50 protein-coding genes (1 of these 50 only partly in view) are annotated in these 57285 nt (G+C 70.6%); 31 read left to right on the top strand and 19 right to left on the bottom strand.

The window, feature by feature from the left end:
* The 3 genes in view from trpB to Q7L65_RS11175 are tightly spaced (at most 13 nt apart) and all read left to right on the top strand, a layout consistent with a single transcriptional unit that may run on beyond the window.
* Positions 1-701, top strand: the 3' portion of a protein-coding gene (gene trpB / locus Q7L65_RS11185) for a tryptophan synthase subunit beta (protein WP_304721167.1). The gene continues 529 nt to the left of window position 1, outside the view; only the last 701 of its 1230 coding nucleotides appear in the window; its start codon lies beyond the left edge, outside the window; its stop codon occupies positions 699-701.
* Positions 698-1498: a tryptophan synthase subunit alpha gene (gene trpA / locus Q7L65_RS11180; RefSeq protein WP_304721165.1), complete on the top strand. Its 801-nt coding sequence runs from the start codon at positions 698-700 to the stop codon at positions 1496-1498. The genes trpB and trpA overlap by 4 nt, the downstream gene beginning before the upstream one ends.
* A 13-nt stretch (positions 1499-1511) precedes the next feature.
* Positions 1512-1709: a hypothetical protein gene (locus Q7L65_RS11175; protein WP_304721164.1), complete on the top strand. Its 198-nt coding sequence runs from the start codon at positions 1512-1514 to the stop codon at positions 1707-1709.
* 128 nt (positions 1710-1837) lie between these two features.
* On the opposite strand, the gene Q7L65_RS11170 is transcribed toward Q7L65_RS11175, so the two are convergent.
* Positions 1838-2875: a 6-phosphofructokinase gene (locus Q7L65_RS11170; RefSeq protein ID WP_304721163.1), complete on the bottom strand. Its 1038-nt coding sequence runs from the start codon at positions 2873-2875 to the stop codon at positions 1838-1840.
* A 121-nt stretch (positions 2876-2996) separates the two neighbouring features.
* On the opposite strand from Q7L65_RS11170, the gene Q7L65_RS11165 reads away from it, so the two are divergent.
* The gene (locus tag Q7L65_RS11165; protein WP_304721162.1) at positions 2997-4274 is read left to right on the top strand and encodes a branched-chain amino acid ABC transporter substrate-binding protein; all 1278 of its coding nucleotides are present in this window, start codon (positions 2997-2999) and stop codon (positions 4272-4274) included.
* Positions 4275-4277: 3 nt separating this feature from the next.
* Here Q7L65_RS11165 and Q7L65_RS11160 read toward each other — a convergent pair whose 3' ends face one another.
* Entirely contained in the window at positions 4278-5189 is a 912-nt protein-coding gene (locus tag Q7L65_RS11160; protein WP_304721161.1) for a TIGR01777 family oxidoreductase, read from the bottom strand.
* 858 nt (positions 5190-6047) lie between these two features.
* Here Q7L65_RS11160 and Q7L65_RS11155 point away from each other — a divergent pair.
* The 4 genes from Q7L65_RS11155 to Q7L65_RS11140 are packed head-to-tail and all read left to right on the top strand — an operon-like array spanning position 6048 to position 11398.
* Positions 6048-7481: a hypothetical protein gene (locus Q7L65_RS11155; protein WP_304721160.1), complete on the top strand. Its 1434-nt coding sequence runs from the start codon at positions 6048-6050 to the stop codon at positions 7479-7481.
* On the top strand, positions 7471-9108 hold the full coding sequence (locus Q7L65_RS11150; RefSeq protein ID WP_304721159.1) for an AAA family ATPase: 1638 nt from the start codon (positions 7471-7473) through the stop codon (positions 9106-9108). The genes Q7L65_RS11155 and Q7L65_RS11150 overlap by 11 nt, the downstream gene beginning before the upstream one ends.
* Positions 9105-9968 (top strand): hypothetical protein, encoded by an 864-nt coding sequence (locus tag Q7L65_RS11145; protein WP_304721158.1) that lies wholly within the window; start codon positions 9105-9107, stop codon positions 9966-9968. Before Q7L65_RS11150 ends, Q7L65_RS11145 begins: the two co-directional genes overlap by 4 nt.
* The gene (locus tag Q7L65_RS11140) at positions 9965-11398 is read left to right on the top strand and encodes a class I SAM-dependent DNA methyltransferase (RefSeq protein WP_304721157.1); all 1434 of its coding nucleotides are present in this window, start codon (positions 9965-9967) and stop codon (positions 11396-11398) included. The genes Q7L65_RS11145 and Q7L65_RS11140 overlap by 4 nt, the downstream gene beginning before the upstream one ends.
* 102 nt (positions 11399-11500) lie before the next feature.
* Here the strand turns inward: Q7L65_RS11140 and Q7L65_RS11135 are convergent, their stop codons facing one another.
* Complete coding sequence (locus Q7L65_RS11135; protein WP_304721156.1) at positions 11501-12973, bottom strand: NAD-dependent malic enzyme; 1473 nt, start codon at positions 12971-12973, stop codon at positions 11501-11503.
* A gap of 126 nt (positions 12974-13099) precedes the next feature.
* Between Q7L65_RS11135 and polA the strand changes: the two genes are divergently transcribed.
* Both polA and Q7L65_RS11125 read left to right on the top strand, forming a co-directional pair.
* Entirely contained in the window at positions 13100-15712 is a 2613-nt protein-coding gene (gene polA, locus Q7L65_RS11130; RefSeq protein WP_304721155.1) for a DNA polymerase I, read from the top strand.
* 155 nt (positions 15713-15867) lie between these two features.
* On the top strand, positions 15868-16950 hold the full coding sequence (locus Q7L65_RS11125; protein ID WP_304721154.1) for an AI-2E family transporter: 1083 nt from the start codon (positions 15868-15870) through the stop codon (positions 16948-16950).
* Here Q7L65_RS11125 and Q7L65_RS11120 read toward each other — a convergent pair.
* The gene (locus tag Q7L65_RS11120) at positions 16947-19919 is read right to left on the bottom strand and encodes an amidase (RefSeq protein ID WP_304721153.1); all 2973 of its coding nucleotides are present in this window, start codon (positions 19917-19919) and stop codon (positions 16947-16949) included. The genes Q7L65_RS11125 and Q7L65_RS11120 overlap by 4 nt on opposite strands.
* A 260-nt stretch (positions 19920-20179) precedes the next feature.
* On the opposite strand from Q7L65_RS11120, the gene Q7L65_RS11115 reads away from it, so the two are divergent.
* Positions 20180-21793, top strand: a complete 1614-nt coding sequence (locus Q7L65_RS11115; protein WP_304721152.1) for a carboxyl transferase domain-containing protein — start codon at positions 20180-20182, stop codon at positions 21791-21793.
* A gap of 93 nt (positions 21794-21886) precedes the next feature.
* Here the strand turns inward: Q7L65_RS11115 and Q7L65_RS11110 are convergent, their stop codons facing one another.
* Entirely contained in the window at positions 21887-23056 is a 1170-nt protein-coding gene (locus Q7L65_RS11110) for an FAD-dependent monooxygenase (RefSeq protein ID WP_304721151.1), read from the bottom strand.
* Positions 23057-23273: 217 nt separating this feature from the next.
* Here Q7L65_RS11110 and rpsA point away from each other — a divergent pair, with 217 nt between their 5' ends.
* The 6 genes from rpsA (at position 23274) to Q7L65_RS11080 (ending at position 30172) form a co-directional block, all read left to right on the top strand.
* Complete coding sequence (gene rpsA / locus Q7L65_RS11105) at positions 23274-24761, top strand: 30S ribosomal protein S1 (protein WP_370552551.1); 1488 nt, start codon at positions 23274-23276, stop codon at positions 24759-24761.
* 7 nt (positions 24762-24768) lie between these two features.
* Positions 24769-25368 carry a dephospho-CoA kinase gene (gene coaE / locus Q7L65_RS11100; protein WP_304721198.1) on the top strand — a complete coding sequence of 200 codons (600 nt, stop codon included), beginning with the start codon at positions 24769-24771 and terminating at the stop codon, positions 25366-25368.
* The gene (locus Q7L65_RS11095) at positions 25365-26009 is read left to right on the top strand and encodes a lytic transglycosylase domain-containing protein (RefSeq protein ID WP_304721149.1); all 645 of its coding nucleotides are present in this window, start codon (positions 25365-25367) and stop codon (positions 26007-26009) included. Before coaE ends, Q7L65_RS11095 begins: the two co-directional genes overlap by 4 nt.
* A 101-nt stretch (positions 26010-26110) precedes the next feature.
* Complete coding sequence (gene uvrB, locus Q7L65_RS11090; RefSeq protein ID WP_304721147.1) at positions 26111-28147, top strand: excinuclease ABC subunit UvrB; 2037 nt, start codon at positions 26111-26113, stop codon at positions 28145-28147.
* A 108-nt stretch (positions 28148-28255) separates the two neighbouring features.
* Positions 28256-29074 (top strand): A/G-specific adenine glycosylase, encoded by an 819-nt coding sequence (locus Q7L65_RS11085; RefSeq protein ID WP_304721146.1) that lies wholly within the window; start codon positions 28256-28258, stop codon positions 29072-29074.
* A 198-nt stretch (positions 29075-29272) separates the two neighbouring features.
* Positions 29273-30172 (top strand): DivIVA domain-containing protein, encoded by a 900-nt coding sequence (locus Q7L65_RS11080; RefSeq protein WP_304721145.1) that lies wholly within the window; start codon positions 29273-29275, stop codon positions 30170-30172.
* A 9-nt stretch (positions 30173-30181) separates the two neighbouring features.
* On the opposite strand, the gene Q7L65_RS11075 is transcribed toward Q7L65_RS11080, so the two are convergent.
* A complete protein-coding gene (locus tag Q7L65_RS11075) occupies positions 30182-31135 on the bottom strand; it encodes an alpha/beta hydrolase (protein WP_304721144.1) in 954 nt (317 codons plus the stop codon).
* A 141-nt stretch (positions 31136-31276) separates the two neighbouring features.
* Positions 31277-31924 carry an MBL fold metallo-hydrolase gene (locus Q7L65_RS11070; RefSeq protein ID WP_304721142.1) on the bottom strand — a complete coding sequence of 216 codons (648 nt, stop codon included), beginning with the start codon at positions 31922-31924 and terminating at the stop codon, positions 31277-31279.
* A gap of 204 nt (positions 31925-32128) precedes the next feature.
* Between Q7L65_RS11070 and uvrA the strand changes: the two genes are divergently transcribed.
* Complete coding sequence (gene uvrA, locus Q7L65_RS11065; protein WP_304721141.1) at positions 32129-35026, top strand: excinuclease ABC subunit UvrA; 2898 nt, start codon at positions 32129-32131, stop codon at positions 35024-35026.
* A 44-nt stretch (positions 35027-35070) separates the two neighbouring features.
* Here the strand turns inward: uvrA and Q7L65_RS11060 are convergent, their stop codons facing one another.
* Positions 35071-35811 carry a thioredoxin domain-containing protein gene (locus Q7L65_RS11060; RefSeq protein WP_304721140.1) on the bottom strand — a complete coding sequence of 247 codons (741 nt, stop codon included), beginning with the start codon at positions 35809-35811 and terminating at the stop codon, positions 35071-35073.
* Between the two features lie 78 nt (positions 35812-35889).
* Here Q7L65_RS11060 and Q7L65_RS11055 point away from each other — a divergent pair, with 78 nt between their 5' ends.
* A complete protein-coding gene (locus Q7L65_RS11055) occupies positions 35890-36492 on the top strand; it encodes a DapH/DapD/GlmU-related protein (RefSeq protein WP_304721139.1) in 603 nt (200 codons plus the stop codon).
* 3 nt (positions 36493-36495) lie between these two features.
* On the opposite strand, the gene Q7L65_RS11050 is transcribed toward Q7L65_RS11055, so the two are convergent.
* From Q7L65_RS11050 to Q7L65_RS11010, 9 genes are all read right to left on the bottom strand, one after another.
* Positions 36496-36723, bottom strand: a complete 228-nt coding sequence (locus tag Q7L65_RS11050; RefSeq protein ID WP_304721138.1) for a hypothetical protein — start codon at positions 36721-36723, stop codon at positions 36496-36498.
* Between the two features lie 132 nt (positions 36724-36855).
* Entirely contained in the window at positions 36856-37140 is a 285-nt protein-coding gene (locus tag Q7L65_RS11045) for a hypothetical protein (RefSeq protein ID WP_304721137.1), read from the bottom strand.
* The gene (locus Q7L65_RS11040; RefSeq protein ID WP_304721136.1) at positions 37137-38252 is read right to left on the bottom strand and encodes an inorganic phosphate transporter; all 1116 of its coding nucleotides are present in this window, start codon (positions 38250-38252) and stop codon (positions 37137-37139) included. Before Q7L65_RS11040 ends, Q7L65_RS11045 begins: the two co-directional genes overlap by 4 nt.
* A gap of 13 nt (positions 38253-38265) precedes the next feature.
* The gene (locus tag Q7L65_RS11035) at positions 38266-38889 is read right to left on the bottom strand and encodes a DUF47 domain-containing protein (RefSeq protein ID WP_304721135.1); all 624 of its coding nucleotides are present in this window, start codon (positions 38887-38889) and stop codon (positions 38266-38268) included.
* A 126-nt stretch (positions 38890-39015) separates the two neighbouring features.
* Positions 39016-40647 (bottom strand): hypothetical protein, encoded by a 1632-nt coding sequence (locus Q7L65_RS11030; RefSeq protein WP_304721134.1) that lies wholly within the window; start codon positions 40645-40647, stop codon positions 39016-39018.
* Between the two features lie 86 nt (positions 40648-40733).
* Positions 40734-41630, bottom strand: a complete 897-nt coding sequence (panB, locus tag Q7L65_RS11025) for a 3-methyl-2-oxobutanoate hydroxymethyltransferase (RefSeq protein ID WP_304721133.1) — start codon at positions 41628-41630, stop codon at positions 40734-40736.
* A gap of 32 nt (positions 41631-41662) precedes the next feature.
* Positions 41663-42043, bottom strand: a complete 381-nt coding sequence (gene panD / locus Q7L65_RS11020) for an aspartate 1-decarboxylase (RefSeq protein WP_370552540.1) — start codon at positions 42041-42043, stop codon at positions 41663-41665.
* Complete coding sequence (gene panC, locus Q7L65_RS11015) at positions 42040-42909, bottom strand: pantoate--beta-alanine ligase (RefSeq protein WP_304721131.1); 870 nt, start codon at positions 42907-42909, stop codon at positions 42040-42042. Before panC ends, panD begins: the two co-directional genes overlap by 4 nt.
* The gene (locus Q7L65_RS11010; protein ID WP_304721129.1) at positions 42906-43751 is read right to left on the bottom strand and encodes a Rossmann-like and DUF2520 domain-containing protein; all 846 of its coding nucleotides are present in this window, start codon (positions 43749-43751) and stop codon (positions 42906-42908) included. The genes panC and Q7L65_RS11010 overlap by 4 nt, the downstream gene beginning before the upstream one ends.
* A gap of 47 nt (positions 43752-43798) precedes the next feature.
* Between Q7L65_RS11010 and Q7L65_RS11005 the strand changes: the two genes are divergently transcribed.
* On the top strand, positions 43799-44560 hold the full coding sequence (locus tag Q7L65_RS11005) for a uracil-DNA glycosylase (protein WP_304721127.1): 762 nt from the start codon (positions 43799-43801) through the stop codon (positions 44558-44560).
* Between the two features lie 84 nt (positions 44561-44644).
* A complete protein-coding gene (locus Q7L65_RS11000) occupies positions 44645-46675 on the top strand; it encodes an ATP-binding protein (protein ID WP_304721126.1) in 2031 nt (676 codons plus the stop codon).
* On the opposite strand, the gene Q7L65_RS10995 is transcribed toward Q7L65_RS11000, so the two are convergent.
* Entirely contained in the window at positions 46581-48026 is a 1446-nt protein-coding gene (locus Q7L65_RS10995; RefSeq protein WP_304721125.1) for a hypothetical protein, read from the bottom strand. The genes Q7L65_RS11000 and Q7L65_RS10995 overlap by 95 nt on opposite strands.
* 104 nt (positions 48027-48130) lie before the next feature.
* On the opposite strand from Q7L65_RS10995, the gene Q7L65_RS10990 reads away from it, so the two are divergent.
* Both Q7L65_RS10990 and tsaE read left to right on the top strand, forming a co-directional pair.
* The gene (locus Q7L65_RS10990) at positions 48131-48586 is read left to right on the top strand and encodes a hypothetical protein (protein WP_304721124.1); all 456 of its coding nucleotides are present in this window, start codon (positions 48131-48133) and stop codon (positions 48584-48586) included.
* Positions 48583-49041 carry a tRNA (adenosine(37)-N6)-threonylcarbamoyltransferase complex ATPase subunit type 1 TsaE gene (gene tsaE, locus Q7L65_RS10985; RefSeq protein ID WP_304721122.1) on the top strand — a complete coding sequence of 153 codons (459 nt, stop codon included), beginning with the start codon at positions 48583-48585 and terminating at the stop codon, positions 49039-49041. The genes Q7L65_RS10990 and tsaE overlap by 4 nt, the downstream gene beginning before the upstream one ends.
* A 4-nt stretch (positions 49042-49045) precedes the next feature.
* Here tsaE and Q7L65_RS10980 read toward each other — a convergent pair whose 3' ends face one another.
* Positions 49046-49720, bottom strand: a complete 675-nt coding sequence (locus Q7L65_RS10980; RefSeq protein WP_304721121.1) for a CAP domain-containing protein — start codon at positions 49718-49720, stop codon at positions 49046-49048.
* 204 nt (positions 49721-49924) lie between these two features.
* On the opposite strand from Q7L65_RS10980, the gene tsaB reads away from it, so the two are divergent.
* The 8 genes from tsaB (at position 49925) to Q7L65_RS10940 (ending at position 57202) form a co-directional block, all read left to right on the top strand.
* Complete coding sequence (tsaB, locus tag Q7L65_RS10975; protein WP_304721120.1) at positions 49925-50728, top strand: tRNA (adenosine(37)-N6)-threonylcarbamoyltransferase complex dimerization subunit type 1 TsaB; 804 nt, start codon at positions 49925-49927, stop codon at positions 50726-50728.
* A gap of 9 nt (positions 50729-50737) precedes the next feature.
* Positions 50738-51241, top strand: a complete 504-nt coding sequence (rimI, locus tag Q7L65_RS10970) for a ribosomal protein S18-alanine N-acetyltransferase (RefSeq protein WP_304721118.1) — start codon at positions 50738-50740, stop codon at positions 51239-51241.
* A gap of 89 nt (positions 51242-51330) precedes the next feature.
* On the top strand, positions 51331-52320 hold the full coding sequence (gene tsaD, locus Q7L65_RS10965; protein ID WP_370552550.1) for a tRNA (adenosine(37)-N6)-threonylcarbamoyltransferase complex transferase subunit TsaD: 990 nt from the start codon (positions 51331-51333) through the stop codon (positions 52318-52320).
* On the top strand, positions 52317-52556 hold the full coding sequence (locus tag Q7L65_RS10960; protein ID WP_304721116.1) for a glutaredoxin family protein: 240 nt from the start codon (positions 52317-52319) through the stop codon (positions 52554-52556). Before tsaD ends, Q7L65_RS10960 begins: the two co-directional genes overlap by 4 nt.
* A gap of 46 nt (positions 52557-52602) precedes the next feature.
* Complete coding sequence (locus tag Q7L65_RS10955; protein ID WP_304721114.1) at positions 52603-53268, top strand: redox-sensing transcriptional repressor Rex; 666 nt, start codon at positions 52603-52605, stop codon at positions 53266-53268.
* Positions 53269-53308: 40 nt separating this feature from the next.
* Positions 53309-54454 (top strand): YbdK family carboxylate-amine ligase, encoded by a 1146-nt coding sequence (locus tag Q7L65_RS10950; protein ID WP_304721112.1) that lies wholly within the window; start codon positions 53309-53311, stop codon positions 54452-54454.
* Positions 54451-54930: a hypothetical protein gene (locus tag Q7L65_RS10945; protein WP_304721110.1), complete on the top strand. Its 480-nt coding sequence runs from the start codon at positions 54451-54453 to the stop codon at positions 54928-54930. The genes Q7L65_RS10950 and Q7L65_RS10945 overlap by 4 nt, the downstream gene beginning before the upstream one ends.
* A 211-nt stretch (positions 54931-55141) precedes the next feature.
* Positions 55142-57202 (top strand): sodium-translocating pyrophosphatase, encoded by a 2061-nt coding sequence (locus Q7L65_RS10940; protein ID WP_370552549.1) that lies wholly within the window; start codon positions 55142-55144, stop codon positions 57200-57202.
* The last annotated feature ends 83 nt before the right edge of the window (positions 57203-57285 follow it).

Here is a 57285-nt window from a genome sequence, read left to right as displayed (position 1 = left end):
GGGTCTCCAACGTCGCCACGACCCATTACGTCCTCGGCAGCGCGGCCGGCCCGGCGCCGTTCCCCGCGCTCGTGCGATCGCTGCAGCGCGTGATCGGCGACGAGGCGCGCGAGCAGATCCTGCAGGCGGAGGGCCGGCTGCCCGAGCGCGTGATCGCGTGCGTCGGCGGCGGCTCCAACGCGATCGGCATCTTCACCGCCTTCATCGAGGACAGATCGGTGCGGCTGGTCGGCGTCGAGGCGGCCGGCGAGGGGCTCGACACGCCGCGCCACGGCGCGCCGCTGACGAAGAACGCCCGCCCCGGCATCCTCCACGGCGCCTACTCGGCGCTGATGCAGGACGACGAGGGCCAGATCCTCGAAGCGCACTCGATCTCCGCCGGGCTCGACTACCCCGGCGTCGGACCGGAGCACGCGTGGCTGCGCGACACCGGTCGCGCCACCTACGTCGCGGTCACCGACGCCGACGCGCTGTCGGCGTTCCAGCGGCTCGCGCGGCTGGAGGGGATCATCCCGGCGCTGGAGTCCTCGCACGCGCTCGCGTGGGCGCTCGCCAACGGCGGCAGCGAGCTGGACGTGATCTGCCTCTCGGGGCGCGGCGACAAGGACCTCGCGCAGGCGCTGGAGATGATCGGCGGCGTGAGCGACGGCGGCGCGGCCGTCGCGGACGACATCGCGGCCGGCACGGAGGACGCGGCATGAGCACGGAGACCCAGACCGGCATCGAGCGGATCGCGGCGGCGTTCGCCGGCAGCGGCAAGCGCGCGGCGCTGATGCCGTACCTGATGGGCGGCTTCCCCGACCTGGAGACGTCGCTGGCGATCGGCGAGGCGTACGCCGACGGCGGCGCCGACCTCGTCGAGCTGGGCGTGCCGTTCTCCGACCCGCTCGCCGACGGCCCCGTGATCCACGAGGCGGGGACGCGGGCGCTCGCCGCCGGCGCGACCGTGGCGGGCGTGCTGGAGGTCGGCCGCAAGCTGTCCGAACGGCTGCCGGTCGTGCTGATGGCGTACGCGAACCTCGTCTACGGCCCCGGCTTCGAGGCGTTCGGCGACCAGCTCGTCGCGCACCGGATCAGCGGCCTGATCGTGCCCGACCTGCCGCTGGAGGAACAGGCGACGCTGCTGGAGGTGCTCGAAGCGCGCGGGATCGCGCTCGTGCCGCTGGTCGCCCCGACGACGCCGGAGGAGCGGCTGACGCGGATCGGCGCAGGCGCGCGCGGCTTCCTCTACACCGTCTCGGTGACCGGAACGACCGGCGAGCGCGCCGCGCTCGACGACCGCCTCGGCGGCGTCCTGACGCGGGCCGCCGCGTCGACCGACGTGCCCGTCGCGGTCGGCTTCGGGATCGGCACACCCGAGCAGGCGCGCGCCGCGGCCGACGCGGGGGCGGCCGGGGTGATCGTCGGCAGCCGCCTGGTGCGGGCCGCCGCGGAGGCGTCCGATCCGGCCGCCGCCGTGCGCGAGCTCGTGAGCGCGATGTCCGACGCGCTCCGCTAGGATTCGCCGCCTTATGCCTCTCGCACTCGCTTCCACCTTCGCCCTGGGCCTTTGGATCCTGCTGTGGGCCCTCGGCATCAGCGGCTTCGACGGCCTGCTCCTGTCCGGCCTCGTGGTCCTGCTCGTGGGCGGCGTCAGAGCGCTCGGCAGCTACCTCCCGAAGAACAGACGCCTGGCCAGACGCGGATCCGCCCCCCAGGGCGGCTGGTGATCGCCTGAGAGCACCGGCTCGCGGCGCTGGACACGATCCAGCGAGCCTCAAAGACGACCCGGTCTGATCGGCTCGCTGGATCGCGCCCAGCATCCACGATCCGGCACTCTCAGACGACCACCCCTGGATTAACCGAAAAACGTTCGGGCAAGTTCCAAGTACCGCAGATCGACGGTCTTGATCCCTTCGACCTGCGCGAGCGGGACGCTCGTCATCTCGGTGCCGTGCAGGGCGACCATCCGGTCGGTCTCGCCGCGCATCACGAGGTCCGCCGCGTGGGCGCCGTATCTGGTCGCCAGCACGCGGTCGGTCGCCGTCGGCGTGCCGCCGCGCTGGATGTGGCCGAGCGCCGTGACGCGCGTCTCGTAGCCGGTGCGCTGCTCCAGCTCGACCGCGAGCGCGGCGCCGATCCCGCCGAGGCGCGGATAGCCGTACTGGTCGACGTCCTCCGAAGCGCGCACGAGCTGGCGCTCGCCGGCCTCGAACGCGAGCTGCGCGCCCTCGGCGACGACGATGATCGAGAAGTCCTTGCCCCTTTCGTGCCGGCGCGCGATCGCAGCCGAGATCTCCTCGACCGTCAGCTCCAGCTCGGGGATCAGGATCGCGTCGGCACCACCAGCGATGCCCGCGTAGACGGCGATCCAGCCGGTGTTGCGGCCCATCACCTCGAGGATCATCACGCGGTCGTGCGACTGCGCCGTCGTGTGCAGCCGGTCGATCGCGTCGGTCGCGATCTGCACCGCCGTGTCGAAGCCGAACGTGTAGTCGGTGTGCGTGACGTCGTTGTCGATCGTCTTCGGCACGCCGACGACGGGGATCCCCAGCTCCTCCTGCACCCGCCGGGTGATCATCATCGTGTGCTCGCCGCCGATCGCGATGATCGCGTCGAGCGGGTCCTGCGTCTGCTGGCTGAGCACCTTCTCGATCCCGTGCTCCTCGCGAAACGGGTTGTAGTTCGAGGTCCCGACGATCGTGCCGCCGAGGTGCAGGATGCCGGAGACGCTGCGCTGGTCAAGCTCGATCCAGTCGTGCTCGGCGAGGCCGCGGTAGCCGCGGCGCAGTCCGATCGCCTGGTGTCCGTGCGTCATCAGGCGCCGCGCGGCGGCACGGATGACGGCGTTGAGGCCGGGGCAGTCGCCGCCGGCGGTCAGGATCCCCACTCGCATTGCGGCCTACCGTAGCCGCTGCTCCGGAGACTGTCGACGGACCGTTGCAGGTCCCCGACGAACGGGGGGTGCGGTTGCCACCACCGCGTGTCGACGCGCGCCTTCGTAGAATCGGAGCCGCTTGCTCCGTTCCTTCTCCTCCTCGTCGACGCGCCGCCGGCCACTGCCGCTGCTGGCTGCGCTCGTGTGCCTGCTCGCGCTGCTGCTCGCCGGCTGCGGCGACGGCGAGGACGCGAGCGGCAGACCGGTCGCCGGGACGCGGCTGGCGATCTACTCCTCGATGCCGCTGGAGGGGCCGGACCGCACGCCCGCGCTCGACGTCGTGCGCGCGCAGCAGATGGCGCTGCGCGACGCCGGCTCGACCGCCGGCCGCTACGACATCGACCTCGTCTCGCTCGACGCCGCGACGCCGAAGGAGAACAGCTGGGATCCGGCGCAGATCTCCGACAACGCGCGCAGAGCGGCGAAGGACGACGACGCGATCGCCTATCTCGGCGAGTTCCACACCAGCTCCTCCGCGATCTCGATCCCGCTCGTGAACGAGGTCGGGATGCTGGAGGTCAGCCCGATGGACACCGCGACGGCGCTGACCGCGAGAAACCTCGCGGTGCCGGATTCGCCCGCGAAGTACTTCCCGAAGGGCAAGGACTACGGCCGCACGTTCGCGCGCGTCGTGCCGTCCGATCGCGAGCAGGCCGCCGCGCAGATCGAGTACATGCGCCAGGAGGGCGTCAGACGGCTCGTGATGCTGACCGACGAGGATCCCGTCGGCGTCGACTACGTGACGGCGCTGAGAGCGCTCGCGAGAGCGCACGGGATCGCGATCGTCGGTCGCGAGGACGTCGATCCGCACGAGCAGGATCCGCGCGACCTCGTCGAGAAGATCGAGCTGGCGAGACCGGACGCGGTCTTCTACGCCGGCGACACGCACGACGGCGTCGTGCGGCTGTGGCAGGACCTGTCGGTCGCCGACCCGATGCTGAAGCTGTTCCTGCCCGGCTCGGCCGTCGACGCGGCGTTCGTCGAGTCGATCGGCGCGGCCGCCGCCTCGACCTACGTGACGCGTCCGGTCCTCGGCCTGCGCGCCTATCCGGCCGCCGCGCAGAAGTTCGCGAAGGCGTTCGAGCGGCGCTACGGCAAGCGGCCCGAGCCCGAGGCGCTGTACGGCTACGAGGCGATGAGCGCCGTGCTGGCGGCGATCAGACGCGCCGTGCAGGAGGCCGGCGACGGCAGGCTCGACCGTGCCGACGTCGTGCGCGCGTTCCGCGACACCAGACGCAGAGGCACCGTCCTCGGTGACTACGAGATCCTGTCCAACGGCGACACGACGCTGAGACGCTTCGGCGCCTACCGGATCGTCGGCGGGCAGCTGAAGTACATGCACCCGCTGGAGGGGTGACCCTCAGCTCAGCGCCGCTCTCAGCGCCTCGTCCAGCTGGGGGTGCTTGTACGCGTAGCCCAGCTCCAGCGGCCGTTTCGGCACCGCGCGCTGGCCCGTCGTGACGATCTGCTCCATCTCGCCGTAGAGCAGCTTCAGCGCCAGCCGCGGGATCGGCGCGACCGCGGGGCGGTGCAGCGCGTGGCCGAGCGCCTTCGAGAACTCCGCGTTGGTGACCGGGGTGGGGGCGCTGCCGTTGAGCGCGCCGGCCCAGCGGTCGTCGCCGTCGAGCGCGGCGAGGTAGATCCCGACGAGGTCGTCGGCGTGGATCCACGGCATGTACTGGCGCCCGCCGGCGACCGGCCCGCCCGCGCCGAGCTTGAACGGCGTCAGCATCTTCGCCAGCGCGCCGCCGTCGGGATCGAGCACGACGCCCGTGCGCACGCGCGCGACGCGCACGCCGAGGTCCTCGGCCGCGAGCGCCTCGTGCTCCCACGCGACGCAGACGCCGGCCAGGAAGTCGCTGCCGGGCGGCGTCGACTCGTCGACCTGCTCCTCGCCGTGCGGGCCGTAGTAGCCGACCGCGGAGGCGGACACGAGCACGCGCGGGCGCGGCTCGGCGGCGCCGAGGCTCGCGACGAGGTTGCGCGTCCCGACCGAGCGGCTCTCGCGGATGCGCGCCTTCACCTCGTCGCTCCAACGCTGCGCGACCGGCTCGCCGGCGAGGTGCACGACGCCGTCACGCCCGCTCATCGCCTCCACGGGCGCGGGCCCGGCGGAGGGATCCCACGCGACCGCCTCGATGTCGTGACCGAGCTTCTCGCGCGCGGCGCCGGGATTGCGCGAGAGGACCGTGACCTGGTCGCCGCGCCCGCTCAGCGCGGCCACCAGCTTCGTGCCGATCAACCCGGTCGCTCCCGTCACCGTCACCCGCATCGTGCCGCCTTCCGCCGTCGTTGAGCCGTCAGGGAGGCTACGCCCGGGCGGGGTCGGGGGTTCAACGCTCGTCGCTCCCACCCGTTGTGTTGTGCCCCAGATCTTTGGTCAGTCCCGTGAAGCGCGTATCGCTCGAAACGAGTGTGAGACGAGTAGTGCTTGTGGACCGACTCGGCGAGCGCGACCGGATAGCACGTGCATGATCGCTCTCAGGTACGAGCGTCGTGACGCCGGACACTGTGCAGAGACGCGAGCGTTCGCGCGCAACCTCCCGGAGATTGCGCGTCCCGGACTGGCCACGACGGGAACTCGCAGGAGATCTCCTGACGAAATGTGCCGCGCTGCGGCTAAGACGTTGCGTTCGCGTTGCCCCTTGTGGCGGCGGAAATGAGAACCTTGAGCGGTGCAGCGGAAGCCACGGTCGAACACTGATGTCGATGCTCTGGTCGCTACGGCGGATCACTCCATGTCGAGCGCGGCAAGGAGAGCTCGCAAGCCCTGGTACCGTCTCGTGGCACGGAACGGTTGCAAGGTCACGCGGGCAGTCGGCCGCTGCGCCAGCGTGTGCAGGGCAAGAGGTCAGGCGTTGGATGGCGGGGTTGCTCGCAGCCGCCACGGCGCAAGACCGCACGTCGAAGATCTACTGCCAACCCGAAATTTGCTTCGATGCCGCCGATGACCGATCCGACCCACCCTCAGCTTCCGTCTGGCTGGGTGCAGACCACAGTCGCAAACGTCGGGCGAGTACGTCTCGGGCGTCAGCGGTCGCCTGAGCAACACAGCGGACGATTCTCCACCCCATACGTGCGGGCCGGGAATATCACACCAGCGGGCGTTGATCTGAGCGACGTCTTGGAGATGGATTTCACGCCGGATGAGCGGGCGGTGTATGCGCTCATCGACGGGGATGTCCTGCTGACTGAGGCTTCCGGGAGCGCGAGCCAGGTCGGGCGGCCTGCGATCTGGCGCGGAGACCTGCCTCTGTGCTGCTTTCAGAATACGGTCATCCGCGTCCGGCCCCACGCGGCTGATCCAGAATACGTGCTTCTCGTCTTTCGCCACTATATGGCGTCGGGCTTGTTTGCCGATGCCGCGCGCGGCATCGGGATTCAGCACTTGGGCGGGGCCCGCCTCGAGCAGCTCCCGTTCCCGCTGCCGCCTCTCGCCGAGCAGCGGCGAATCGTCGCTGAGGCCACGCGTCGCGGTGACGAGTTGCGGGCCGCGGCCGACTCGCTCGAGACGGCGCTCGCGCGGACGCACGAGCAGGATTCGGAGGTGCTGTCGGCCGCGGTCGCGGGACGGATTGTTTCCGCGGACATTGCGCCGTCCGGCCTCCCTGCGGGCTGGCGGCTCACCTCTGTGCGAGACGCCGGAGAGGTTCGCCTTGGACGCCAGCGCTCTCCGGCGAGTCACAGTGGTCCCAACATGCGGCCGTATCTGCGTGTGGCGAATGTGCTCGAGGATCGAATCGATTTGAGCGACGTCAAGGAGATGAATTTCACACCCGAGGAGGCCGAGATCTACGCCCTCGAGCCCGGCGATATCCTGCTGAACGAGGGCCAGAGTCTCGAACTCGTCGGCCGGCCCGCCATGTATCGCGGCGAACTGCCTGGCGTGTGCTTTCAGAACACGCTGGTGCGCTTTCGCGCCATCCCGGAAGTCGACCCGGAGTTCGCACTCATCGTCTTCCTGCACTATCTGCGATCTGGCGAGTTCAGGCGCATCGCCCGAGGGTCGACAAACATCGCGCATCTCTCTCGCACACGTTTCGTGGAGATGCCGTTCCCGGTGGCACCGCTCGATGAGCAGCGGGCAATCGCCAACGAAGCCCGTCGGTTTCTCGACGAGTCACGCGTGCGTCGCGAGATGCTCGTCCGCTCGCTCGATCGGATCGCGCAGGTTGAGAAAGAGGTCCTGGCTGCCGCCGTGTCGGGTGCGCTCGTTCCCCAAAATGAGGGTGACGAGCATGCCGAGGACCTGTTGAAGCGCTGCGGGCCGCCGCCGCTGGACCGCCGCGCTATTGATAATCGAGCCGTGGAGGAGGGCAACATGGCCAAGCAACCGGACTCGGAGCCGCGACGGCTGGGCGAGCCGGAGCTCGCTGCGGCACTGCGTCGATCAGGCCCAATGCGCATCCCGGAGCTGTGTCGGTCGGCCGGCTTCGACTTGAACGACGTCGGAGAGATCGAGCGCTTCTATCTCGCCCTGCGCAACGAACTCGGAGTGTCGGTTGAGGCTGTGGGCGAGCGCGAGGAGAACCAGACCCTGGGGGCGGTCCCGGATGCGCCTTGACAGGCTCTACATCGGCGAGTTCAAGAATCTCCGCGATCTTCAGATTGACTTCGACGAGCGCTCCCCGTACACGGTCATTGTTGGTGAGAACGGCGCGGGGAAGTCGAACCTGCTCGAGGCCCTCACGCTGATCTTCCGTCAGCTCGATCTCGGTAGACCGGCACCGTTCGACTACCGCTTGTCGTACCGTTGTCGTGACCACGACATCAAGGTTGAGGCGTCCGCGGAGGCGTATCCGAGAGTGCACGCGCGCGCAAAGGGCGCCGGAGACTACCGCCGACTGTCGCGCAAGGAGTTCGCCAGGGAGGACGCGAACGGGCCGCTCTATCGACCCGCGTTCGTGTTCGGGTACTATTCAGGTCCAACCGACCGGCTCGCGGCGTTCTTCGAGCGCCATCGCGAACGGTACTACGACCACATCATCACCGCTCCCGAAATGCGGCGGCCTGCGGCCGATCCGAATAGCCTGCGACGGCTCTTCTATGCAGAAACGCTGCACGGGCAATTCGCACTGCTCGCGTTCTTCATGAACTCCGACGATGACGACGGCGGCGAGCGTGCGTTCCTGCGGGAGAAGCTTCAGATCGATGGGCTCGACAGCGTGCTGTTCGCGCTGAAAAGACCTCCCTGGGGCGGAGCACGCAGGGACGGTGATTCCCGCTTCTGGGAGGCGGTCGGCGAAGTCCAGACCTTTCTCGACCGCGTATACGACGCCGCATTGATGCCGTCCCGCATGTCGCGACGGATCGCGGTTGACCTTGCGAAGAACCCGGCCGTCGAGAGCCTCTACCTCTTCCTCCGTGATGCTGCCGCGCTCGAGCGCGTCTACCATCACTACGACGGACCTTACGCATTCTTCACGGCGCTCGAGAGTACCCACCTTTCGAAGCTGCTCGGTGAAGTTCGTACGCGCGTTCGTATGACACCGGCTGCCGGCGGCGGCGAGGTCACGTACCGCGATCTGTCGGAGGGTGAGCAGCAGCTCCTGCTCGTACTCGGCCTGCTCAAGTTCACGGCTCGTAGTGAAGCGCTCTTCCTGCTCGACGAGCCCGATACGCATCTTAACCCTGCCTGGAGCACGCAATATCTTGACTTCCTCGACCGTTTCATGGTCGATCGCGATAGCTGCCACATCCTTCTGACCACTCACGACCCGCTCGTATTTGCTCAGCTCACGCGCCCGCAGGTACGGATCTTCCGCCGCTCAGGGGAGGGCACCGCCGTTGTCGAAGAACCCCTGAACGATCCGCGAGGGATGGGGATCCAGGCGATCCTCGCGAGCGATCTCTTCCGCCTCCCGTCCGGCGGGCTCGATCGGGCGACACTGCGTGATATTGAGCGCCAACGATCGCTGGCGCTCAAGGACTCGTTGACAGAGGAGGAGCGAAACGAGCTGCGCGCGGTGACCGACCGACTGAACACGCGGGCCTTCTGGAAGCAGGATCGCGATCCGCTTTACCAGCTGTTCATGGAGCAGTTTATGCCACGATTCGCCGCTGCGGGCGGTCCTGTGGAGACAGAGACCTCGCAGGTGAGCTTTGAGGACATCCGTCGTCGCGAAGAGCTCGCCGATGTGGTGGCTGAGGAGATCGCTCGCGAGTTCGCCCTTGAGCCGCCCGCGTTATGAAGTTCATCGACCTCGACCTCGTGCTGAGAGACGCTCAAGCACAGATGTTGATCGAGACCGCGGAGGCGGTTCGCGGCGAGCTGCGTGCGGCCCCTGACGCGGCCAGCCGCCGGGAACTCATGCGGACTAAACGCGCCGCATGGGCTGATTTCCGGGCGCTGTTCGAACGGACCTATGGTGCCAAGTGCTGGTACACCGAGTCCAAGAATCCGGGCACCGACGACGACATCGACCACTACCGTCCGCAGCGTAGCGTCGCTGAGGCGCCAGACCATGACGGCTATTGGTGGGAGGCATTCAACTGGGAAAATCTGCGGCTTAGCTGCCATCGCGCCAATCGCCGGCGCAGCAACCCGGACACTGGCACGGTTCTGGGCAAGGGCGATCACTTCCCGCTGCTCGATGAGGCACACCGCTGGTGCTCGCCTGACTCCTTCTGCTGCGAGGAGCCGGCGTTGCTCGATCCCACCGATCCCGAGGATCCGCCCCACCTGACCTTTGACATTGACGGTCGCGTCGCCATCGCTCCTGCCTACGCGAGGTCGGACATGGCGATCCGACGAGTAGAGGCGAGCCGCGAGTTTCTGCACCTCGACTGGCCGGCGTTCGTCGACGATCGGCGCGACCTGTATGCCGTGATCTACGGACATGTCTTGACCGGCGATAGGGCGGAGAAGGCTAAGCTGCAGGGCGAGGCTGCGGCGGGCGAGACACTCAAGACGGTGATCAGAGAGCTGATCCGACTCGCTGGCGTCGACCAGCCCTATTCACGCGCGGCCGCCGCATACATCCGACGCTTCCGTGATCGTACGTGGATCGAACGCGTGGTCCTCTTCTACCTCCCCGAGATTTCGACATGAGCACTCCCACAGCCCACGAGCTCGTCCGCAGGCTCTGGCAGTACTGCAACGTCCTGCGTGACGACGGTCTCTCGTATCCGGACTACGTCGAGCAGCTCACGTATCTCCTGTTCCTAAAGCTTGCCGACGAGCGCGGCGACGAGATCCTGCCCGCTCGCTTTGCCTGGAGATCGTTTGCGTCGCTCGATGCGGAGTCGATGCACCGCACCTACGGGGAGTCGCTGGCCGCTCTCGGGAATGAGGGAGGAACGCTTGGTCTGATCTTCCGCAATGCGCGCAACAAGATCTCCGATCCAGCGAAGCTGCGGTTGCTCGTCGTCGACCTTATCGGCGAGACCGAATGGCTGGGACTCTCCGCCGATCTGAAGGGCGATGCGTACGAGGGTCTGCTCGAGAAGAACGCGCGGGATACCAAGAGCGGGGCTGGCCAGTATTTTACCCCCCGGCCTCTGATTGATGCCGTGGTCGAGTGCGTCGATCCGGTCCCTGGAGAGGTCATCCTCGACCCTGCGTGCGGGACAGGCGGGTTCCTGCTCGCAGCTCACGAGCACATCCTGCGTGCACATCCGAGGCTGTCGCCAAGAAAGCGCAAACACCTGCGTACGAAGGCAATCCGCGGCGTCGAGCTCGTACAGGAGGTCGCTCGGCTTGCGGCGATGAACCTCTTTCTTCACGACATCGCAGGTGACGCGGACGACGAGCTGCCGATCGTCTGCGCCGACAGCCTGGCAGTCCCGCCAGCTGAGCAGGTCGACGTCGTCCTCTCGAACCCTCCGTTCGGCGTGAAGGGCAGCGTGACATATGCTGCGACCAACGGCTCGGGCGCCGCGGACGCGCTCACCATCGTCCGTCCCGACTTCTGGGTGAGAACGGCGAACAAGCAGCTCAACTTCGTGCAGCACATCGCGGCGTGCCTGGGTGAAGGGGGTCGTGCGGCGATCGTTGTGCCCGACAACGTGCTCTACGAGAGTGGTGCGGCAGTCACGATCCGGCGGCGGCTGCTCGAGAGTTTTGATGTCCACACGCTTCTTCGCGTGCCAGCGGGCCTGTTCTACGCTTCCGGCATCAATGCCAACGTTCTTTTCCTTGAACAGCGGAGAGTGCGCGAGGGAGCGCTGTGGGTCTACGACCTGCGTTCCGGGAACCACTTCTCGTTGAAAAAGCGCCCGTTGCGCGCGGACGATCTCCACGACTTCGTGACCCAGTACGGCACACCCCGTCGCGTGGGTCGAGCCGAGACATTGCGTTGGCGTCGGTTTGCGCACGCCGATTTGCTGGCCTCCGACGATGTCCGCCTGGATCTCGCCTGGGACGTGAGCGAGGCCGAGCCGAAGATCGCGGGATTGGCACGCGTCGAGGAACTCTCGGCACAGATCGCAGCAGATCTCGAGAAGGCATTGGAGCACTTGGCGCGCGCAGCGCCTCGTTAGCAAGGCGAGGCCCAAGTTCGATTCTGGCCCACTCGTGTGGACATCACTCGGCGACGGCGCGAGCGGACCCGCCGCCCGCGCCCCGGTCCGCTCAAGCGCCCGTCAGCTGGCCGCCGCGTGCAGCTCGTCGGTCGGCGCGAAGCCGATCTTGTTGCCGCTCACGTGCGACTCGCCCTCGGATATCGCCGCCCGCTTGACCGCCTCCGCAACCGCCGACGCGACGTCGCGGTTGAAGACCGACGGGATGATGTAGTCCTCGCGCAGCTCCTCGGCGGGCACGATCTCGGCGATCGCGTGCGCCGCGGCGACCTTCATCTCCTCGGTTATCCGCTGCGCGCGCACGTCGAGCGCGCCGCGGAAGATGCCCGGGAAGCAGAGCACGTTGTTGATCTGGTTCGGGTAGTCCGAGCGGCCCGTCGCCATGATCCGCACGTAGCGCGCGGCCTCCTCGGGCGAGACCTCCGGATCCGGGTTCGCCATCGCGAAGACGATCGGGTCCGGCGCCATCCGCGCCAAGGCCTCGGCCGCCATCACGCGCCCGCCGGAGACGCCGACGAACAGGTCCATCCCGTCGATCACGTCGGCCGGCTTGCCGTCGCGGCGATCGGCGTTGGTCGTCTCGGCGTACCAGCGCTTGACCGAGTTCATCGTGCCGTCGAGGTAGTCGGCGCGGTCGACGTGGACAGCGCCGCGCGAGTCGCAGCCGACGATGTCCGTGACGCCCGCCGACAGCAGGATCTTCGTGACCGCGACGCCCGCGGCGCCGAGGCCCGTGACGAGCACGCGCATGTCCTCCAGACGCCGCCCGGTCAGCTTCGCGGCGTTGATCAGCGCGGCGAGCGTGACGACCGCCGTGCCGTGCTGGTCGTCGTGGAAGACGGGGATGTCGAGCGCCTCCGTGAGGCGGTCCTCGATCTCGAAGCAGCGCGGCGCCGAGATGTCCTCGAGGTTGATCCCGCCGAAGCCGGGCGCGATCGCCTTCACGATCGCGACGATCTCGTCCGGGTCCTGCGTGTCGAGGCAGATCGGGAAGGCGTCGACGTCGGCGAACTCCTTGAACAGGACCGCCTTGCCCTCCATCACCGGCATCGCCGCGGCGGCGCCGATGTTGCCGAGGCCGAGCACGGCGCTGCCGTCGGAGACGACCGCGACCGTGTTGCGCTTGATCGTGTACTGGAACGCCTTGTCCGGATCCTCGGCGATCGCGCTGCAGACGCGCGCGACGCCCGGCGTGTAGGCCATCGAGAGGTCGTCGCGCGTCTTCAGCGGGAACTTGTTGTGCTGCTCGATCTTGCCGCCGAGGTGCAGTTGGAAGGTGCGGTCGGTCGTGTCGAGCACCCTCGTGCCCTCGACGCCCGCGATCGCCGCGGTGATCTCGTCCCACTCGGACTGGTCGCCGCAGATCGCGGTGATGTCGCGGATCGTCAGGCCGTCCTCGACGGTGACGAGGTCGACCGCTCCGATCGTCCCGCCGGCCTCGCCGATCGCCGTGGCTACGCGTCCGAGCATCCCGGGACGGTCCGCGATCTCGACGCGGATCGTGAGGGAGAACTGGGCGCTCGGCGTGGTCGACATGGCGTTCGGGACCTCCGTGGGTCGTCGGGACCGTCAGATCATACCGTCATTCGGTGCGCGCATTCCGCATTGCGGAACGACGCGCGAAACGGCTTCCACGCCGCCGCGGTCCCTACTCTTCCTGCGGTGGCGACCCCCCCGCACATGCACGACGAGCTGTTCCTGATCGACGGGAACTCGCTCGCGTATCGCGCCTTCTTCGCGCTGCCCGAGTCGATCGCGACGTCGGACGGCTTCCCGACCAACGCGATCTTCGGCTTCGCCTCGATGCTCGTGAAGATCCTCACGGAGTACGGGCCCAGATCGACGATCGTCGCCTGGGACCGCGGCCATTCCGGCCGCAGAGAGGTCTATCCCGAGTACAAGGCCCAGCGCTCCTCGCGGCCGGACCTGTTCAAGCAGCAATGGCCGCATCTGGAGCCGCTCGTGGACGCGTTCGGCTACGCGAACGTGTCGCTGGAGGGCTTCGAGGCCGACGACGTGATCGCGACGCTCGCCGAGCAGGCGAAGGCGAGGGGGATCCCGGTCAAGATCGTCACCGGCGACCGCGACTCGTTCCAGCTCGTCGACGACGGCGTCGAGATCATGGCGACCGCGCGCGGCATCACCGAGACGAGAATCTACGACCGCCAGGGCGTGATCGACCGCTACGGGATCGTGCCTGAGCTGGTGCCGGACTTCATCGGCCTCAAGGGCGACACGTCGGACAACATCCCCGGCGTGCCGGGGATCGGCGACAAGACGGCCGCCCAGCTGCTGCAGCAGTTCGGGACGTTGGAGGGCGTGCTGGAGCACGCGCACGAGATCAGAGCGACGAGACGGCGCGAGAACCTGATCGCCCACGCCGAGGACGCGCGCATCTCCAAGCAGCTGGCGACGATGCGGCGCGACCTCCCCGTCGAGATAGACGTCGAGGCGATCGCGACCGCCAGACCCGACCGCTCGCGCCTGCGCGAGGTCTTCCGCGAGTTCGAACTGCGCGACCCGCTGCGGCGGATCGAGGAGGCGCTTGCCGACAGCGACGACGAGGCCGCGCCGCGCCCCGAGGCCGAGCAGGCGATAGCGGTCGCCGTGCGCCGCGGCGGCGCGCCGGCCGACCTCGCCGCGCTCGCGCCGGCCGGCGCCGAGATCGCGGTCGCCGCGCGCGAGCCGGAGAAGCCCGACGGCGCGCTGTTCGGCGAGACCGAGGCGTGGCGCTTCGGCGCGTACGCCGGCGCCGACGCGCTCGCGGGCGAATGCGGCGCCGACGGCGCCGGGCCGGAGCTGCTGGCCGCGGCGCTCGGCGAGCGGCCCGTGCTGGCACACGACGCGAAGGCGCTGAAGGTCGTGCCGCAGCGGCTCGTGCACGACACGCTGATCGCCGCCTACCTGCTCGACCCGGCCCGCCGCGGCTATCCGCTGGCGGAGCTGGCGGAGGAGCGCGGACTGGCCGCCAAGGTCGATGACGAGGCGGCGGCCGACGCCGTCCTGATCCACGCGCTGACGGCCGCGCAGCGCGTCCAGCTGCAGGAGCGCGACCTCGTGCGGCTGATGGACGAGATCGAGCTGCCGCTCGTGCGCGTGCTGCGCCAGATGGAGGCCGCCGGGCTCAAGCTCGACACGGACCTGCTGGCGACGATCCGCACGCGCGTGATGGACGAGGCGACGGCACTGGAGCGCGAGATCTTCGAGTTGACCGGCGAGGAGTTCATGATCGGCTCGCCGCAGCAGCTCGGCGCGATCCTGTTCGAGAAGCTCGGGCTGTCGAGAAAGAGACGCGGCAAGACCGGCTACTCGACCGACGCGCGCGTGCTGCAGGCGATCCGCCACGAGCATCCGGTGATCGAGAAGATAGAGCGCTGGCGCGAGCTGACGAAGCTCGCCTCGACCTACCTCGACGCGTTCCCGACGCTGATCTCGCCGGACGACCACCGCCTCCACACGACCTTCGGGCAGGTGACCGCCGCGACCGGGCGGCTCTCCTCGACCAACCCGAACCTGCAGAACATCCCGATCCGCACCCCGCTCGGGCGCGAGATCCGCGCATGCTTCATCGCCGAGCCGGGCAACGTCCTGATCTCTGCCGACTACTCGCAGGTCGAGCTGCGCGTCCTCGCGCACATCGCCGGCGAGGAGGTGCTGAAGGAGATCTTCCGCCGTGGAGAGGACGTCCACACCGCCACCGCCGCATCGATCCTCGGAGTCGACCCCGAGCAGCTCGACGCGGGCTCGCGCTCGAAGGCGAAGATGGTGAACTACGGGATCGTCTACGGCCTCAGCGCCTTCGGCCTCGCCGACCGGCTGCAGATCCCGCAGGCGGAGGCGCAGGAGTTCATCGACCGCTACCTCGACGGCTTCCCGGCAGTGCGCGAGTTCATCAGAAACACGATCGAGCAGGCGACCGACCAGGGCTACGTGACGACGCTGATGGGCCGTCGCCGGCAGATCCCGGAGCTGCGCGCGCGCAACTTCCAGATGCGCCAGCTGGGCGAGCGGCTCGCCGTCAACACCGTCATCCAGGGCACGGCAGCCGACGTCATCAAGCTCGCGATGGTCAACGCGGACCGCGCGCTGCGCGAGTCCGGCATGACGACGAGACTGATCCTGCAGATCCACGACGAGCTGCTGTTCGAGGGACCGGCCGAGGAGGCCGAGCGCGCTCGCGACCTGGTCGTCCCGATGATGGTCGACGCGCTCGAGCTGGATCCGCCGCTGACCGTCGACGCGGGCATCGGCCCGAACTGGCTGGACGCGAAGTGAGCGGTTCTCCGCCGATCCTTCCGCCAGCCTCGCCGCCACCGCCGCCCACGACCCCGCCTGTCCCTCCTTCTGGTGCGGGGGGTGCCGGCGCGCCCGGATCCGGGCCGTCGGCGTTCGACCTGAGCATCCGCACGATCGCGCGGACGGTCATCACCGTGCTCGTGATCGTCGGCTTCCTGTGGCTGATCTGGCGGCTGCGCAAGCCGGTCAGCTGGATCGTGATCGCGATGTTCATCGCGGTCGCGCTGTCGGGTCCGGTCAACCTGATGAGCCGCAAGCTGCCGCGCGGGATCGCGATCGCGCTCGCGTACCTGGGGCTCGTGCTGGTGCCCGCCGGGATCATCGCGATCGTCGTGCCGCCGCTGGTGCGCGAGGCGACCAACCTCGCCAACGACGTGCCCGGCTACGTCCAGGACCTGCAGAGATGGGTCAACGACAACGACCGCCTGAAGGAGCTGGACAAGGAATACAACATCGTCGACAGACTGAGAGAGCGCGCGGAGGAGCTGCCCACGCACCTCGACGACGCCGCCTCGACGCTGTCGAACGTCGGCAGCACGATCGTCGGCTCGCTGTTCGCGGCCTTCAACATCCTGATCCTCAGCATCTTCATGGTCGCCGGAGGTCGGCGCTGGGTCGACCGCGCGATCGAGTTCGCCAGGCCCGAGCATGCGCCGCGGATCAGACGTGCGGTCGACAGAATCGCCAACGCGGTCGGCAACTACGTCGGCGGGGCGCTGCTGCAGGCGACGATCGCCGGCATCACGACGTTCATAGTGCTGACGATCCTCGGCGTGCCGTTCGCGGCGCCGCTGGCGGTGCTGACGGCGCTCTTCGACCTGATTCCGCTCGTCGGCGCGACGATCGGCGCACTGCTGGTCGGGATCGTGACCGCGTTCCACGACTTCCCCGTCGCGACGATCGTCTGGGTGATCTGGGCGATCGCCTACCAGCAGATCGAGAACACGATGATCCAGCCGCAGATCCAGAGACGCGCGGTCGAGGTGCACGCGTTCGTCGTACTGGTGTCCGTGCTGTTCGGCGCGACGCTCTTCGGCGTGATGGGCGCGCTGCTGGCGATCCCCGTCGCGGCCTCGATCCAGATCGCGATCCGCGAATGGTGGGATTACCGCAGATCGTCGCTGATCGAGCTGCCGCCGGGCGTCGACATGCCCCCGCCCGCCGACCCGCCGGATGATGGTGGCGGCGGGTCGAGGGCGAAGCTCGATCTGCCCTAGCGCTTCTTCACGGTCACCTTCTTCACGACGGTCCCGCCCACGCCCGCGAGCGCGACGCGGGCTGTCAGCGTCCCGCCGTGGGGGAGGGAGCGTCTGACCGACTTCGGCGCGGTGAACCGAACCACCGTCTTCTTGCCGGCCTTGATCGCGACCGTGCGGTGGGCGAGCGTGTGGCCCTTGCGCGTCACGGTGACTCGCGCGTGGCAGGTGCCCGCACCGCTGCCGCAGGCGACGCCGACCGCGTAGTGCCAGTGGCGGTCGAGCACGATCTTGGTGCTCGTCAGGTGGACCGTCGGCTTGGGGTGAGATCTTCTGTGGCCGTGGCCGGGATCCTCACCGTGGTGGCCGCCGTCGCCGTCGCCCTCGCCGGGTCTGTCACCGCCACCGCCGTGTGGCGGGTCGGTGATCGGCGGGGGCGGCGTGTCGACGACGATCGGGTGCGGCTGCGCGCCCGCGTCGTACGTCAGCGCCGGCGTCGTGCCCGGCGCGACGTGTCCGTTCGCTCTCAGCTCGAACGCATACGCGAACCCGAGCAGCTTCGGATCGTCGAACGGACGGCCCTCGAGCTGCAGGTTGATCGGCTGGCCGTGGTCGTTGGTGCCGACCGGGAAGATCATGTTCGGCACCCCCGCCGCCGAGGCGTGCGGGTCCAGCCGGCCGAAGCTCGGCTGGATGCTGTCGTTGAGGTGTATGTCGCTGAGCTGGCCGGGGAAGACGACGGCGTCGACGCGCTGCGCGTCCATCCACGCCGACAGCGAGGCGCGGTACGCCTGGCGGTAGGCGAGGAAGGCGGCCTGCTCGGTCTCCGTCATCGGACCGGTGCCGCTGTAGGTCGTGCTCGCTGCACGGAACTCGGGCAGCCGTCTCTGGTTGTTGAGGATCTCGCCCGGGTCCTGGTACGGCGACTCGGGGTGGATCTCGATCCATCTGAGCCAGCCCTCGTAGCCCTTGTCGCCGGAGGTCGACGGCGGCGCGGCCGGCGGCGGCTGGATCGCGACGACTCTTGCGCCCGCGGCCTCGAAGTATCTGAACTCCGCGAACATCGCGTCTCTCGTGCCGGTCGTGCCGAACGGGTCGCTGAACGCGTCCGGGTAGTAGCCGATCGTCTTGCCTCTCAGCGCGTCGGCGTCGAGGTAGGCGTCCCAGTCGGCCGGGCGGTGTCCGTCGGCCTGGAACGTCAGCGGATCGGCCGGGTTCGGGACCGCCTCGGTGTTCAGCAGCGCCGCGAGGTCGGGTGCGGAGCGGGCGATGATGCCGCCGTAGTCCTGCGCCCACGTCAGCGGCATCACGCCGTCGGTCGACTCCATCCCGTCGGTGCCGCGCAGCGAGAAGAGGCTCGCGGCGCTCGACGGGCCCCACAGCGAGTCGCCGGTCTGCGTGCCGAGCGCCGCGCCCGCCATGCTCGTCGCGACCGCGACGGCCGAGCCGCCGCTGGAGCCGATCGACGACTTCGACGGGTCGAACGCGTTCCACACCTGGCCGTACGCGCTCGGGCTGAAGTAGCCGTCGTTGGCGTACTCGGCGAGGTTGGCCTTGCCGAGGATGACGGCCCCGGCGTTGCGCAGCTGCGCGACCTGGAAGGCGTCACGCTGCGGGCGGAAGCCGTCGAAGACGAGGCTGCCGCCGGTCGTCGGCATGTCCTTCGTGTCGTAGAGGTCCTTGATCGCCATCGGGATCCCGAGCAGCTCGCCGCTTCTGCCGAGCGCGCGCTCGGCGTCGGCCTGGCGGGCCTGCGCCATCGCGTCGGAGGCGACCGTGATGAAGGCGTGGAAGCCCTTCTGGCCGACGTCGTAGGCGGCGATCCGGTCGAGGTATGCGCGCGTGATCTCCTGCGAGGTCGCTCTGCCGGCCGCCATGTCGGCCTGCATCTGCGTGATCGTCTTGTCGGTCACGTCGTAGGGAGAGCTGGTGACCGGCGTCGGCGGCGGATCGGTGTGCGCCGTCGGCTCGATTCTCGCGGCGGTCGCGCAGCTGCTCTGCGTGAAGCCGGCGACCGTCAGGTTGGCGACGTCCCAGTTGACGAGCGAGCAGATCTGGGCGTCTGAGAGGTCGTCGAGGACCGGTCTCGCCGCGAGCGTCTGGGCCGTCGCCTTGACGGCCGCCACCTGCGAGCCGGCGGCCGGTCTGGCGCCGCCGTTCGGCGCCGCTCTCGTCTCCGACAGCCCGATCGCGACGAAGTGCGCGAGCGACTTCGTCTGCCCGGGCGCGAGCGTGAACTTGTTGACGTAGCCGTAGTGGTTGGCCTCGTCGCCGCTCGTCTCCAGTGGGTTGTCGAACGGGTCGCGCAGGAAGTTGCCGGTCTTCAGCAGGCCGCCCGAGAACGGCGTCGGGGAGCCGATCACGACGGCGCTGGGGCCGTTGAAGCTCGGGTTCCCTGCGTCCGTCGTCGGGCTGCCGACCTCGGCCCAGGAGTCAGCGGGCGTGATCGCTCTGTCGCCGCTGGAGCTGTCCAGCAGCTGGCTCTGGTTGCTGCCGGTGTTGTAGCCGAGCTGCCCGCCGAAGGCCGTCTCGACGGTCGCGGTCGTCTTGCTCGTGTTTGTGAACGTGTCGAGCCAGCGGCCCCAGCCGCCGGCTCTGGAGATGCGGATCGAGCGGCTGACGCTGACGCCGCCCATGTCGACGTCGGTCGTCGTCTTGAAGCGGCTCTGGCCGTCGTAGCGCAGCCCGAAGCCACGCATCAGCGCGCCGTTCAGACGAGGCGTCGTGAGGCCGGAGATGCGCACGCGCAGGCCGCCGAAGCCCTGCAGGCCTCCGTCGGTGGTGGTGCGGACGCTGCCGGTGTCGACGCCGGGAATCGCGGCGTCCTGGACCTGCCAGGTGTCGCCGTTGTCGCCGGTGACGTAGTTGAGCGCCTCGGCGGGCGCGGTTGCGAGCGCGCCGGCGCCGAGCGCGCCGAGGGCGGCCAACGCGGCCACGCGCGCGCCGGAGCGATGACGCCAGCGGTGGCGTCTGAACTGCGAGGACTCCAAGGGGTCTCCTATGCGAGGGAGGCTCCGACCGGGGGCTCGGGCGAAGCCGCCGGGCGCGCTGGGCGCCCGGCCGGGAAGTCTGGCTCGGCTGCGGTCACCGGTGGTTGGCCCGGCGGCCGAGATGATCGGAGCGGGATTGGGCCACGTGTCGATTCCGTGGCGGTATTGGCAATTGGAAGCAATCGTTGGTAATTGATGTTGAAACGTGCGGGGTCATCTTGGTGACGCAGGCGGGCGCGCGTGCGCTCTACGATCCGGCGATGGCGCCGCCGCTGACCGACCGGATTCCCGCGACCGCGCGCGACCGCATCGCGCTCGTCGCGGATCCGGACAGCTTCGCCGCGTGGGACGAAGACGTCGTCTCGACCGATCCGCTGGGTTTCGCGGACGTGCGACCGTACGCCGGGCGGCTCGCGGACGCGCGCGTGAGAACAGGGCTGGGGGAGTCGGTCCTGACGGGCGCGGCGATGGTGTCGGGTCGCCCGATTGCGCTGGTGGCGGGCGAGTTCGGCTTCCTCGGCGGCTCGATCGGCGTCGCGACCGGCGAGCGCGTCGCGCGGGCGTTCGAGCGGGCGCGGGAGCGGCGGCTGCCGCTGATCGCGCTGCCGGCGTCTGGTGGCTCCCGCATGCAGGAGGGAACGCTCGCGCTCGTGCAGATGGCGAAGCTCGCGACCGCGGCGACGCGCCTGCGAGCCGCCGGCCTGCCGTACATCGTCTGCCTGAACGATCCGACCACCGGCGGCGTGCTCGCGTCCTGGGGATCGCTCGCCAGCGTCACCTTCGCGCTCTCCGGCGCCCTGCTCGGCTTCGCCGGCCCGCGCGTGGTCGAACTGCTGACCGGCGAGCCCCTTCCAGACGGGGTCCAGCGCGCTGAGACGCTGCTCGCGGGCGGCCTGCTCGACGATGTGGTGGAGCCGGGGGAGCTGCGCGAACGGGTGGCGCGGGTGCTGGCGGTGGCGGGGCCGGGAGCGGCGGCCGCCGCGGGGCCCGAGTGCGGCCCGCCAAGCCATTGCGCCCCGACCCACCGCGACGCTTGGGCCGCCCTGCTGCGCGCACGCGATCGCCGGCGGCCCGGTGCGCAGGCGGTGCTCGACGCGATGGCGCGGGACGTGACCGAGCTGCGCGGGGACCGCACGGGGCAGTCGGACGATCCGGGCTGCCTCGCGGCGCTCGCCCGGCTGTGCGGGAGGCCGGTCGTCGTCGTCGCGCAGCGGCGCGCGGCCGACGGGGCGCCGCCCGCGCTCGGCCCGGCGGGCTACCGCAAGGCCCGGCGGGCGTTCGCGCTCGCGGCCGAACTGAGTCTGCCGGTCGTGACGATCGTCGACACGCCGGGGGCGCTGCTGAGCGAGGCCGCCGAGCGGGGCGGCCTGGCTGGGGAGATCGCCGGCTGCCTCGCAGAGCTGGGGTCGCTACCCGTCCCGACACTCGCGCTCCTGCTGGGTGAAGGCGGCAGCGGCGGCGCGCTCGCGTTCCTGCACGCCGACCGCGTCATCTGCGCCGAGAACGCCTCGCTCGGGGTGATCGCTCCCGAGGGCGCCAGCGCGATCCTCTACCGCGACCTCGATCACGCGCCCGAACTGGCCGCGACCCAGGGCGGATCCTCGTGGCAGCTGCTGCAGGACGGCATCGTCGACACGATCGTCCCCGAGCCGACCCCGGCGCACGAGGACCCCGACGCGTTCCTCGCCCGCGTGCGTGCGGCGTTGGAGCAAGCGTTGACGGCGCTGCTCGCTGACCCCGGCGCCACCGGACTCGCTGAGCCAGGCGCCAACCGCCTCGCCGAGCCGGACGACCCCCGTCTCGCCCGGCTCAACGCCACCCGCCTGGCAGCCCGCACCACCCGCTGGCGCGAACTCGGCGCGCCGCGCAACTAGCGAACGACGCATCAATTAACAGACGCCCGCGCACGTCTCTGCAACATCTCTCAGCAGTCGTCGGCGGGAGCGACGCGGGTTCTGAAGCGCGCGCTACGCCGCGCCGACCGGAGCTGCCGCAGCGTCTGACGCCGATGCTCCGCCGCTCGAAGCGAAGCGCGACCCGTGCGGGCCGCCGAGCGCGTACGAGGGGTGGGCGATCCTCAGGTAGTGGCCGAACGACCAGTCGACGAAGCGCTTGGAGCCCATCGCCCGCAGCGCCGGCGCCAGCGCGCGCGGGTGCACGCGCGGCACGAGTCTCTGCACCTTCAGCATCGAGTCGAACGCGAATCTGTGACCGGCGCTGAAGGCGTGGTAGCGGCCGAGCGCCGCCTCGCGCGACTGCGTGCCCTCGACGACCGCGCGCAGTTCGCGCCCGCATGCGAGCCCGAAGTACAACGCGGTGCGGATCCCCTCGGCGGTCAGCGGCAGGCAGTGGCCGGCCGAGTCGCCGACCATGAAGACGCCGTCGTCGGTCGCCGGGCGCAGCGCGTGCGGGATCCAGTTGCCCTGGAAGCCGTCGGGCGTCTGCGCGAGGTCGGCGGTCAGCCGGACGGTCGGCTCCTTGACGTGGAAGCGCGGGTCGAACGAGCCGACGCCGATCCGCACCTCGTCGTCGGCCGGGAAGCTCCAGCCGTAGCCGGCTGGCACGTAGGAGCGGTCGATCCAGATCTCGAGGTCGTCTCTGGCGCCTCTGGGATGGACCTCCAGGCCGCGCGACAGGAGCGCCTCGGGCGGCTGGATGTTCGCCCCGCTGCCGAGGATCCGGCGCCACCCGAGCGCGTCGACGATCAGCGGCGCGGTCAGGTCGCCGCGGTCGGTGTGGACGGTGTCGCCGGTGCGCCCGTCGACCTTCGCGATCTCGAAGTCGGCGTCGCCCTGCTCCTGCAGCAGCGCGCACAGCTCGGGGTAGTCGAACGTCGAGAACGACCACGGCAGCGCATAGCGCACGCTCGTGTGCGGCGTGTGGATCACCAGTTCGTCGAACGTCTGCCGGTGCGCGCCGATCAGGCCGAGGTTGATCAGCCAGTCCGTCGGCGCGGCGCACGCGGACGTCTGCCGCTCGCCGACCTCGTAGCGGTCGATCATCAGAACCCGCGCGCCCGCGCCCGCGAGCTCACGGGCGATCGCGAGCCCCGCGAAGCTGGCCCCGCAGATGAGGACGTCGGCATCGCGGGAGAGGGGGGTGCGCTCCGCACCGCGCTTCGTTGCACGCTTCGGCATAGGGGCTGATTCTACGGCGAGCGCGCGGCGACCCGGTCTGCCCCTGAAACGTGCGTCGGCAACGGTCGTATGCGGACCTCCGGCGGTGGCGGGACTCAGGTACCCTTTATCGGCTCTGCTTCTTGCAGTACTCCCGTTCCCTACCGGTTCCCCTATGTCCACTATCGACGTCCAGCCCACCGCCACGATCGTGGAGGGCTCCGATGGCCTTCTGCTGATGATCGATGGCCAGATCGTCCCGAACTACGACGCGACGCTCACTCCCTTCGAGGAGGGTGACGTTGTCACCGGTCACGTCGTCCGGATCGACAAGGATGAGGTCCTTGTCGACATCGGCTACAAGTCCGAGGGCGTCATCCCGTCCAACGAGCTGTCGATCCGCAAGTCGGTCGACCCGAAGGACGAAGTCGAGATGGGCGAGGAGGTCGACGCACTCGTCCTCACGAAGGAGGATCAGGACGGCCGCCTGATCCTGTCGAAGAAGCGTGCCCGCTTCGAGAAGGCCTGGCGCCGCATCGAGGCCGCCGCCGAGTCCGGCGAGCCGGTCGACGGAACCGTGATCGAGGTCGTCAAGGGCGGACTCATCATCGACCTCGGGGTGCGCGGCTTCCTGCCCGCCTCGCTCGTCGACATCCGCCGCGTGCCGCACCTGGACGAGTACCTCGGCCAGACGATCGAGTGCAGAGTGATCGAGCTCAACCGCTCGAGGAATAACGTCGTCCTCTCCCGTCGCGCGGTGCTCGAGGAGCAGCGCAGAGAGGATCGCGAGCGGATCCTGGATCGCTTGCAGCCGGGCATGATCGTCGAGGGCACGATCTCGAACATCGTCGACTTCGGCGCGTTCGTCGACCTCGACGGCATCGACGGCCTGATTCACATCTCGGAGCTGTCGTGGTCGCATGTGAACCACCCCAGCGAGATCCTCTCGATCGGCGACACCGTCAGCGTCAAGGTGCTCGACATCGACCGCGACCGTCAGCGCATCTCCCTCGGTCTCAAGCAGACCCAGGAGGATCCGTGGCAGCGTGTCGTCGACACCTACAACGTCGGTGACGAGCTCGAAGGCAGAGTCACGAAGGTCGTCACGTTCGGCGCGTTCGTCGAGATCCTCGACGGCGTCGAGGGCCTCGTGCACATCTCGGAGCTGGCGCAGCACCACGTCGAGAACCCGCGCGAGATCATCCAGCCCAACGACGAGGTGAAGGTCAAGATCCTCGAGATCGACTCCGAGCGCCGCCGGCTCTCGCTCTCGATCAAGCGGGTCGAGGGCCAGATCCTGCCGGTCCGCCGTCTCGACGGCGACGGCGAGGAGATCCCCGCCGGCGAGCCGGGCGAGTACGACGACGTGCCGCAGCTGGGCCTGTCGGAGGACGTCTACCCGGAGGGCGCCGTCGCCGCGCCGGCCGAGGGCGAAGAGGCTCCGGCCGACGATGCGCCGGTCGCCGAGGGCGAGGCTGCGGTCTTGGCCGAGGACGCGCCGGTCGCAGAGGCCGCCGCTGTCGAGGCGCCTGACGCGCCCGAGGTCGTCGCCGAGGTGGAGGCCGCCGAGGCCGTCGCCGTGGAGGCCGCCGTCGCCGAGGAGGCGCCCGCGGCTGCCGAGGATCCCGAGGTCGAGGTCGCCGCTCCGGCCGAGGCGGAGGCTGACGCCGCCGCCGAGTCCGAGGACGCGCCGGTCGCCGAGGCCGACGCGCCGCAGCAGGCGTAACGGACCGATCGCACACGCGCACGTCCCATTCGTTGGACTGACCGGCGGCATCGCCGCCGGGAAGTCCACCGCGCTCGCGGCGCTTCGGCGCCTCGGCGCGGCGACGATCTCGTCTGACGAAGTCGTGCACGAGCTGTATGCCTCGCCCGAGGTGCGCGACCTGGTCGTCGCGCGCTGGGGCGAGGCGGTCGCGCCCGGCGGCGTGGTGGATCGCGCCGCCGTCGCGACGCACGCGTTCTCCTCGCCGGACGAACGCGCATGGCTGGAGTCGATGCTGTGGCCCCGCGTCGGCGCACGGGTGCAGGAGTGGCGCGAGCAGGTGCTGGCGCAGGATCCGCCGCCGCCCGCCGCCGTCAACGAGGTGCCGCTGCTGTTCGAGGCGAACATGGACGCCGCCTTCGACGCGACGCTCGTGATCGTCGCGCCCGAGCGCGTGCGCGCCGAGCGCGCGGGCGCGCGTGGTCATGCCGCCGTCGCGCAGCGGACCTCGCGCCAGCTGACGCAGGAGCAGAAGGCGGCCCGCGCGACCTTCGTCGTCGTCAACGACGGGTCTGTCGAGCAACTCGAAGCGGAGCTGTCGGCAGTCCTTGCAAAGCTGAGTCGATGAGCTCGTCCGCCGCTCAGGCCACCGTGGCGCGCCGCCGCGCCGCCAGGCGCGCTGCCGCGCGCCGTCGTCGCGCGTTCCTGTTCGTGGCCGCGCTGGGCGCGCTGATCCTCGGGATCGCGCTGCTGGCACCGCTCTTCAGAAGCGCCGTCAGAGACATCTCGGGCCTGCCGATCGCGCACGAGGCAGAGATCCGCCAGCAGGCGCAGGAGAAGGACCTCAGTCCGGCGCTGATCGCCGGCGTCATCTACGCGGAGTCGAAGTTCGTCGACCAGACGTCGTCGGCGGGCGCGCTCGGCCTGATGCAGCTGATGCCCGACACGGCGCAGTTCATCGCGCAGAGATCCGGCGGGACCGCCTTCACGATCGAGGACCTCTCGACGCCGAGAGTCAACATCGCCTACGGCAGCTGGTATCTGCGCTATCTGCTGGACCACTACGACGGTGACGAGGTGCGTGCCCTGGCGGCCTACAACGGCGGCATGGGCAACGTCAACCAGTGGATCGCGGAGGCGCAGGCGCGCGGCGACACCTTCAGCGAGGCCGACATCCCGTTCGCCGAGACGCGCGAGTACGTCGATCGCGTGCGCACGGCAAGACGCGAGTACGCGAGAACGTACGGGGCGGAGCTGGGGATTCGCTAGGGCGGGCGCTGGGGAGCGGGCCGCGTGCGCACTTCGCGGTCCCGAGGCGGTCCGTGCGCGAACGTGTGTTCGTCCGCGGCACACGCTATCGTCGATTCCCGATGCCGCCCTTCCGCCTCGACTCCACCTATGCGCCGGCTGCCGACCAGCCGAAGGCGATCGCCTCGCTGGCCGACGGGATCGAGGCCGGCGAGCGCTATCTGACGCTGCTCGGCGCCACCGGCACCGGCAAGACGATGACGATGGCCTCGACGATCGAGGCCGTCCAGCGCCCCGCGCTGATCATGGCGCACAACAAGACGCTCGCCGCGCAGCTCTGCAACGAGTTCCGCACCTACTTCCCGGACAACGCCGTCGAGTACTTCGTCTCGTACTACGACTACTACCAGCCCGAGGCGTACGTCCCCAGCCGCGACCTCTATATCGAGAAGGACTCGGCGATCAACGCCGAGATCGAGCGCCTGCGCCACTCGGCGACCGCCTCGCTGTTCGCGCGCAGAGACGTGATCGTGGTGGCGAGCGTGTCGAGCATCTACGGCCTCGGCTCGCCGGAGAAGTACGACCGCAACATGCTGATCCTCAGAAGAGGCGGCATGGTCGACCGCGACGAGGTGCTGCGCAAGCTCGTCTCGATCCAGTACACCCGCAACGACACCGTCCTCTCGCGCGGCACGTTCCGCGTGCGGGGGGAGACGCTCGAGGTCTTCCCGGCCTACGCGGAGACGGCCTACCGCGCGACTCTCTTCGGCGACGAGATCGAGGAGGTCCAGAACTTCGATCCGCTCACCGGCGAGCTGATCCAGGAGGACATGGAGTTCGCCGCGGTTTGGCCGGCGTCGCATTACAACGTCGACGAGGACGAGATCGGCGACGCGGTGACGGAGATCGGCCGCGAGCTGAACGAGCGCTGCGCCCAGTTGGAGAGAGAGGGCAAGCTGCTGGAGTCGCACCGCCTGCGCCAGCGCACGCAGTACGACATGGAGATGCTGCGCGAGATGGGCTTCTGCTCCGGCATCGAGAACTACTCGCAGATAATGGACGGCCGCAGACCGGGCGAGCGACCGTACTGCCTGATCGACTTCTTCCCCGACGACTTCGTCTGCTTCATCGACGAGTCGCACCAGACCGTGCCGCAGATCGGCGGCATGTACGAGGGCGACCGCTCGCGCAAGCAGACGCTGATCGACTACGGCTTTCGTCTGCCGAGCGCGCTCGGCAACCGCCCGCAGAGATTCGAGGAGTTCCTCTCGATCGTGCCGCAGCTGGTGTTCGTCTCCGCGACGCCGGGCGAGTACGAGCGCACGCACTCGCCGCGGATCGTCGAGCAGATCGTCCGCCCGACGGGGATCATCGACCCGGAGATAGACGTCCGCGCGACGAGAAACCAGATCGACGATCTGATGAACGAGATCAAGCTGCGCGTCGACAGAGACGAGCGCACGCTCGTGACGACGTTGACGAAGAGAATGTCGGAGGACCTCACCGGCTACCTGCTGGAGAACGGCTTCAAGGTCCGCTACCTCCACTCGGAGGTCGACACGATCGAGCGGATCCAGATCATCCGCGAGCTGCGCCTGGGCGAATATGACGTGCTCGTCGGCGTCAACCTCCTGCGCGAGGGCCTCGACCTGCCGGAGGTCTCGCTCGTCGCGATCCTCGACGCGGACAAGGAGGGCTTCCTGCGCGGAGCGACCTCGCTGATCCAGACGATCGGCCGCGCGGCCCGCAACATCGGCGGCAAGGTCGTGATGTACGCCGACAAGGAGACCAGAGCGATGACGATCGCCCTGGAGGAGACCGAGCGCCGCCGCGCGATCCAGCTGAAGTACAACGAGGACCACGGCATCAACCCGGAGTCGATCGTCAAGGGCATCTCCGACATCGCCGAGTTCCTGCAGGCCGAGTCGAAGGTCCCCAAGGGCCGCAGACGTCGCCTGAAGATCGACAGCGGCAGACAGATGAACCCGGCCGAGCTGGAAAAGGCGATCATCGAACTCGAAGAAGAGATGCTCCAGGCCGCCGAAGAACTCCGCTTCGAGTACGCCGCCAACCTGCGCGACGAGATCAAGTCCCTGCGCCGCGACTTCGACATCGCATTGGCGGAGCAGCGGACGGCGACGAAGACGCCGACGGTCTAGGGCGCCGGTGCGCCGGTCGGCGATGGCCGGCCAGCGCCGCGTGGCGCCCGAGCACTGGCGCTTCTGCCGCACACGCAGCGCCGCCGCCCGAATCGCTACGGTCCCGCCGTGCCGGTCGACCATGACGCAGTCCTCTCCTGGTACGCGGCCGTCCGCCGCGACCTGCCGTGGCGGCGGACGAGAGACCCGTACCGCATCCTCGTCTCCGAGGTGATGCTCCAACAGACCCAGGTCGCCCGTGTCGTGCCGTACTACGAGGCCTTCCTGGAGCGGTTCCCCGACGAACTGGCGCTCGGCGACGCCCCGACAGCTGATGTCCTGCGCCTCTGGAGCGGTCTCGGCTACAACCGCCGCGCGCTCGCCCTCCAAGCCTGCGCCCGCGCGGTCGCGCGCGATGGATGGCCGGCTGACGCCGAGGGCCTGCGCGCGCTGCCCGGCATCGGTCCCTACACCGCCGCCGCCGTCGCGTCGTTCGCCTTCGGCGAGCACGTCGCGGCCGTCGACACGAACGTCAGGCGCGTCATCGAGCGTGTCGATCGCGAGCACCGCACCACGGCCCCGCTCTTCGCTCGTGCCGCCGCCTTGCTCCCGGCGGGCCGTGCCGCCGACTGGAACCAGGCGATGATGGAACTCGGGGCGACGATCTGCACGGCCCGCTCGCCGTCCTGCGACGACTGCCCAGTGGCGACCTGCCGCTCACGCGGTCTTCCGCTCCCGGTGGCGCCGTCGTCGTCGCCCAGACACTCCCGCCCGGCTCCGCGCTTCGAGGAGACAGACCGCTTCGTGCGCGGCCGGATCGTCGCCGCGTTGGCGGCGGACGAGGAACTGCCGACCGGGATCGGTGAGGATCGGGTCGAGCGGGCGCTGGCGGGCCTGGAGCGGGACGGGCTGGTCGTGCGGGAGGGCGCGGCGGTGCGGTTGCCATGAGGCTCGGTACCTCCACATCGCGACGATCCGCCAACTGCTGAGCATGACGGATTGCGCTGCCGGCGCGACGCATCCTCCACAGCCACCTGGACATCCCGCCGACGCGCCATCACTCCGTCCAGCGAACCGGCTCGCCGGCTCCCACGCTCGATACCCTTGGGCGCAGCCGTTTCCCATCCCCGACGGAGGTACGCCCGCGTGGCCCTCGACCGCCAAAGCATCGAAAAGAAGGACTTCCCGATCGGTCGTCGCGGCTACGACCCCGACGCCGTCGACACGCATCTGCGTGATGTCGCCGACGAGGTCGACGGGCTCAAGCGCTCCGCTCGGCAGCGGACCGAGACGGTCGCCACGACGGCCAGCGAGCAGGTCCGCGCGGTCATCGCTGCGGCCGAGGCGAGCGCCGACGAGATCACCCGTCAGGCCGACGACGAGGCGCGTGAGATTCGCGATGACGCCAGCGCCGAGGCCAAGCGCACCCGCGACGAGGCCAACCAGACCGCTCACGCCTACGTCGGCAGAGTCGCCGAGGCGACCTCGGCGCTGCTGCAGCGAGTCGATGCGATGCAGGGCGAGCTGAACACACTGCTCGAGACGCTGCGCACCGGCGGCAACCGCGTCTACGCCGACCTGCAGTTGCTGGAGGGCAACCTCGGCGAGCTGGCGAGTGTCGCCGGCCGGCCGCGCTTCGAGCCGGAGGCGCCTGACGCGGTCGAGCCGCCGTCTCGCCCGACGCTGTCGTCGTCGCCCGCGCCGATCGCGGTCGAGGATCCCGACCAGCCGCGTCGCAACGGCAGCGTGCCCGCAGATCCCGACGCGCTCGTCCCGGACCCGGATGGTCCCGCGGCTGCCGCGCCGGCAGCTCCAGCGGCGCCGCAGCCGGCTGCAGCTGCCGCGCCGCGCGTCGCGCCCGCAGCCGCCGCGCCCACGCCCGCCCCGGCCGGCCCCGACGGCGAGGAGAGCGCCCGTCTCGTCGCGCTCGACATGGCGCTCAGCGGCACTCCGCGCGAAGAGACCGACAGCTATCTCGCCGAGCACTTCCAGCTCGCCGACCGCGCCGGGCTGCTCGAGGAGGTCTACGCCAGCGTCGGCGGCTGAGCAGCTGCTTTACGTCAGCGCCGGCTCCGGCAGCGGAGTCGGCGCGGCCAGCAGGTGCTCGGTGAAGAAGGCGATCTGGTCGGCGACGGCGCGCTCGAACGTCTCGCCGAGATAGATGTCGAAATGGCCGGCGCCGGCGTAGCGGACCAGTTCGCAGTGCTTGGCCGCTCTCGCGAGCTTGATCGCCGAGCCAGTGGGCACTACGTCGTCTTCGTCGCAGACCGCTACCAGCAGTGGGCATGCGACATCGGGCGCGTGGCGGATCGGCCGATAGGCCGTGAGGCGGATGCAGATGCGCGCCGCGACCTCGTTGCGCCAGGTCGAGTCGACCGGGAGTATCGCTTGGTGGCCGATCGCCGACTCGGGCGAGGTCATCGCGGCCAGCGACCCCGGCGGCCCCGTGACGGGGATCGTCCGCGGCGCCGCCCCGCGCAGTGCGCCCAGCTCGTCGCGCAACGCCTCGACGGTCAGGCGCAGCGCTGACGGGATCGGCTGCGCGAGCGCCTGGCGCAGCCCGTCGGTGAACGGCGCCTGCGCGACCGCGGCGGCGAGCCGGTGGTCGCGGGCCGCCGTCGTGACGACGTGGCCGCCGGAGAACGACGTGCCCCACAGCGCGATCCGGTCCGGGTCGACGCCGTCGAGCGTGCGTGCACAGGCGATCGCGGCACTCCAGTCCTCCAGTTGCCGCGGGATCGACAGCAGCTGCCGCGGCTCGCCCTCGCTGGCGCCGAAATGCCGGTAGTCGAACAGCAGCGCGACGAAGCCCGCCGACGCGAACCGCTCCGCGAACGCGTCGAGCCGCATCTCGCGGACGCCGGCGAACCCGCCGGCCAACACGATGCACGGCACGCCTCGCGGATCGTCTGCGGCCACCGCGGCCGGATCGGGCCGATACAGCCACGCGGCGCAGCGGTCACCCGATGAGGCGAAGCTGACGTTCTCGCGGCGCTCGTGTCCAAGCATGCGTTCACGTTACCCAGGTCGTCGGGCGTGAAAGCGATGGTGGACGGAATATGAGGGGACGCGACCGCAGACCGAGGTGATCCCCGCCCTAGAGGTGAGCGCGCGGCCGCCGCGGTCAGGCCGGCCCACTGTGCGATGAAGCTAGCTGCGCGGCAGCTTCGCCACCGCCGCCGCAAACCGCCCCGGATCCCGCATCGGCGGCCCGTGCCCGAACAGCACCAGCGACGGTTCGAGTGTCGCGAGACGACGGGCGCAATCGCGGTTCTGGGCGGGGTCGGTGCTGAAGAGCGGGAGCGGTTCGCGGGGGTCGCCGCGCATCAGGAGCGTGTTCCAGCCCCACATCACGTCGCCGCAGACGAGCACGCGGTCGGACTCGCGCCAGTAGGAGACGTGGCCGGGGGAGTGGCCCGGGGTGTCGAGGACCGTGAAGCCCGCCACCTCGTCGCCCTCGCGCAGCGCTCTGGCGACGGGATGGGCCTTCGGGCCCGGGACCATGCCGTTGCGGGGGCCGCCGACCATCTTGCCGGCCTCGACCGCCGCGACGTCCTCGGTGCCGCACCAGAGCGGGATCCCCAGCTCGGTGCAGACGGCGTGGCTTGCACCGTAGTGGTCGAGGTGCGCGTGGGTCAGGGCGTGCGCTCGAATCCCCGCGCCGCCGACCTGCTCGAGGATCCGCTTGCGATCGAACGCAGCACCCGCGTCGAGCAGCACGTCCTCCAGCACGTAGACGTTGATCGCGTTGCGGGGAAAACCGGACAGCTGATAGACGCCATCGGCGAGTCTCTGCATGGCCGCCAGCCTAGGGGAGGGCGCGAGCGTGGGCGTCAGTTCCGATCTCGCGCGCGCTGCGCGTTCGCGACCGACGAGTTGCGCCTGCGGCACGGGCGACATGATGCCGGAATGCGGCGCGCGCGCCACGATCGGGTGGGATCCCCGGAAGGAGCGAACTGGCGCCGACGCGAACGTCCGTTCGCCCTTCTATAGTGATCCGCGATGCCGCCATCCGATCAGCTCGTCGTCGCAGGTGCTCGCGAGCACAACCTCAAGGACATCACCGTCACGCTGCCGCGCAACGCGCTGACGGTGATCACCGGCCTGTCCGGATCGGGCAAGTCGAGCCTCGCGTTCGACACGATCTACGCCGAGGGCCAGCGCCGCTACGTCGAGTCGCTGTCCGCCTACGCGCGCCAGTTCCTCGGGCAGATGGACAAGCCCGACGTGGACTCGATCGAGGGCCTCTCGCCGGCGATCTCGATCGACCAGAAGACGACCTCGCGCAACCCGCGCTCCACGGTCGGCACGGTCACCGAGATCTACGACTACCTGCGGCTGCTGTGGGCGCGCGTCGGCCAGCCGCACTGCCCCAGATGCGGCAGAGCGATCGCCGGCCAGTCGGCGGAGCAGATCATCGACCAGGTGATGGCGCTGCGCGAGGGCACGCGCTTCATGGTGATGGCGCCGATCGTGCGCGGCCGCAAGGGCGAGTACGGCAGACAGCTGGAGGAGCTGCGCGCGGAGGGCTTCACGCGCGCGAAGATCGACGGCGAGCTGAGACGGCTCGACGAGGAGATCAGACTCGACAAGAAGTACAGACACGACATCTCGATCGTGATCGACCGGCTCGTGATGAAGTCGGAGCTGCGCAAGCGCCTGGCCGACTCGATCGAGACGGCGGTGCGGCTGGCGGACGGGATCGTCGAGGTCGAGCTCGTCGACGACGGCGAGGTGCGCACGTTCTCGGAGAAGTTCGCCTGCCTCGAGTGCGGGATCTCGTTCCCGGAGCTGGAGCCGCGGCTGTTCTCGTTCAACGCCCCGCACGGCGCCTGCCCGCGCTGCACCGGGCTCGGCTCGCAGATGGAGATCGACCCCGAGCTGGTCGTGCCGGATCCGTCGCTGTCGATCGGCGAGGGCGCGATCGCGCCGTGGTCGGCGAGCGCGTCGAACTACTACGAGCAGCTGACGCAGTCGATATCGGAGCGCTACCACGTCGACCTCGACACGCCGTGGGCGGAGCTGGGGGAGGAGGCGCAGGACTTCTTCCTCTACGGCACCAACGGCGAGCAGGTCCACATCCAGTACAAGAACCGCTTCGGCCGCAGGCGCTCGTACACGACGAGCTTCGAGGGGATCGTGCCGAACCTCGAGCGGCGCTACCGCGAGACCGACTCCGAGTGGGCGCGGGAGAGAATCGAGGAGTACATGTCGGTCGTGCCGTGCCCCGACTGCAGAGGCGCGCGGCTGCGACCGGAGGCACGCGCGGTGCTGGTCGGCGGGACGGCGATCCACGAGTACACGCACATGCCGGCGCGGCGCGCGCTCGCATGGATCAAGGCGCTGGAGCTGAGCGAGCAGCAGCGGCTGATCGCGAAGCTGATCCTGCGCGAGATCGAGGAGCGGCTGGCGTTCCTGGAGAACGTCGGCGTCGGCTACCTGTCGATGGACCGCGCAGCGGCGACGCTGTCGGGCGGCGAGGCGCAGCGGATCCGGCTCGCGACGCAGATCGGCTCCTCGCTGGTCGGCGTCCTCTACATCCTCGACGAGCCGTCGATCGGCCTGCACCAGCGTGACAACGAGAAGCTGATAGGGACGCTTGAGCGGCTGCGCGACCTCGGCAACACCGTGCTCGTGGTCGAGCACGACGAGGGCACGATGCGCGCGGCGGACCACGTCGTCGACATGGGGCCCGGGGCCGGTGAGCACGGCGGTCACGTCGTCGCAGAGGGGACCGCAGCCGAGATCGAGCAGGTGGCGGAGTCGGCGACCGGTCAGTTCCTGTCCGGCAGGCGGCGGATCGAGATCCCGCCGCAGCGGCGCAAGCCGAGCGGCTGGGTGACGATCGAGGGCGCGCGGCAGAACAACCTCAAGGACGTCACGGTGAGAGTGCCGCTCGGCACCTTTGCCGCGGTCACGGGCGTCTCGGGCTCGGGCAAGTCGACGCTCGTCAACGACATCCTCTACAAGGCCGTCGCGAACAGACTGCACCGCGCCAAGCAGCGGCCGGGCGCGCACCGCCGCATCACAGGGCTGGACCAGCTCGACAAGATCATCGCCGTCGACCAGTCGCCGATCGGCCGCACGCCGCGTTCCAACCCGGCGACGTACATCGGCCTGTTCGACCTCGTGCGCGACCTCTTCTCCAGAACGCAGGAGTCGAGGGCGCGCGGCTACAGAGCGGGGCGCTTCTCGTTCAACGTCAAGGGCGGCCGCTGCGAGGTCTGCAGGGGCGACGGCCAGATCAAGATCGAGATGCACTTCCTGCCGGACGTCTACGTCCCGTGCGAGCAGTGCCACGGCAAGCGCTACAACCGCGAGACGCTCGAGGTCCGCTTCAAGGGCAAGTCGATCGCGGACGTGCTGGAGATGCCGATCGAAGAGGCGCTCGAGTTCTTCGAGCACATCCCGAAGATCCGTCGGCGGATCCAGACGCTGCACGACGTCGGGCTCGACTACATGCGGCTCGGGCAGCCGGCGACGACGCTCTCCGGCGGCGAGGCGCAGCGCGTCAAGCTGGCGGCCGAGCTGGCGAAGGTCGCGACCGGCAAGACGCTCTACATCCTCGACGAGCCGACCACCGGCCTGCACTTCTCCGACATCCAGAAGCTGCTGGAGGTGCTGCAGCGGCTGGTCGACCAGGGCAACTCGATCGTCGTGATCGAGCACAACCTCGACGTCATCAAGACGGCTGACCAGCTGATCGACATGGGCCCGGAGGGCGGCGACGAGGGCGGCAGGCTGCTCGGCGCCGGCACCCCGGAGGAGATCGTCGCGACGCCGGGCTCGGTCACGGGCGAGTTCCTCAGAGAGATACTCGGCGCGGCCAGACCGGTCGCGGTCGTCAGAAGAGCGGCGCCGAGAAGACGCCGCCCGCGCAAGGTCGCCGCGGCGGCGTAGCGAGCGCGCCGCTGCTGCGCGCAGCGGCGAGCGGCGGCCTGAGGTCAGCGCCGCTGCAGCACGCGCAGCGCGGCGGCGACGGCGCCGTAGCGCTGCACGTCGCCGTCGAAGCGCTTCATGCGTCCGTCTGTGCGGCGGATCGCCAGCATCGGGACACCCGCGACATGCAGCTGCCGCGCGCGGCGCCGGGAGAAGTCCAGCGAGTCCATCACGGCTCGGCTCGACCGCCGCGCCATGGCCTCCTCGGCGTCGAGTCCGTCGACCGACTCACCGACGGCGCGCAGGAACCGGTCGGTCACGTAGCCGGTGTTCTCGCCGCGCTGTCGCGCGAACATCCGCGCGGTCGTCTGCCACAACAGCCCCTGGTCGCCGGCCGCGACGGCGAACTGCGCGGCCCGCGTCGAATCCGTCCCGATGACCGAAAGCATCCGGTATCGGATCTGCAGCCTCCCGCTGGCGACCCAGTCGCGCACGATTCGCGGCAGCGTCGTCGCCGCGAAGCGCGCGCAGAACGGACATTGGAGATCGGCGAAGACGATCATCGCGAGCGGCGCATCGGGCCGGCCGAGGCGGATGCCGGACTGCGGGATCCCGGCGACGGCGCGCTCCAGGGGGGTGCGGCTGCCGGCGGTGGCCGACGCGGCGACGGTGAGCGCGCCGGCGGTGGCCGGCGCGGCGGAGGCGGTGGCGGGCGGCCCAGCCGCTGCGCCCGCCTCCGCGAGGTTCGTGGTCGTCGCGGCGGCGACCAGCGACAGGAGCAGTGCAAGGAGGGTGCGGGAGCGCATCGGCGGGACGGTATCGCGGCGCGTGGTCGCCGCGCTCGCATGCGCGGCTCGCTCCGCGCGGCGCGATAGCGTGCAGCGATGAGCGATGTGGCTGAGCTGCGCCGGCAGGCGATCCTGTGGGCGCAGAAGTGGCGCTGGTATCAGCGCAACGAGCTGCCGTGGAACCGTGGGCGGATCCACTGGGAGCTGATGCGGCGGGATGCGTTCGCGCGCTGGCCGCTGCACGGCAACGTGCTCGAAGCGCTGCGAGAAGGACGGCTCGAGCTGGGTGCGGGCGTGTTGTTCGAGCCCGGCGTCTGGCTGACCGCTCCCGACAAAGCACGGATCCGGATCGGCGCCGGGTCGTTCCTGAACATGGGCGCGATGGTCGCGGCGATGGAGCTGGTCGAGATCGGCGAGCACTGCATGTTCGCCAACGGCTGCTTCGTGACCGACGGCAACCATCGCTTCGACGACCCCGACAAGCCGGTCCCGTGGCAGGGCTTCACGACGAAGGGCCCGACGCGGATCGGCGACAACGTCTGGTGCGGCGCCAACGTCGTGATCACCAGCGGCGTGACGATCGGCGAGCGCGCCGTGATCGGCGCCAACTCCGTCGTCACCAGCGACATCCCCGCCTTCAGCATCGCCGCGGGCGCGCCGGCGAGAGTGCTGAAGCGGATCGAGTATCCGGCCCGCTGACTGTCAGCCCGCCTCCAGTTCGCGCGAGAACAGCTCCAGCGCCGTGCGCGTCTTCAGCGCCTGCTCACCCGTCGTGCTGATCCCGTGGCGCCCGAGGAAGGCCCGGCCCTCGGCGGCAACCTGGAAGGCGATCGACGGTGCGCAGCGGGTCGACAGCTCGAAGATCCGCGATCCGTCGGGGTCGAGCACCTCGGTGGAGCTGAACAGCGGCGGCTTCTCGGCGGCGGACATCGATCGATCCAACCACAGCGGCGAGTGGCCGGGCAGATCCCGGCGCGAGGGCGCGCGCGGCCCCACGTGGTGCGTCGGCGCAGCGCGGCGCCGCGGGTTGGAGCGGCGCCGCGGGCTGGAGCGGCGCTCGACCTACTTCGCCAGCATCGTGCTGACGCCGAACACGACGGCGCCGATGCAGATCGCGAGGCCGATCAGCGCGACGGCGCCGTAGCCGGCCATCGTCAGCGTGCGCGACTGTCTCTGCGCCTCCCCGGCGCGGACCGCGCCGAGGATCACGAGCGAGAAGGCGATGCTGATGCCGACGCCGGCCAGCAGACCGGCCTCGACGACCTCCAGCAGCTGGCCCCAGTCGACGATCGAGGCGGCGAGCGGTGCGGCATGGCCGAGCGCGTCGGTGACGGCCGAGGCGCTCATGCGCGGCTGCCCTCCGGGGTCGTCGTGATCGCCGAGCCGCGCTGCAGTCGTCGCACGAATATGAAGCCGACGAGCGCCACCCCGGCCGCCGCGACGACGATCGGGCCGGCGGCGCCGCTGCCGAAGAGGCTCGTGATCGCGTAGACGAGGCCGCCGACGAGCGCCGACGCCGGCAGCGTCAGCACCCACGCGACGAGGATGTTGCCCGCGACGCCCCAGCGGACCGCTGACAGACGCTTGGCGGCGCCCGCGCCCATCACCGCGCCGGAGATCGTGTGCGTCGTCGACAGCGGGTAACCGAAGTGGGTCGCCGCGAGGATCACGGCCGAGCCGGCGCCCTGGGCGGCGAAGCCCTGTGCCGGATCCATCTTGATGATGCGGCTGCCCATCGTCTTGATGATCCGCCAGCCGCCGAGGTAGGTGCCGAGCGCGATCGCGGTCGCGGCCGAGACGACGACCCAGGTCGGCACGGTCGCGTCGTTGCCGAGATGGCCGCTGGAGATCAGCGCGAGCGTGATGATGCCCATCGTCTTCTGCGCGTCGTTGGTGCCGTGCGCGAGCGCGAGCAGGCCGCCGGAGAAGATCTGCCCGACGCGGAAGCCGCGGCTGACGGGCCCTGGCGCGAGCTTTCCGACGATCCGGTAGCAGCAGATGATCGCGATCCCCGCGACCCCGAAGGCGAGCAGCGGCGCGATCAGCGCGGGCACGAGCACCTTCGAGATGATCCCGTCGCCGTTGATCGCGCTCGTGCCGACGGCGACGAACATCGCGCCGACGACGCCGCCGATCAGCGCGTGCGAGCTGCTGGACGGCAGCCCGAAGTACCACGTCACGAGGTTCCAGACGATTGCGCCGACGAGGCCGGCGAAGACGATCGTCGTCGTCACCTCCGCCTGGTCGACGATGTTGTTGGCGATCGTCGAGGCGACCTCCAGCGACAGGAACGCGCCGACGAAGTTCAGTATCGCCGCGAGCCCGACTGCCACGCGCGGGTTCAGCGCGCGCGTCGAGATCGACGTCGCGACGACGTTGGCGGTGTCGTGGAAGCCGTTTGTGAAGTCGAACGCGAGCGCCGTCGCGACGACGATGAAGAGGATGATGTCCTGGTCCATCGGGGACTGCGGGTCAGGAGTTCTTGATGACGATGCCCTCGAGCACGTTCGCGACGTGCTCGGTGGCGTCGATCGCGTCCTCGAGCCGCTCGAAGAGGTCCTTCCAGCGGATCACGACCATCGGGTCGATGCCGTTGTCGAACAGCGAGGCGATCGCCTCGCGCGCGACACGGTCGCCCTCGTTCTCCAGCCGGTTGACCTCGACCGTGTAATGGGAGATGTCCTTGAAGTCGCGCATCCGCGGGATCGCCTCGACGATCTGCCGTGTCGACTGGAAGAGGATGTGAGCGAGCCGCTGGGCCTGCTCCATCGGCGCCTCGATCTTGTACAGCCCGAGGTAGTCCGCCACTTCCTCGGTGTAGTCGACGACGTCGTCGATTCTCGACGCCAGCTCGAGGATGTCCTCGCGATCGATCGGCGTCACGAACGTGTGGTTGAGGCGCTGGATGATGTCGTGCGTGATCCGGTCGCCCTCCTGCTCGCAGATCAGGATGTCGCGCGCGAGCCCGGCGCTCTCCGGAAAGTTCCGCAGCATCTGGTCGAGCAGGTCGGCCGCATGCAGAGCGTTGCGGCCCGCCTCTTCGAACAGGTCGAAGTACTCGCGGTCCCGGGGGGAGAAGATCTGTGAGAGGCGCACTGTGAACGATCCGTGTACGAAATGTGTACGAAGGCGCGCAGTGTAGAGACTGGGCCGGCCGGGCGCGCATGCGTGGCATGCCGCGGACCGGCTCAGCGGCGCTCGGGCCGCTGGACGCGCGGTCGCTCAGCGCGGCGGCGGGGCCGGCGCAGCGTCCGCGCCAGCCGCGCAACCCTCGTCGGATCTGCGCAGCGCGGCGCCGACGCTCCACGTCGCGCGCACCTCGTAGCGGCCGGCGGAAGGGACCTGCAGCCGCGTGAAGCCGTCGGCGGATCTCGTCACGCAGGCACCCAACGGGGGCGTCCAGAACGGCGTGTAGCGGACGCGGATCAGCACCGATCCGGGTCCGTCGGCGGCGACGGTGAAGCTGTCGGAGCCGAGCCGCACGAGCGTGCCGCCGGAGACGAGTGAGCGCGGTCTGAGAACCTCGAACAGGCGCCAGCGGCCGGAATCCCAGACCTCGCGCAGGAAGGACGGCGTGTCCCGCAGCAGCAGCGCCTCGGCGCGGCCCCAGCGCTCCTTCGGCGCGTCGCTCAGCGCGACGTGGGTGATCCCGAGCCGCCACAGCCAGCGCTCGTAGCGCGCCGGGTCCAGCCTGTCGCTGTAGAAGAGGGCGTTGTAGCGCGTGTCGAGCTGCGTCTGCCAGCCGCGCGCGAGCGCGACGTGCGGGGCGACGTAGACGGACTCCCAGCGCGTCGACGTCGGCACCACCTCGACGCGCCCGTGCGGCGTCGCCTCCAGCTGCTCGAGCAGCGGCTGGAAGTAGGCCGCGCTCGTCGCGCTGGTCTCGTCGGCCTTCAGCACCTCGGTCACGGGCGCCCATGCCTGCCAGACGAGGATCGCGGCGCAGGTCGCGAGCACGAGCACGCGCGAGCGGCCGGGGCGGCCGCCGATCAGGAGGATCGGGCCGGCCAGCAGCACGCCCAGGCGCGCGACGTTGCTGCCCATCGGCGACGGCACGACGTAGGCGCCGACCACCGCGACGGCGTACAGCAGCGTCCCGATCCGCAGCGCGACCGCGTCCCTGCGCAGGCCGGCGTGGACCGCGAGCGCAATCCCGACGGCGGCGGCCGCGCCGCCGAGCGCGTACGGCTGCGCCCCGCCCTCCGGGAACAGCGCGGCCAGCAGCAGCGGCAGCGCGATCGGCGCGCCGAGCACCGCGATCCGCCAGCGCGGCGCGATCCAGCGCGCGCCGGACAGCAGCACGAGCGCGAGCAGCAGCGCGCTGACGGGGCTGGCGGCGGCCGTCGCCACGCCCAGCACCACCGCGAGGCCGTTGCGCCGATGCGACAGCGCCGCGACGCAGCCGAGCGCGAACGTGACGCCGAGCGAGAACGTCAGGCGCCCGATGAAGAGGTCGCCGGCGGCGGCGCAGGCGAACCAGACGATCGCCAGCCGCACGTGGCGGTCGCCGTGGCGGCGCACGAGGTGCGCGAACAGCAGCGACGAGACGAGCACCGCCGCGACGCCGACCGGTCGCGGGCCGAAGACGGCCGCCAGCGCGGGGAAGACGAGGCTGTAGCCGGGCAGGTGGTGCCCGGCGAACCACGAGTTGTCCCACAGCGCAAAGCCCTCGCGGCCGAACAGCTGGGTGCGGTAGACCTGTGCGGCGAGGTCGGCCGTGCGCGGGTCGAGCACCAGCCACAGCGTTGCGAGCGCGCCCGCGCAGGCGAGCGCGAGCAGCAGCGAGGAGCCGCCCGCGAGCGACGGCCGCGCGCCGGCGAAGCGGCGGCGGGAGAGCGACCAGAGTGCCTCCATCTGGCGCGCAGCATGGTCGGCGCGCGGGCGGGGCGCGTCACGAAACGGTGAACGGCGCGGGTGCCCATAGGCACCCGCGCCTCAGCTCACCCCAGCTCGGAGCGGAAGCGCTCGAACTCGACCGGGTCGATCGAGTAGGTGTGGTCGGCCTCGGGGTAGCGCTGGGTGCGCACGTCCTCTGCGTAGGCGCGCACGCCCGCGACCATCTCGTCCTGGATGTCGGCGTAGCGCTTCACGAAGCGCGCGCCGACGCCGTCGCGGATCCCGAGCAGGTCGTGGAAGACGAGCACCTGGCCGTCGGTCGACGCGCCGGCGCCGATGCCGATGATCGGCACCTCCATCCGCTCCATCAGCACCGTCGCGACCGGCGCCGGGATCGCCTCGAAGACGATCGAGAAGCAGCCCGCCTCCTGCAGCGCGATCGCGTCGCGGGCGACGTCGAGCGCGCGCTGCGCGGTGCGGCCCTGCGCGCGGTAGCCGCCGAGCGCGGTCGCCGTCTGCGGCGTCAGGCCGACGTGGCCCATCACCGGGATGCCGGCGTTGACGAGCGCGCGGGCGCGCTCCACCGCGACCCCGTTGGCCTCGATCTTGACGGCGTCGCAGCCGGCTTCCTTGATGAAGCGACGCGCTGTCTCGATCGCCTGCTGGTCGGAGGCCTCGAACGAGCCGAACGGCAGGTCGGCGACGAGCAGCGGCGTGCGCAGGCCGCGGCGGGCCGCGGACGCGAGCATCAGCATCTCCTCGATCGAGACGGGGACGGTCGAGGAGTAGCCGAGCACGGTCATCGCGCCCGAGTCGCCGACGAGCACGACGTCGACGCCGGCCTGCTCGGCGACGACGGCCGACGGGTAGTCGTACGCGGTCACCATCACGATCGGCTCGCCGAGGCGCTTCTTCTCGGCCAGTTGGGGGAGCGAGACCGGCAGGCGCGCGATCGCGCCTGCGGCTGCCGGGACATTGGTGGGGACGGGTGCTGCGGACATGTGCGACTCCTTGCCTGGCGTGGTTGGCGCCCTCACGTGAGGAGGGTCGCCACCTCGCTGTCGACGTGGATGATGCGGTTGTCTTGATCTACATGCACGACGCGCGGCTCGTAGTGCTCCATCTCCGTGCGGTCGTACTGCGCGTAGGAGATGACGATGATCGTGTCGCCGTGGTGCACGAGCCGCGCCGCGGCTCCGTTCACCTTGATCTCGCCGGAGCCGCGCTCGCCGGCGATCGTGTACGTCTCGAAGCGGGCGCCGTTGTCGACGTCGACGACGGCCACCTGCTCGTGCTCCCGGATGTCCGACGCCTCCAGCAGCTCCGGGTCGATCGTGATCGAGCCGACGTAGTGGAGGTCCGAAGCGGTCACCGTCGCGCGGTGGATCTTCGACTTCAACATGGTGCGGATCATGCGGTTTGCGGGGCTCCGTCGGTGGTGGACAGGATCACGTTGTCGATCAGGCGCGCGGGGCCGACGCGCGCCGCGACGGCGAGCAGCACGTCCTCGCCGTCGATCCGCTCGATCGGGGCGAGCGTGTCAGCGCCGACGAGCGCGACGTACTCGGGCTCGACGGCGTGCTGAGCCAGCGCAGTGCGGGCGATCGCGCTGACCGCGGCGGCGTCGCGCTCGCCGGCTGCGACAGCCTGCTCGGCGGCTGTGAGCGCACGCCGTAGCGCGACGGCGCGGGCGCGATCCTCGGCGCCGAGGTAGACGTTGCGGCTCGACATCGCGAGGCCGTCACGCTCGCGCACGATCGGGCAGATCTCGATCCGCGCGGGAATGTTCAGGTCGCGCACGAGGCGGCGGATCACGAGCGCCTGCTGCGCGTCCTTCTGGCCGAAGTAGGCGACGTCGGGGCCGACCATGTTGAGCAGCTTCGCGACGACGGTCGCGACGCCGTCGAAGTGGCCGGGGCGGTGAGCGCCCTCCAGCGGCTCGCTGACGCCGCCGACGCGCACGGTCGTCGCGAACCCGTCGGGATAGACCTCCTCGACCGGCGGGGCGAACAGCAGGTCGACGCCCGCCGCGGCGGCGATCTCGGCGTCGCGCGCCTCGTCGCGCGGGTAGGCGCCGAGGTCCTCGCTGGGGCCGAACTGGGTGGGGTTGACGAACAGCGAGACGACCGCGACGTCGTTGGCGACGACCGCGCGCTCCATCAACGAGCGGTGCCCGGCGTGGAACGCGCCCATCGTCGGCACGAGCCCGATCGTGCGCTCGGCGAGCCGCTCGGGCTTCAGCAGCGCGCGCAGCTCCTCGACGGTCCGGACGATCCTCATGTCGCCACCGCCTCGCGTGCCAGCGACCGCGTCGCGTCGGCGAGCGCGTCGAACAGGTCCAGCAGCTCCGGCGTCCGCTCCTCGATCGCATCGCGCTGCCGGGCGACCGTTGCCTCGTCGCCGCGCACGAGCGGGCCGGTGAGGGCGCGTTCGGGGCCGAGCGCGGCCCAGTTCTCGAACGAAGCCTTGACGAGCGGAACGAGCGCGGACCGGTCGATGCCAGCGGTCTCGGCGATGCGCTCGGCCGCCGCCTCCAGCGTCACGAGGAAGTTCGATGCGACCGAAGCGGCAGCGTGGTAGGCAGCACGATCCCGGTCCGCGACCTCGACCGCGGTCATCCGGAGGGAGTTCGCGAGTGCGGTGGCAACTGCGAGCGCATCAGGCGTCGAACCTGCGACCGCCGCGGTTGCGCCCGCGAAGCCGGCGGCACCGTCTGCCGGCACCGTCATCAACGGGTGCAGCGAGAGGCGCTCGTGCGGGACGAGCGGGGCGAGCGTCGTCGCGCCGGAGCAGTGGCCGACGAGCAGACCCCGGCGCGGGGCGATCGTCGCCGCGGCCGCGGCGATCTCGGCGTCAGGGACGCACAGCAGCACGACGTCGAGATCCGGCTCGTCGGCGGCTGACCAGCCGCGCCCGAACGGTCCGGCGACGGTGACCCCGGCCGCGCGCAGCGCAGGCACCAGGGCCCGGCCGAGGCGGCCGGCCCCGACGATCGCGCAGCGGATGCGCGTGGGGTCAGTGAGATCCTTTTCCCGTTCCAGTTCCCGCATGGGAGATACCGGTCGAGCGACAGATGGCACAACGTGGGCACAACGGTCCGTCCCCTGCGCGGGTGACGGCAAGAGGAATGGTAGTACAGCCGTCCAGCGGCGTGAATACCATCGTTGGCGTGACCACCGCCGTCGAACGCCGCGAGCTGTTGAAAGAGGTCTGGAAGGAGGCGAGCACGTGCACCAAGTGCCAGCTCGCCGAGACCCGCCAGACCGTCGTCTTCGGCGCCGGCAACGCCGACGCCGACCTGATGTTCGTCGGCGAGGCGCCCGGCGCCAACGAGGATCGCGGAGGGCTTCCCTTCATCGGACAGGCCGGCAGACTGCTCGACAGACTGCTGCAGGAGGTCGGGCTCGAACGCGCCGACGTCTTCATCGCGAACGTGCTCAAGTGCCGCCCGCCCGGCAACCGCGACCCGCGTCCGACCGAGATCGCGACCTGCCGCGACTACCTGCACAAGCAGGTCGAGCTGATCGAGCCGAAGGTGATCTGCACGCTCGGCAACTTCTCGACGAAGCTGCTGCGCGACGACCCGACCGGCATCTCGAAGGTCCACGGCCAGCCGGAGGTGCATGTGCTCGGCGTGCGCGCCGTCACGATCTTCCCGATCTACCACCCGGCCGCCGCGCTCTACACGCCGAGCATGCTCGACACGCTGCGCGCCGACTTCGCGCAGTTGCCCGCGCTGCTGGCGGCGCCGCTGCCGCCGCAGCCGGCGCCGGATGTCTTCGAACCGGTCCCGGAAGTGGAGCCTGAGCCCGAGTCCCCGGCCGAGACGGAGACGGCGACCGCCGAGGCGGTCGAGGGAGCTCCTGAGGCGGGCGCCGAGGTGCTCGAGCAGGCTCCGAAGACCTCGGACGACCAGCTCGGCCTCTTCTGAACGCGGGCGTAGGCCCGATCGTCCGTCCAGAGGTGGAAACCTGGGGTGGAGGATGGTGCGGGCGCGCCGTATCGTGCGCGGGCGATGGCGACGATCGGAGCACGGCTGGCCGAGCGCGACCGGCGCAGATTCGTCGGGCGCGGGACCGAACTCGAGTTCCTCGAGCGCTGCCTCGACGGCCAGGCGGACGCGAGCGTCGTCCTGATCCACGGCCCGGGCGGAATCGGCAAGTCGACGCTGCTGCGTGAGCTGGCGCGCCGCGCGGGTGCCAGCGGCCGGCGCGCGCACTTCGTCGAGGGACGCGAGCTGGCACCGGTTCCGCGCGCGCTCGACGCGGCGCTGGAGGCCGCGCGCGAGGAGCGCGAGCCGCTGATCCTGATCGACACCTACGAGCGCATGACCGCGCTCGACGGCTATCTGCGCGGCACGGTCGTCCCGAGCCTGCCCGAGCACGCCCTCGTCGTGATCGCCGGACGCGAGCCGCCGGGGCGCGGCTGGCTGGAGGGCGGCTGGGAGAGCGTCGCGGTGCAGTTGCAGCTGAGCGGCCTGAGCGTGCAGGAGGCGCGGGAGCTGCTGGCGCTGCACGGCGTCGACGACGAGCAGCGGATGCGCGAGCTGATCGGCTGGGCGCAGGGCTCGCCGCTGGCGCTCGCGCTCGCGGGTGACGACGCGCTCGGGGCAGCGCCCGCGGCGCGCAACGAGGAGGTCGAGCGACCGGAGCTGGTGCGCGCGCTGATCCGCCGGCTCGCCGAGGCCGAGTTGGACGGCCCGCACCTCGGACCGCTCGCGGTCGCCGCGATCGCGCGCGTGACGACGATCGACCTGCTGCGCGAGGTGCTGCCCGACGCGGACGCGGTGCAGAGCTACATGTGGCTGCGCGAGCGCACGTTCGCGGAGCCGCTGGGGGAGGGGATCGCGCTGCACGAGCTGGTTCGCAAGGCGCTGCACGCCGACCTGCGCCATCGCGACCGCGTGCGCGAGCGCGACCTGCGCAGGCGGATCGCCGACCATCTCCACGCGAAGGCGGTGGCGGGCCATCAGCTGCTCTCGATCGACCTCTCCCACCTGATCGAGAACGACGCGATCCGCTGGGGCTTCTCGTGGGAGGGCGCGGGCGAGTACCGCCTTGACGAGGTCCGGCCCGGTGATGCGGGCAAAGTCGAGCGCTTGCTTGGTGAACGGCGCATCCCCGAGCGCTGGCCGCTCGTGGCGCCGTACTTCGAGGCGGCGCCCGAGCGGATCGCGATCGTGCGCGACCTGTCGGACAGGATCTGCGGCTTCGAGCTGTCGGTCACGCTCGCGAACGCGCCGGCGCTGACAGCCGAGGATCCGCAACTGGGCCGCTGGCTGGAGCACGCGCGCGCTGCCGCCCCGTGCGGCGACGCGGTCCTCTGGCAGGTCGCCGTCGACTTCACCGCCGACCCGATCACGCGCGTGCAGGCGATGCTCGGGATGTCCGGGATCCTGCGGTCCGGGCTGGAGAATCCGCGCTTCGCGTATCTCCCGATCGACCCGCGGATGCCGGCCGCGGTCCGCTTCGCGCAGGCCGCCGGCGCGCGTCGCATCCGCGAGTTGGACGTCGAGCTGGACGGGTCTGTGACGGAGTGCCATCTGCTCGACTACGGCCCCGGCGGACTGCTCGGCGCGCAGCGCGCGATGATCTACATGGAGCTCGGCCTCGTCCCGCCGCAGACGCCGGCTGTCGAGCACAAACCGAGCGAACGCTTGGTTGTGCGTGCTGGGCCGGCGGGGTCGGCGGACTCCGACGCGGCTGCGATCGACGTCGAGGCGGTCCGCGACGCCCTGCGCAACCTGGGATTGCCGCACAAGCTGGCGGAGAGCCCGCTGGCGAGCGGGGCGACGCAGGAGCAGCGCGCCGCATCGGTCCGAACGCTGTTGGAGGAGGCCGCGGCGCGGGCGTTCGGCGACACCCCGAACGAGCAGTTGCTCGAGCGGGTGCTGGTCCGCGGCTATCTCGATCCGGCGGCCAGCCACGAACAGGCGGCCGACGAGCTCGCGCTCAGCCGGGCGGCGTACTTCCGCCGGCTGCGGGCAGCGGCTGAGCGCGTCGCCGCGCTCGTGGTCGAGCGGGATCCGTCGCGCCCGGCCGCCTGAACGCCAGCAGCAGCGCGACGACCGTCGCAACCGCCTGGATCCCGAGCAGGACGACGGAGAAGCCGTCCGGGTTGCTGGGCGCGACCGTCAGCAGCAGCACCGGCTCCGCCGCCGCGATCAGTCCCATCGGTATCAGGAAGCGCACCTGGCGCAGGCCGAGCATGTACTGGATCGCGAGGTAGGTCAGCGCGAGCAGCGTGAAGGCGACGCCGAGCGGCAGCAGCGCGTCGACCGCGAGCAGGCGGTCGGCGCCGAACGCGAGTCTCAGCAGCAGTCTCGGGACGAGCGCGAAGATCAGCAGCACGGGCACGGCGCAGACGAGCACGATCCCGATCGAGCGGGCCAGCACCGGCCGCGTGTCCTCGCCCTCGGAGTGGCGCCGCGAGGTCTCCGGAACGAGGTAGAAGCCCGCGCCCATCGCGACCCAGATCAGCACCTTGGCCGCGACCGCGGTCGCGCCGTAGGAGCTGGCGACGTCGGTCGAGAAGCGGTGCTTGGCGGCGATCACGTCGATGTTCTGCAGCACCGCGATCACGACCAGGCCTGCGATCGGCGCCCATGCGCGGGCGATGTGGTCGCGCAGTCGCAGGGCGGGTCGGAGCGCTGTCGCGGTGACGGCGCGGGCGGCGGCGGCGCTGGTGCCGGCCGACGCGGCGGCGGCTGACGCGACTCCGGGCTCGGCAGCTGGAGCCGCCAGGTGACGGCGCAGCAGCAAGCCGCACCAGACGGCCGTCGCGGCGAGTGAGACGGTCGTGCCGAGGAAGGCGCCGGTGACGTCGAGGCCGACGGCGGCGAGCACGGCGCCGCTGGTGAGCCGCGTGACCTGCTCGCCGATCAAGCTCAGGCCGACGGCGCGGTAGTCGCCGAGCCCCTGCAGCGCGCCGCGCAGGATCGCCAGCAGCAGCCACAGCACGCCGGTCGGCAGGCCGGCGGCGGCGCCCCACGTCTGGTCGACGCCGACTGCGGCGGCGATCGGCGCGCGCAGGAGGATCGAGACGACGGCGAGGACGATCGTCGCGACCAGCAGCACGCGCGTCCAACTGCGCAGCGTCGCCGCCAACCGAGGGCCTCTGCCGAGCGTGCCGAGGACGGCCTCGCGCGCCGTCGCGACCTGCATCGCCTGCCCGACGACGGACAGGATCAGGACGTAGGAGATCAGCGCCGCGAGCGAGCCGTAGTCGTCGAGCAGACGCGCGAAGACGACCGTCGAGCCGAGCGCGACGACGTTGGTGACGATCATCGCGCCGGCGAGGCCGGCGGCCTTGCCGACGTCCGACGTGCGCAGGGCGGCGAGGCGGGCCGACAGCCCACCGGCAGCGCCGCCGGGCTGTGGTGTCGGCACGTTTGGCACGGCCAGGAACCGTAACGTGCCAACGCGACGACCGAGAAAGATCCGCACGTTGCAGGAATTCGAGTCGCCGGCCCGACGGCTGCGAGGTTATGGTTCCCCGCCCGATGCGCCGAACCTCTCAGATCGCAGCCCTCGCACTCGCCGCCGCCGTCGCGCTGCCGCAGGTCGCAGCCGCCCAGACGCCCGCCGAGCTGCTCGCGGAGGCGACCCCGCTGAGCGACGTCCCGGTCCCCCAGAACGCCCCGAGAGTGACCGACTCGCCGCTGCTCGCCAGCCGCGACACGCAGCTGCTCGCGGACGCCGGCGACCCCGAGCAGCTGCTCGCGCAGGCGCCGGCAGCGACGTCGACCCCGCCGGCCGCCGAGCTGCCGCGGACCGGTCCGGAACTGCTGCTGACCGTGCTCGCCGGCGGCGGCATGCTGCTCGCAGGCAGTGGTTTGCGGCTGCGGCTGCGGGCGGGCGAGTCGGGCGCTGCGGAGATGCGCGCGCTGGCGCCGGCCACGCCGCGCGTTGCCGGCCCGGGCCCGGCACCCGCAGCGGCGGTCGACGGCGCGCGATGAGCGAGCGGCGCGAGCCGCTCCCGCTCGGCGTCCACCGGACCGCCGGGCCCGCCGCGACCGAGGCGCTCGCCGCGCGCGTCGCGGCGGCACTCTCACCCGGCGACGTGGTCCTGCTCGTCGGTGAGCTGGGCGCCGGCAAGACGACGTTCGTGCGCGGTGCGGCGCGGGCGCTCGGCGTCGAGGGCGCGGTCACGAGCCCGACGTTCACGATCGGCCGCCGCTACGAGGGCCGTGTCGGCGTCTCCCACCTCGACCTCTACCGTCTCGGCGAGTTGGAGGACGAGGATCCGGCGCTGCTGGCGGACTACGTCGGCGCTGACCGGATCGCGTTCGTCGAATGGCCCGAGATCGCCGAGCCGGCGCTCGCCGAGGCCGGCGTGAGCGTCGCCGCCCGCATCCGCCTGGAGCACCGCGGCGGCGACGCACGCGAGATCACGGTCGGCGCGGCGAGCTGAGCGCTCAGCGCCGGCAGCGGCCGGGCTGGCGGGCGCCGAACTCGACCACGAACGTGGCCGGGCGAGAGCTTGCGGATCTGCCCTCGACCGGCGCGCCGCGCACGACCGCCACGCCGATGTCGCGAAAGCCGCCGGTGAGGATGTTGGCCCGGTGCGGCGCGCTGCGCATCCAGCCGCTGACGATCGAGCGGGCCGACGAGCCGCCACCGGAACCCCACGCGAGGTTCTCGCCCAGTCGCCAGCCGCGGGCGCGCTTCACGTAGCCGGCGGCGCGAACGCGCTGGGCGAGGTCGCGCCCCGCGCGCGAGGTGTGCGCGAAGTAGTGGCGGCGCACCATGTCCCTCGCGTGGCGCTCGGCGGCGCGGTCGAGACAGAGGTCGTAGCGCAGCGGGCGCAGGCGGGCGGCCGCGCGGCGCTTGTTGACGAGGCAGCGCACGCGCCGCTCGATCCGCGACGTGCCGCGCAACCTGCGGATGCCGGCGGGACTGCAGCGCCGCACGTGTCTTCTCGCGGGCTTGGCAGCGGGCGCGCGTCTTCTTGCGGGCTTGCCAGTCGGCGAGTTCCGCTGGTTCGCCCCAGCATGTCTCGCCCCCGCCGCAGGGGCGACGAGTGCCAGCGCCAGCACGAGGCAGGCAGCGATCAGGGCGACCAGGGTGATGGGCGGGGCGGCTCTCGCCATCGGTGCGGCGCGACCTTATGTGAAGCTTCGGCCGGAATGCGCAGGTTTAGGCACGTTTGCGCTCGCCTGACGAGCGCAAACGCGCCTGGATGGCGCGTAGGCGTCAGCCGGAGGGGGCGAACATGCGATCGGTCCCGGTCGGTCCGTCTGAGTTCCTGGGCGGGGAGCTGACGCGTTCGCGCCGTGTGCGCGACGATCCCAGGAATGACGATCCTCGCGTTCGACACCGCGACGCAGGCGACCAGCGTCGCGCTCGCGCTGCCGGACGGGCGCACGTTGCGCCGTCGCCACGATCCCGCCGCGGGGGAGCGCCCGGGGCATCAGGCGCTGCTGCTGCCGTTCGTGGTCGAACTGCTCGACGAGGCCGGGATCGGCTTCGCCGCGCTGGAGCGGATCGCCGTCGGCGTCGGGCCGGGCACCTTCACGGGTCTGCGGATCGGCGTCGCGACCGCCCGCGCCCTCGCACAGGCGCACGAGATCCCGCTCGTCGGCGTCTGCACCCTGCACGCGCTGGCGCTCGGGGCGGTCGGACCCGCTTCGCCGATCGGCGCCGCGACGGAGACGCCGACCGGCGCGCTTACGGACGCCGTAGCCGGCCCGGCCCTGGCGACCGCAGGAGCGGACTCGCCCACGCTCCTCGCCGTCCTCGACGCCCGCCGCGGCGAGGCGTTCGCGGCGGCGTGGCGGGCGGACGAGGTGGCGGACGTCGCCGCCGCGCCGCTGCTCGCGCCGACGGCGCTGACGCCGGAGGCGCTCGCCGCTGCCGTGGCGCAGTTGCCGCGCGCGCCGCTGGGCGTCGGCGACGGGGCGCTAAAGTTCCGGGATCAGCTGGAAGCGACCGGGGTCACGGTCCCGGCGGACGACTCGCCATCACACCTCGTCGATGCGGCAGCGCACTGCCGGCTCGGCGCGGCGATGGAGCCGGTCGGCCGTGACGAGGTGCTCCCGGCCTACCTTCGTCTTCCCGACGCCGAGCTGGCCGCCCGCCGGCGCGAGCGCGGGGTCTGAGCATTCATCTTGGCCGCCACGTCGACTCCGCTGAAGATCCGCCGGCTCACGTATGCCGATCTGCCGCAGGTGATCGCGCTGGAGCGGCGCGCGTTCCCGACGCCGTGGTCGCTGGCGATGTTCGTGCTGGAGCTGTCGAAGACCTCCGGCGTCTGCCTTGCGGCGCTGCGCGACGGCGAGCTGGTCGGCCATCTGATCTGCTCCCGCTACGACACCGTCTGGCACGTCATGAACGTCGCGGTCGACCCGGCCGCGCGCCGTCGGGGCGTCGCCTCGGCGCTGCTCGGCGAGCTGATCGAGCGCGTCGGCGGCAACGGCGGCGGCGCCCAGATAACGCTCGAGGTGCGTCCGTCCAACGACGGCGCGATCGCGCTCTACGAGCGCTTCGGCTTCCTTTCCGCGGGCCGCCGCCGGCGCTACTACCAGGACAACGGTGAGGACGCACTCGTGATGTGGCGCACGCCGTCGACGCTCGAAGGCCGGATGGACGACATCCCGAACGTGGCCTCGTGAGCGCGGAACCGCTCGGCCAGAGGCCTCGGGTTCCGGGCGAGAACTCGCCAGAGGCTGGCTCTCGCGCCTCGCCGCAAACCAGATCCGGCCTGATTCTCGCGATCGAGACCAGCTGCGACGACACCTGCGCCGCGGTCGTCAGCCGCGCCGGCGACGTGCTCTCGAACGTGATCTCCTCGCAGGGCGTGCACGACCGCTACGGCGGCGTCGTGCCGGAGATCGCCTCGCGTCACCACCTCGAGCTGACCGGCGCCGTCGTCGACGACGCGCTGCGCCAGGCCGGCACGACGCTGCCGCAACTCGACGCGGTCGCCGTCACGCAGGGGCCCGGCCTGGTCGGCGCGCTGCTGGTCGGGATCGCGACCGGCAAGGCGCTCGCCGCCGCGCACGGCCTGCCGCTGATCCCCGTCGACCACCTCTACGGCCACGTCGCCGCCTCGTTCCTGAATCCCGGCCCGATCGAGCCGCCGTTCCTGATCCTGATCGCCAGCGGCGGCCACACGCTGCTCGCGCACGTGACCGAGCACGGGCCGCACTGGCGAGTGCTCGGCTCGACGCTCGACGACGCCGCCGGCGAGGCGTTCGACAAGGGCGCGCGGCTGCTCGGGCTCGGCTATCCCGGCGGGCCCGCGCTGCAGAAGCTCGCATCGGAAGGCGACCCGCACGCGTACAGATTTCCCGTCGCGGCCCAGGTCCAGGGCCTCGACTTCTCCTTCTCCGGCCTCAAGACGGCGCTGCTCTACAAGCTGCGCGAGCTGGGCGAGGAGGAGAGCGAGGCGCGTCGCGCGGATCTCGCCGCCTCCTACCAGCGCGCGATCGTCGAGACGCTTGCGCGGCGCGTCGCGAGAGCGCGCAGAGAGACCGGGATCGAGCGGCTCGCGCTCGGCGGCGGCGTCGCCGCCAACGGTCCGCTGCGCGAGCGGATGCGCGAGCTGGTGCCGGACCTGCACGTCCCGCCGCGCGAGCTGTGCACCGACAACGCGGCGATGATCGCCTCCGCCGCGCGCTTCCTGCGGCCGCAGCCGTTCCCGTCGTATCTGCAGCTCGACGCGTTCTCCTCGGGCGAGCGGCCGCTGTGACGCGCACCGTCGTGCTGTACGGCCGCCCGGGCTGCCACCTCTGCGAAGACGCACGCGAGATCCTGGTCCGCGTGGGGGCGGATCTGCCGTTCGCGCTGCAGGAGCGCGACATCGAACAGGACGACGTGCTGCACCGCGCGTATCTGGAGCGCATTCCGGTCGTGGCGCTCGACGGCGAGGAGCTGTTCGAGTTCTTCGTCGACGAGGACGAGCTGCGTCGGCGGCTGACCGCGTGAGAGTCGCGCGGCGGGCCGGGGTCGCGCGCAGGTACAGTGGGGTGCGATGAGCTCCACGATCGATCACGACGCCGAGACCCCCTTCGGGAAGGTCGGAGACAAGCTGACGCTCGGCGTGGCGGCTCGGCTGTCGCGCTACCTGCAGGTGCTGACGCAGGCCAAGAAGATGGGCAAGGAGACGATCTCCTCCCAGGAGCTGTCGGACTACACGCACGTCAACTCGACGCAGATCCGCCGCGATCTGTCGGGCTTCGGCAAGTTCGGCAAGCGCGGCGTCGGCTACAACGTCGACTCGCTCGTGTCGCAGATCCGCAAGATCCTGCGCACCTCCGGCCAGCACAACATCGCGCTGTTCGGCGCCGGCCACCTCGGCCGCGCGATCGCCAGCTCCGACATCTTCGCCGACCACGGCTTCCGCGTCGTCGCGATCTTCGACAACGACCCGACGAAGATCGGCGAGATGGTCGGCCCGCACGCGATCCGCCAGCCCGAGGACCTGAAGGCGATCGTCGATGACGAGGACATCGTCGTGGCGGTCCTCGCGGTGCCGACGGCGGCGGCGCAGCTGCTCGCCGACGACCTCGTCGCGGCCGGCGTCAAGATCATCTTCAACTACTCCGAAGCGCTGCTGCAGGTCCCGCCGGAGGTGACCGTCCACACCTCCAGTCCCGCGGTCGATCTGCTCTACGCGCTGTACTTCTACCTCACGTAGACCGCCCGCAGCAGCCCCGGATCCGGCGGTCCTCTCACTCATGAGCATCGACTTCGACAACGCCCAGCGCGCCTTCGAGGCCTCGACCGACTTCACCGTCGGACTCGAGGAGGAGTTCGCCGTGCTGGATCCCGGCACGCTGCTGCTGGCGCCGCGCTTCGAGCAGCTGCGCGACGCGGCACAGACGGACCCGGTGCTGGCCGAGTCGATCGCGGGCGAGCTGATCTCGTCCGAGATCGAGATCCGCTCCGGCCGCGGCGCCGACCTCGCCGACGCGCTCGGCAGACAGCGCGACCACCGCCGCCGCCTGTTCGCGCTCGCGCAGGCGAAGGGGATCGCGCTCGGCGCGACCGGCACGCACCCGTACTCCGACTACCGCGACCAGCGCGTCATCGACACGGAGCACTACCACCGCGTCGAGGAGGGGCTGAAGTACGTCGCGTGGCGCAACAACACCTTCTCGCTGCACGTCCACGTCGGCGTGAACGGGGCGGACCGGGCGGTGCAGGTGTGCGACCGGCTGCGCCCGGTGCTGCCGCTGCTGCTGGCGATCTCGGCCAACTCGCCGTACGTCGACGGCCGCGACTCCGGCCTCCACACGGCCCGCACGCAGACGTTCACGAAGTCGTTCCCGCGCTGCGGCGTGCCGGACTCGTTCGGCTCCTGGGGCGGCTTCCGCGACTACCTCGACTTCCTCTGCCGCACCAACTCGATCGTCGAGTACACGCAGGTGTGGTGGTCGGTCCGGCCGCATCTGTCGTTCGGCACCGTCGAGGTGCGGATCTGCGACGCGCAGTCGACCGCCGCCGAGTCCGACGCGCTCGCCGCGCTGATCGTCGCCTGCGTCGCGCAGGCCGCGCGCGACGTGGAGGAGGGCGTGCCGTTCTCCGATCCCGCTCCGCGGCTGGTCGAGGAGAACATGTGGCGCGCGATCCGGCGCGGCCTCGACGGCCCGATGATCGACCTCGAGCGCGCCGTCGAGTACCCCGGCGCCGCCGTGCTGGAGCGGCTGCTGAGCTGGACCGCGCCGATGCGCGCGGAGCTCGGCGTCGACGTCAACCTGCCCGAGCTCAACGGGGCTCAGCGCCAGCGGCGGTTGATCGACGCCGGAGTGGGCATCGAAGAGGTCTACGCCGCAACCGTCAGAGAGACCCGCGAGACGTATGCCCAGGAGGCGATCGTATGAGCTCGGAAGTCCCCCAGCAGCCGACGGAAGCGGAGATCAAGGCGCTTCAGGAGCAGTTGAAGAACGTCCGCGTCGAGGCGGTCGTGCTCGAGTCGGCGATGCAGATCCTCAACGTCGCGATCATGCGCGCCGGCATGATGCCCGGCATGGAGGGCGAGCGCGACCTCAACCAGGTGCGCGTGGGGATCGAGGGCGTGCGCGCACTGCTGCCGCTCGTCGAGCTGATCACGGCACCAGAGGACGCGAGACAGTTCAAGGACGCGCTCTCGCAGCTGCAGCTGGTCTACGTGCAGGCGGCCGAGCAGGCGCAGGCGGGGGAGCCCGACGCGGGGCCCGCTCCCGGCGCGCCGCGACCGGCCGGACCTGGCGCCGGCGGTCCCGCGCCCGGCACCGGCTCCGCTCCGCAGCCGCCGCAGCAGCAGCCGAGAAGACCCGAGGGACCGGGCGGCGGCCGCCTCTGGATCCCCGGCCAGTAGCCGCGCGGTCGTAGACCCGGGCGCGTCCCGCGCTGACAATCGCACCTGAACCTTGACGGCGCGTCCCCACGGTGCGATAGGCTCGCGCCGCTTGAATTGAGGTCCGTGGAGAGCCTCGTAAAGCCGCGGCCCTAATGCTGGTGCCGGCGCGCCTCCTGGCGCGTCGTCGTCGTTCAACAGAATCTGGAGGATCACCGTCTTGTCCAGCTTTCTGACCGATCACGGCGTGCTCGTCGCGCTCGCGTGCGCCGCCTGCGCACTCGTGTACGGCGCCGTGACCGCAAGATCCCTGCTCGCGCTGTCGCCGGGCAACGAGCGCATGCGGTCGATCTCCGCAGCGATACAAGAGGGCGCACGCGCGTACCTCAACCGTCAGTACTCGACGATCGCCGCCGTCGGCATCCTGCTGTTCGTCGCGCTCATATTCATCCAGGACATCTGGGTCGCGATCGGCTTCGCGATCGGCGGACTGTCCTCGGCCGCCGCCGGCTACATCGGCATGAACGTGTCGGTGCGCGCCAACGCGCGCGTCGCCGAGGCCGCCCGCGACGGCGTCCCGAGAGCGCTCAGCGTCGCCTTCCGCGGCGGCGCGATCACCGGAATGCTCGTCGTCGGGCTCGCGCTCGTCGGCGTCTCCGCCTACTACGGGATCCTCACGTCGTGGGTCGGACAGACGCCGAAGGAGGCGATCGACGCGCTGATCGGCCTCGGCTTCGGCGGCTCGCTGATCTCCGTCTTCGCCCGCCTCGGCGGCGGCATCTTCACGAAGGGCGCCGACGTCGGCGCCGACCTCGTCGGCAAGATCGAGGCCGGCATCCCGGAGGACGACCCGCGCAACCCGGCCGTGATCGCGGACAACGTCGGCGACAACGTCGGCGACTGCGCCGGCATGGCTGCCGACCTGTTCGAGACCTACGCCGTGACCGCGGTCGCCGTGATGCTGCTCGGCGTGCTGACGTTCCAGGAGTCGAGCGCGGTCGCGATGTATCCGCTGATCCTCGGCGCCGTCTCGATCGTGGCGTCGATCGTCGGCACGTTCTTCGTGCGCTCGGCCAGCGGCAACGTCGAGAACGCGCTCTACAAGGGCCTGATCGCCTCCGCCGTGATCGCGGCGGCCGCCTTCTACCCGGTCACCCACTGGCTGATGGACGGCGTCACGCAGCGGCTCGTGAGCGGGCCGGGCGACGCGCCCAGCGTCGGCGACCTCTACGTCTGCTCGCTGATCGGCCTCGCGATCACCGGTCTGCTGTTCGTCATCACCGACTACTACACCTCGACGCGCTTCCCGCCCGTCAAGTCGACGGCGAAGGCGTCGGAGACCGGCCACGCGACGAACATCATCCAGGGGCTCGCGCAGGGCTTCCAGTCGACGGCGGCGCCGGCGATCGTGCTCGCGCTCGGGATCCTGTGGGCGAACGACCTCGCCGGCGTCTACGGCATCGGCGTCGCCGTGATGGCGATGCTGTCGCTCGCCGGCCTGATCGTCGCGCTCGACGCGTTCGGCCCGATCACCGACAACGCCGGCGGCATCGCCGAGATGGCCGAGCTGCCCGAGGAGGTCCGCAACGTGACCGACCCGCTCGACGCGGTCGGCAACACGACGAAGGCCGTCACGAAGGGCTACGCGATCGGCTCGGCCGTGCTCGCGGCGCTCGTGCTCTTCCGCGTCTTCGAGGAGGAGCTGAGAGTCGAGCTGCTGAAGGACGGCAAGGAGCCCGCGGTCTTCCTGATCAGCGACCCGTCGGTGCTGATCGGCCTCTTGATCGGCGGCATGATGGTCTATCTGTTCGCCGCTCTGTCGATGGAGGCGGTCGGCCGTGCCGGCGGCGCCGTCGTCGAGGAGGTGCGCCGCCAGTTCCGCGAGAAGCCGGGGATCATGGACGGCACGCAGGAGCCGGAGTACGGCACCTGCGTCGACATCGTGACGAGATCGGCGCAGCGCGAGATGATCGTCCCGTCGCTGATCCCGATCGTCGTGACACTGATCGTCGGGCTGCTGTCGGTCGAGGCGCTCGGCGGGCTGTTGATCGGCGTGATCGTCGTCGGCCTCTTCATGGCGGTCTCGATGACCTCGGGCGGCGGCGCGTGGGACAACGCGAAGAAGCTGATCGAGGACGGCGCGTTCGGCGGCAAGGGCTCGGAGGCGCACGCGGCGGCAGTCACCGGCGACACCGTCGGCGATCCCTACAAGGACACCGCGGGCCCGGCGATCAACCCGATGATCAAGGTCGCGAACATCGTCGCGATCCTGATCATCCCGCTGATCGTGTGAAGGTTGTATGAGGGTGTAGTCTCCTGCGCGAACGTCGGAGGAGAGAACGACGCGGTGACGGGCGGCCCTCGGCCGCCCGTCGT

Origin of the sequence: Conexibacter sp. CPCC 206217, assembly GCF_030646165.1 — a bacterium.
In the GTDB taxonomy this organism is placed as follows: domain Bacteria; phylum Actinomycetota; class Thermoleophilia; order Solirubrobacterales; family Solirubrobacteraceae; genus Conexibacter.
The sequence above is the reverse complement of the archived record's forward strand: the minus strand, read 5'-3'. Positions and strand labels throughout refer to the sequence as shown.

Coding starts and splice junctions, on each gene's coding strand:
- Q7L65_RS11155 (WP_304721160.1), top strand. CDS start 6,048: ATGGATTTCACGCCGGATGAGCGGGCGGTGTATGCGCTCATCGACGGG.
- trpA (WP_304721165.1), top strand. CDS start 698: ATGAGCACGGAGACCCAGACCGGCATCGAGCGGATCGCGGCGGCGTTC.
- Q7L65_RS10955 (WP_304721114.1), top strand. CDS start 52,603: ATGAGCTCCACGATCGATCACGACGCCGAGACCCCCTTCGGGAAGGTC.
- Q7L65_RS11075 (WP_304721144.1), bottom strand. CDS start 31,135: ATGCTTGGACACGAGCGCCGCGAGAACGTCAGCTTCGCCTCATCGGGT.
- Q7L65_RS11060 (WP_304721140.1), bottom strand. CDS start 35,811: ATGCGCTCCCGCACCCTCCTTGCACTGCTCCTGTCGCTGGTCGCCGCC.
- Q7L65_RS11135 (WP_304721156.1), bottom strand. CDS start 12,973: ATGTCGACCACGCCGAGCGCCCAGTTCTCCCTCACGATCCGCGTCGAG.
- Q7L65_RS11175 (WP_304721164.1), top strand. CDS start 1,512: ATGCCTCTCGCACTCGCTTCCACCTTCGCCCTGGGCCTTTGGATCCTG.
- Q7L65_RS11145 (WP_304721158.1), top strand. CDS start 9,105: ATGAAGTTCATCGACCTCGACCTCGTGCTGAGAGACGCTCAAGCACAG.
- Q7L65_RS10950 (WP_304721112.1), top strand. CDS start 53,309: ATGAGCATCGACTTCGACAACGCCCAGCGCGCCTTCGAGGCCTCGACC.
- Q7L65_RS11000 (WP_304721126.1), top strand. CDS start 44,645: ATGGCGACGATCGGAGCACGGCTGGCCGAGCGCGACCGGCGCAGATTC.
- Q7L65_RS11070 (WP_304721142.1), bottom strand. CDS start 31,924: ATGCAGAGACTCGCCGATGGCGTCTATCAGCTGTCCGGTTTTCCCCGC.
- Q7L65_RS11150 (WP_304721159.1), top strand. CDS start 7,471: ATGCGCCTTGACAGGCTCTACATCGGCGAGTTCAAGAATCTCCGCGAT.
- uvrA (WP_304721141.1), top strand. CDS start 32,129: ATGCCGCCATCCGATCAGCTCGTCGTCGCAGGTGCTCGCGAGCACAAC.
- tsaB (WP_304721120.1), top strand. CDS start 49,925: ATGACGATCCTCGCGTTCGACACCGCGACGCAGGCGACCAGCGTCGCG.
- panC (WP_304721131.1), bottom strand. CDS start 42,909: ATGAGGATCGTCCGGACCGTCGAGGAGCTGCGCGCGCTGCTGAAGCCC.
- Q7L65_RS10980 (WP_304721121.1), bottom strand. CDS start 49,720: ATGGCGAGAGCCGCCCCGCCCATCACCCTGGTCGCCCTGATCGCTGCC.
- Q7L65_RS11055 (WP_304721139.1), top strand. CDS start 35,890: ATGAGCGATGTGGCTGAGCTGCGCCGGCAGGCGATCCTGTGGGCGCAG.
- Q7L65_RS11045 (WP_304721137.1), bottom strand. CDS start 37,140: ATGAGCGCCTCGGCCGTCACCGACGCGCTCGGCCATGCCGCACCGCTC.
- Q7L65_RS11095 (WP_304721149.1), top strand. CDS start 25,365: ATGAGCTCGTCCGCCGCTCAGGCCACCGTGGCGCGCCGCCGCGCCGCC.
- Q7L65_RS11110 (WP_304721151.1), bottom strand. CDS start 23,056: ATGCCGAAGCGTGCAACGAAGCGCGGTGCGGAGCGCACCCCCCTCTCC.
- rpsA (WP_370552551.1), top strand. CDS start 23,274: ATGATCGATGGCCAGATCGTCCCGAACTACGACGCGACGCTCACTCCC.
- uvrB (WP_304721147.1), top strand. CDS start 26,111: ATGCCGCCCTTCCGCCTCGACTCCACCTATGCGCCGGCTGCCGACCAG.
- Q7L65_RS10990 (WP_304721124.1), top strand. CDS start 48,131: ATGCGCCGAACCTCTCAGATCGCAGCCCTCGCACTCGCCGCCGCCGTC.
- Q7L65_RS10945 (WP_304721110.1), top strand. CDS start 54,451: ATGAGCTCGGAAGTCCCCCAGCAGCCGACGGAAGCGGAGATCAAGGCG.
- Q7L65_RS11030 (WP_304721134.1), bottom strand. CDS start 40,647: ATGGAGGCACTCTGGTCGCTCTCCCGCCGCCGCTTCGCCGGCGCGCGG.
- panB (WP_304721133.1), bottom strand. CDS start 41,630: ATGTCCGCAGCACCCGTCCCCACCAATGTCCCGGCAGCCGCAGGCGCG.
- Q7L65_RS11115 (WP_304721152.1), top strand. CDS start 20,180: ATGGCGCCGCCGCTGACCGACCGGATTCCCGCGACCGCGCGCGACCGC.
- tsaE (WP_304721122.1), top strand. CDS start 48,583: ATGAGCGAGCGGCGCGAGCCGCTCCCGCTCGGCGTCCACCGGACCGCC.
- Q7L65_RS11050 (WP_304721138.1), bottom strand. CDS start 36,723: ATGTCCGCCGCCGAGAAGCCGCCGCTGTTCAGCTCCACCGAGGTGCTC.
- Q7L65_RS11160 (WP_304721161.1), bottom strand. CDS start 5,189: ATGCGGGTGACGGTGACGGGAGCGACCGGGTTGATCGGCACGAAGCTG.
- panD (WP_370552540.1), bottom strand. CDS start 42,043: ATGATCCGCACCATGTTGAAGTCGAAGATCCACCGCGCGACGGTGACC.
- Q7L65_RS11170 (WP_304721163.1), bottom strand. CDS start 2,875: ATGCGAGTGGGGATCCTGACCGCCGGCGGCGACTGCCCCGGCCTCAAC.
- Q7L65_RS11140 (WP_304721157.1), top strand. CDS start 9,965: ATGAGCACTCCCACAGCCCACGAGCTCGTCCGCAGGCTCTGGCAGTAC.
- Q7L65_RS11040 (WP_304721136.1), bottom strand. CDS start 38,252: ATGGACCAGGACATCATCCTCTTCATCGTCGTCGCGACGGCGCTCGCG.